Below are 57671 nucleotides of genomic sequence, written 5' to 3'. Positions count from 1 at the left end.
CAGTCATTAATCCTCGCTCACCTGCTCCAATAACCAGTCCTTAAAGGCCTGGATTTTCCCTAATTCGGCATGAGATTGCCGACACACTAAATAATAAGCCTTTTGCGTTACCACCCGCTCTTCAAACGGACAGATTAAGCGCCCCAAGGCTATCTCTGGACGCGCCAAAGCACTATCCACCAATGCAATACCTTGTCCCAGTGCTGCTGCCTGTAATATCAACATGGTATGACTGAATATCGGTCCCTGATTCACATTCACACCTAAGATATTGAAATGCCGAATCCACTGCTTCCAAAACTCTCTGGAGGTATCGTGCAAGAGTTGATGGTGTTTGAGATCGTCCAGTTTATCCAGGGGCTTGTCCCCCTGAAATAACAAAGGGGAACAAACCGGGGTCAGGTATTCCGCATACAGTTTATCTGCCTGTAAGCCACTCCAGCGTCCCTTACCATAATAAATTGCTAAATCCACATCATCGGTTAAAAAGCCATCGTCAGAATCAACGGCCTTGATACGAACATCAATGTCAGGGTTTTTAGAAGAGAAGTCGGAAAGCTTGGGCACCAGCCATTGCACCGCAAAGCTGGGAGGCAAAGCCACAGTAATGGAACCTTTGGCCCCCATAGCGTGTAATCGCTTTGTCGCTTCGTGCAAAGAGGCAAACACTTCCTTGATATCAAGGTAGTAGCTTTGCCCGATCTCCGTTAGCAATAACGTGCGGTTCTTACGGATAAAAAGCTTCATACCCAGAAATTCTTCCAGCGCTTTAATCTGATGACTCACCGCTGCCTGAGTTACAAACAGCTCCTCAGATGCCCTGGTAAAGCTCAAATGTCTGGCGGCAGCTTCAAATGCTTTTAAAGCGTTTAATGGTGGTAATCTTTCGTTCATAATCGGCCGGTTTCATTCATAAAAAATTCACAAATCAGATATTGCAAGCAAAATTTAGAGCGAAAGCCTCCAAAATCACCATTCGCATTAGTTTTTCTAATGCACTTGACATATTTTTTCTCGTTTTTAGTTAGTCAAAAAAACCACTATAGTACACACATCAGCTAAAAAGCTTTATTTTACAAGGCATTTGTAAAGTACAAGTAAACAAAACTGATAAACAAAGTGTCTTTTTTACATTATTTTAACTTTAGGTGAATTCAATGAAAAACTTTAAAAAATTAATTACAATCTGTCTATCTACTTTTATCTTTTCTGCAAATGTAATGGCTAACGACGTTACTATCGAAACTGCAGAAATTCAAACTGAGATCGCTGATAGCATCCAGTTAGCTGTTTCTGATATCAACGCGCCAACAGTTGCAAGCGTTGCTAAATTACAACTGGAAGAAATGACCTTCAAACAAAACGTAGAGCAATTTTTGGCTCTGGCCAGATACAACGAAGAAACGCAAAGCATTACTACTCAAATCGTCGCTGAATAAGCGCTAAGAGTTTACGAATATAAGGCTATTTGCCTAAAGCTTTCGTTTATTGGACACTCATTGCTCCTGCTACTCGCAGGAGCAACTGATTGCCTCAACCAATCACACTTCTCAATTAAGCCGTAATTAAAGGCTCAAACCCCTTCACTAACTCATCAAGCTGTTTCATCTGTAATAAATAAGGTTCAAGTTTTTCCAGCGGCAACGCACAAGGACCATCACACTTAGCATTTTCCGGATCCGGATGAGACTCGATAAACAAACCAGCAAGCCCTAAAGCCATGCCTGAGCGTGCCAATTGAGCTGCCTGAGCTCTACGACCATCAGCAGAGTCACTGCGCCCACCCGGACGCTGCAAAGCGTGAGTTGCATCAAATATTACTGGAGCCATGGCTTTCATGTCATCCATGCCTAACATGTCCACCACCAGGTTGTTGTAACCAAAGCAAGAGCCGCGTTCACACAGGATGATTTTATCATTCCCCGCTTCCTGGAATTTATTGATAATGTGTCGCATCTCATGTGGCGCTAAAAACTGCGGCTTTTTAACATTAATCACCGCATTGGTCTTTGCCATTGCTACCACTAAATCCGTCTGTCTGGCTAAAAAAGCCGGTAGCTGGATCACATCTGCTACATCGGCAACCGGTTGTGCCTGATGCGGCTCATGAACATCGGTAATAATGGGCACATCAAACTGCTTTTTAATCTCTTCAAAGATCTTTAAACCTTCTTCCATGCCTGGCCCGCGAAAAGAATGCACGGATGAGCGATTAGCCTTATCAAATGAGGCTTTGAAAACGTATGGGATATTGAGTTTAGTGGTTACTTCTTTATAGCGCTCTGCAATGGTGAGAGCCAAATCACGTGATTCAAGTACATTCATGCCACCAAACAAAACGAAGGGATGACTATTATTAACTTCGATACCTGAAACAGAAATCGTATGCAGATTGTTCATTTATTCTCCGGATAGGAAACTGAATAGTTCAGAGGCTAAAATACCTTATTTTAGCCTCACATTCAGCCGCTATCGCAGAGAGTTATTGAGTTAAGAGGATTTATTTAATGATGAGTGACTATTTTCTCACGCAGCTTCTGGATCTGACTCCGCAACAATTCAGTGGACGGATCTTTGGGACAGCGTTGCACAAAATACTCATAATCCGCAGCGGCCACTTTAGGGCAGTCCAGCTGATGCAATAAAAAACCCCGGTCGCGTATTTCAAACGGGTCATCCGGGCACAAGCTCAGCAACAAATCAATCGTAGATAAGGCATTGTGATATTTCTGCTCATTGATAAAGGAAGCCTTTAGGTTTTGCAATAAACGCATGATGGTTTCTTCACAGCCAGTAGGCTCTAATACTTCCAATGGCATTTCTTTTTCAGCCTGCTCACCGAGTACACTGAAATAATTCTTTTCCAACTGCTGCCAATTCAGGCATTCGCCGTTAAGCGGATCGATGAACAAAATTTTAGAGTCAGATACCTGAAATCTCACCAGAAAATGGCCCGGGAAATTAACCCCCTGCATTTTCAAACCCAGTGCATTCCCCAACTGGGAAAATACAATCGCCAGAGTAACGGGAATGCCGGTGCGATATTGTAAAACTTCATCCAACAAATTATAGCGAGCAGCGAAGTAGTTTTTACTGTCTCCACTAAAAGCAAGTTGCTGATAAAAGAAAGTTCTGAGGCGCTCAAAGGCAGCAAACTTGTCGTCTATCTCTCCCACAAATTTTGCGGCCTGATTGATAAGCTGCTCCATTTGAGAAATGGATTGCGCAATATCCAGATCATTCTTATAACAACGCGATATCAGCAGCGCAGATTTAAATAAATTATGCTGCTGTATCGCATGTTTCAGCTCTATCACGGTACTTGTCCTTTTATACATCACACTTATGGATGTTATCGGACTGGCAGGAAAATCCTTTATCAGAAAATGAAAGGTTGTTTGGTCACAGCGATTTTGCCAATCATTGCAAATACCGCTACAGCGCCGACAAAGGCGACGCTTTTAATCATCTTGTTTTTGCCGAGCTTAAGCGCAAATAAACCCAATATGATATATGCGATCAGGCCAATGACTTTTTCAGTCAACCAACCTTGATAAAGCGGGTATTGTGAAAGGATTACGCATAAGGTTATGGCACTGGCCAACAGTACGGTATCAACCACATGGGGTACTACCTTAACCCATTTTTTGGACATCATTCCGCTATTGGACATAACCCAAAAAAAGCGTAGAACTAACAGTAAGAAACTCACGGCAATCGCCGTCATATGGATGTGCTTAACCATCAAATACACAGAAAACTCCTATTTTTATTATTATTACGATTCTCGACTTCTGATATTACTACGACTGTTGAGACGATTCGGGTTTATCAGGATAGGCAAAAATGATTGCTTCAAACTTGTTTATATTATCTAACAAGGTATCAACCAGGCTAGGGTCAAAGTGCTTACCCCGCTCTTGCTGGAACTTTTCCACCACCTTTTCAACGGTCCAGGGTTCTTTGTAACAGCGAGTTCCTCGCAGTGCGTCATAAACATCAGCAATGGCAGCAATGCGCGAGAACAGATTGATCTCTTTGCCTTTGATACCTCTAGGGTAACCACTACCATCCCAACGCTCATGATGCTCTCTGGCCAATAAGGCAGCCGTTTTAATGATGGGTTTATCGCTGTCTCTGAGTAATTCATAGCCATCATTGGCGTGCTTCTTAACAAGCTCAATTTCTTCGATAGAAAGTGGCCCCGGCTTAGTTAATATTTCCACTGGTACACGGAATTTACCTACATCGTGTAAAGGTACAGCTAGTTTCAGAATACCTATTTCGTCTTCGGATAACCCATACTCTCTGGCCAATAACTCACATAATACGGTCATACGTTCAATGTGCCGTCCACCACTTAATTGGCACTCGATAGCTTGCCCCACTTTTTGCAAGATTTCTTTTTGGGTATCCTCGATGTCTTTGGTGAGTAGTACATTTTCGAAAGCCACCTGAACATGGCTGGCAAATATTTCGATCAGGTGTTTGTCGTTTGAATTGAGTTTACGGGGGATACCAGACAGATACAGCAATGAGCCGGGCTCTGAATTACTCTGACAATAGGCAACCACATAGTCATCAGCATAGACTACGTCTTTTTCCCGCAACGCCTTTTTACAGGCATTGAGTATTTCACCCTCGACCACCTCTTCCAGAGGACGTACGGCTTTTTCTACTTCGGCGTCACAATCCTTCATACCAGAAAACACCACAAAACCACTTAATTCGCTGCTGCTGCCCCCTTTGGTGGAAGCCAGGGCATTGGTGATATAAGCCGCATCGGTGGTACCGCCTAATAATGAACTCAGTTGCTGAATAATACCGTCAATAAAGTTCTCTAAAGAATGAATACTAAATAAATCAGCAGACGCAGAGATAATTTTTTCCAGGCCTTTACGACTTTCTTCGATGGAAATAATATCCCGATAAGAGCGCAAGGTGGCAATGATGACGGTGAACAACTTCTGCGCGGTAAGTTCGGTTTTAGACTTATAATCGTTGATATCGTAATTGACGATGACGTGCTTTTCCGGAGCCTGACCTGGTTGTCCGGTTCTGAGAATAATACGAGTAAAGTGATTATTGGCTTCGTTGCGAATAAACTCTGCCACTTTAAGACCCGCGTCGTCAGTTTCCATGACTACGTCCAGCAGAACCACAGCGATGTCATCGTGTTCCATAAACACTTTTTTGGCTTCTTCACCACTGTGAGCACTAATGAACTCCAGGTCTTTTTCTTGAAATACAAAATCGCTTAATGCCAGTTTAGTGACGGCATGAACTTCAGGTTCATCATCCACCACCAAAATCTTCCATGAGCCTCGCTCTTCAATCTCTTCTTCTTCAGAATCATCAGCGAAAAGAAAATCGTCAGACATCCAGTTTCCCTCAATAACGACAATAACTAAATTTACACCTTTTAAACTAGTCTTTTATACAGGGTTATGCAACTTGAATTGAGCGAATGTCACTCTGTCGTGACCGGCATAATCTTTACAGGTTTGAATTTGTTGGTATCCGGCCTCAGCGAATAATTGTCTGATTGCCTCGGCCTGCAAAAAGCCATGTTCAATCAACAACCAGCCATCGACGCTCAGATGTTGCCTTGCCTGAGGAATAATCTGTCGGATGTCATCCAGGCCATCAGAGCCTGACGTCAGGGCACTGACAGGTTCATAGCGCAAATCCCCCTGAGTTAAATATTCACTGTCTGATTCGACATAAGGCGGGTTTGTGACTATCACATCGAAAGATTCACCGGCCATTTCACAGAACCAGTGGCTCAATAAAAAGCGAGCATTTTCGATATGGTTTTTCTGTTGATTCTGGGCGGCCAGTTGCACCGCTTCAGGTATGCGGTCACACCCCACCACTTGCCAGGTTTTGCGTTCGCTGGCAATTGCCAATGCTATAGCCCCGGTGCCGGTGCCTAAATCCAGGCATCGACTCTCGGTAGGCATTGGCAAATCCAACACTAACTCTACCAGCAACTCTGTTTCCGGGCGCGGTATCAGGGTAGATTCATTGACGTCCAGCGATAAACTCCAAAAGCCCTGATGCCCGATAATGTAAGACACAGGACGCCCTTGAATTCGTTGCTGCAGATAATCCTGCCAAAGATAGGCTTGTTCAGAGGTTAATATATAATTTGCATCGACAATCAGCTTGGTGCGGTTGCACTGCAAGACTTCACAGAGCATAGTTTCTGCATCTGTTTTAGCACTGTCTGAGTGGACTTTAAGCGCCTGAATCCCTGCATCAAGCGCTTGTTGAATGGTGAGGTTCTCCACAAATTTGCGGCGTTATACGTCATCAGACAAGGATGCCAACAGGTCAGCCTGATGCTCCTGTTTGATGGGCTCCAATACCGCATCCAAATCACCTTCAATCACATCTTCCAGTTTATATAAAGTAAGATTGATACGGTGATCGGTTAAACGCCCTTGCGGAAAGTTATAGGTGCGAATTCGCTCTGAGCGGTCGCCACTTCCCACCAGGCTACGACGAGTGCTGGCTTCTTCCGCTGCGCGTTTTTCTTCTTCAATTTGATTCAGACGCGCCTGTAACACTGACATCGCCTTAGCACGGTTTTTATGCTGTGAACGCTCGTCCTGACACTCCACTACCAGGCCTGTAGGTATGTGGGTGATACGAATTGCAGAATCCGTCTTGTTTACGTGCTGCCCACCGGCGCCACTGGCACGGAAGGTATCCACCCGCAAATCAGCAGAATTAATTTCAATTGCTTCAGATTCAGGAATTTCTGGTAGCACCGCAACAGTACAGGCTGAAGTATGAATACGCCCCTGAGATTCGGTTTCTGGCACCCGTTGTACCCGGTGACCACCGGATTCAAACTTCATAGTACCGTATGCGCCATCACCTACCAGGTTAGCGATGATCTCCTTGTAGCCACCATGCTCACCTTCATTGGCGCTGATGGTTTCAATGCGCCATCCTTGTTTTTCTGCATAACGGCTGTACATACGGAATAAATCACCCGCAAAGATCGCGGCCTCATCACCGCCGGCACCGGCACGGATTTCCAAAAAGCAACTCATGTCGTCATTGGGATCTTTCGGTAGCAGCTGAATTTGTAGTTCTTGCTCTAACTGGGCAATGTTGTCTTTGGCCAGTTTGTATTCTTCCTGAGCCATTTCCTGCAATTCAGGATCGTTTTCCTGCAACATCTCTTGTGCTGTCGCTAAATCTTCTTCCGCCTGCTGCCAGGACTTAAAGCACTTAACCAGTTCTTCTAATTGCGAATACTCCTTTGACAGCGCCCGGAATTTATTCTGATCGGCGATAATTTCGGGTGCGCTCAGCATCACCTGAATTTCTTCAAAACGCTCTATCAGCGTTTCTAATTTAGTAACAACAGATGCTTTCATTTACAGTTAATTCTCTTCTACTTTATTCGGTTCAAGTTTATAAACTTCTGACAACTTATTTAACAGTGTCATATCTTGCTCTTCTGCGGCCTGCTTTATTGCTTGCGTAGGCGCATGGCTCAGGGCATTGGTTAGCTTATTAGCCAGCTCAGTAAGCACTGTGTCAGGTTCGGCCCCTTCACTTAACAGGTTCTTAGCCCGTTGTAGTAATTTTTGTTTCTCGTTTTCGTGTTTAAGACGCAATTGTCGAATTAAATCACTGTGCTGTTGACGATTTTGCCACGAAACCCATTTGTTTACCTCTTCAGCAATCATGCTTTTTGCTTCATCGGCGGCCTTTTGTCGAGAAGCTACATTTTGAGCAACAATAGTTTGCAAGTCGTCGACGGTATACAAATAAGCGCCATCTAATTCGTTACACTCTTCTTCAATATCACGGGGCACTGCCAGGTCAATCAGTAACATTGGCTTGTAACGCCGGTGCTTTAACGCCGATTCCACCATCCCCTTACCTACTAACGGCAATTGACTGGCGGTGGAGCTGATCACAATATCAGCCTCAGCCAAACGCGTATGTAATTGCGACAGGGTTATGGTAGAAGCACCAAACTGGCGGGCTAATTCTTCTCCGCGAGACAAGGTTCGATTCGCCACGACCATGTCTTTAACCCCCTGGTCGGCTAAATGTCTGGCCACTAGCTCAATAGTTTCTCCGGCACCAATTAACAACACCTTGCTTTTAGTAACATCGGTAAATATGTGTCTGGCTAATTGCACAGCGGCAAAAGCCACTGATACCGCATTTTCGCCGATCTCAGTTTCGGTACGCACCCGCTTAGCTGCGGCAAAGGCGGTTTGAAACAATCGCTCAAAGCCACTATTTACAGTGCCTACATGCCTGGCACTGGTATAGGCTTGTTTTAATTGCCCTAAAATTTGTGGCTCTCCCAGGATCAGGGAGTCTAAACCACTGGCTACCGCCATCAGATGCGCAACTGCCTCAGTACCTTTGTGGCAATAGGTCATTTCTCGTAATTCTTTGAGCGGCAACCGATGGAACTCAGCTAACCATGCGATCAAGGCATCCGAGGTTACATCATCTACATCTATATAGAGCTCAGTGCGATTGCAGGTAGAGAGGATCACGCTTTCGTTCACTTGCTGCCAGGCGTTTAATTCCGTCAAAGCCTCCAGCAACAATTCTGGTGAAAAGGCGACCTTCTCCCGAATTTCTACTGGAGCGGTATCATGGTTAACGCCAATAGTGAGTAGCGACATCGAATCCCGGTTGTTCTCTGGTATGTTAGTTTATGCCCAAGTCGCTTAGCCATTAGCAACTCAAAAGGCGCGACATTTTACGCAAATCCACCGATATTTAAAAGTACTCACAGCCCGACCTCAACACTTAATAGTTAATTAGCTTTATTAAAAATACTGATTAACAAAATTAAAGTGGTATCTGTTGTCCGATTTACGTTAACCTTTTGCATCTGATTTAAAACAACATCGACTCGTGTCTTTGATGTTGTAATACCCGAGAATAAGATTGCGCAAACTTCTGATATTTATATCAATATTGATACTTTCTGGCTGTGCCACAAAACCACAAATCAGTTATCAGGATGCCTCTGTAGCAGGTAAGTTTCCACTGCGCTGGACCATAGATGGCAGAATTGCTTTTAAATCCCCGGAAGAAAAGTTCAGTGCCTCAATGACCTGGCAACAAAATAATCAGGATTATTTGCTTAGATTGTCGAAATTGATAGGCGGTACTCTGTTAACTATGCAAAAAAGCGGGGAGCGAGTATTGCTGGAGGCGGATGACAACACTTTTACCGACACCAACGCGGAGAGACTAATCTACCAAAACACTGGATGGATTATCCCGGTTGAAGATTTAAAATATTGGGTTTCGGGTCGTCTCAACCCTGACGGTTCAGCCGTTAAAAGCCAGCAACGAGACGACAATGGCAGGTTGTGGTCTTTTACCAGCCCAAATGGCTGGCGCGTTAAATATCAAAACTACAAAGTATTCTCTGGCACTGCATTGCCGCACAACATATTACTCAGCAAAAACAAACTGCAATTAAAGATCCGTATTACTGATTGGAACTTTGAAGGTTAAGAACGAATTTATGGTGACTTCCAGACGTTGGCCCAGCCCGGCAAAACTAAACCTATTTTTACACATAACCGGACGTCGAGCAGACGGTTATCACGAATTACAATCATTGTTTCAGATGTTAGACGTCGGTGATGAGCTACATTTTAACATCACAGATAGTCCTGAGATTAAACTACTCAGTGACTTCCCCGGAGTGCCACAGGAGCAAAACCTGATCGTAAAAGCCGCCAAGCTACTGCAGACACATAGCAAAGTTTCACAGGGCTGCACAATAGAAGTCGACAAAATTCTACCAATGGGTGGTGGTATAGGAGGAGGTTCCTCCAATGCTGCGACGACATTAGTGGCCCTAAATCACTTGTGGCAATGCAGGCTTAACTCCCAGCAATTGCAGCAACTGGGGTTGGCGCTAGGCGCAGATGTGCCGGTTTTCGTGAACGGCAAAACCACGTTTGCCACCGGAGTTGGAGAGCAGTTTCAGGCAGCACCAGAAACGCAGCAAACCTTTCTGGTAGTAAACCCTAGTGTACATGTTTCTACTGGCGAAATTTTTACTGATCCGGAATTACCCAGAGATAGCGCGCTGATCGACATTAATAGCTACCGATTTGAAGACACCCGCAATGATTGCCAGGCGCTGGTTTGTAAAAAGCATCCAGTTATTGCAAAAACGTTACAGTGGTTGTTACAATACGCGCCGTCAAGAATGACGGGGACAGGAGCCAGCATTTTCGGTGTATTTACTCACCCTAAAGATGCCCAAAAGGCTCTGCATGATTTACCTGAATATTGCTCAGGTTTTGTCGCTCAAGGCTGTGTCGAATCGCCTTTACTTCAGCGGCTAAGTCAGGAACTTCCCGAATTTTAAAACCGAGTTGGCAGCAGGTTTTTACCATGATTATCTGGCGAAAATTCACGCTTACCCGACCATAACACAATTACATTAACGGAGTTGTTGCTTTCAGGGTCGGGACATTAGCTTTTACTATTTCTCCCCTATTTTAGATCAGCAAGCTCCACCTACTTTTCTGAGGAAAAACGTAGTGCCCGATATGAAGCTTTTTGCCGGTAACGCGACGCCTGACCTGGCTCAAAAAGTCGCTGACAGACTATATACTAAATTAGGTCACGCCAGCGTTGGCCGATTCAGCGATGGTGAAATCAGTGTCGAAATTCATGAGAACGTCAGGGGAGCGGATGTTTTCATCATTCAATCCACTTGCGCGCCTTGCAACGATAATCTGATGGAATTGATTGTTATGGTAGACGCGCTTCGCCGTGCTTCTTCTGGCAGAATCACCGCGGTAATTCCCTACTTCGGTTATGCCCGTCAAGACCGTCGTGTTCGCTCTGCTCGTGTGCCAATTACCGCAAAAGTAGTTGCTGACTTCCTTTCTAACGTCGGTGTCGATCGCGTACTAACCATTGATTTACACGCTGAGCAAATACAGGGCTTTTTCGACGTACCGGTAGACAATGCTTTTGGTACGCCAATCCTGTTAGAAGATATGCGCAAGCGCGACTTTAACAACCCGGTTGTAGTTTCTCCTGATATTGGCGGTGTAGTAAGAGCACGTGCTGTTGCCAAGCTAATGAATGATATCGACCTGGCTATTATCGATAAGCGTCGTCCGAAAGCCAACGTAGCCCAGGTAATGCACATTATCGGTGAAGTAGAAGGCCGTGATTGTATTATCGTAGATGACATGATTGATACCGGCGGCACTCTGGCAAAAGCTGCAGATGCATTAAAGGCCCATGGCGCAAATCGCGTATACGCTTATGCCACCCACGCTATTTTCTCCGGCAATGCCGCCAGCAACCTGGAAAACTCAGTGATTGACGAAATCGTTATCACTGACAGTATTCCGTTATCTCCGGCCATGCAAAAAGTCAGCAAAGTTAAACAACTTGGCTTGTCTAAAATGTTAGCCGAAGCCATTCGTCGTCTGAGCAACGAAGAATCTATCTCGGCAATGTTCGAGCATTAATAATATTGCTATACCCAAATCACCTCAAGATACTGTTTCAGAGCTAGCATCTTGAGGTGATTTGGGTACATGAGTGGTCTGCTACAGACCACTCTTCCCCGCCCCATACATTAATCTCCATAAATATCAAACTATTGATTGTGCTACCCCTTTGCTAATGTTAGAATTCGCCGCCCTTTTTTGAGGGTGAGCACGGCTGTAATTCCGCAGTAAGGTGCGTTCGACGAAAATTTTGGTCGCGAAGTTTTCGTAATTTTAAGATTTATTGGAGTAATTTATGCCAGAAGCAATTTTTAATCTGGATGCAGAAGTCAGAACTGACTTAGGGAAAGGTGCGAGCCGCCGCCTTCGTCACGCTGATAAAGTTCCTGCGATCCTGTACGGTGCCGACAAAGAGCCGGTTTCATTAACTTTAGCTCATAACAAAGTTTTCCAGGCGCAAGAGTTTGAAGCTTTTTATTCTCACGTTTTAACACTGAACATCGGTGGCGAGAAAGTTGAAGCTTTGGTTAAAGACATGCAACGTCACCCATACAAGCCTAAGATCATGCACTTAGACTTTTTACGTGTAGATGCATCTCACGCTTTAACTACAAACGTTCCTTTGCACTTCGTGAATGAAGAAGCTGCACCTGCGATCAAAACTGACGGCGGTCACGCTGAGCACCATATTGCTGACATCGAAATCAGCTGTTTGCCTGCTAACTTGCCAGAGTTCATCGAAGTTGATCTGATGGATGTTGCGTTAGGTCAAACTGTTCACCTTTCTGATCTTAAATTGCCAGAAGGTGTTACTTCAGTTGAGCTTGCTAAAGGTGAAGGCCATGATGTTGCAGTTGTAACTATCAAGGCTGCTAAAGGCGGTGCTGCTGAAGAAGCAGAAGAAGAGACTACAGAGGAATAATCTGCTTGTCAGATATTCGTCTTATCGTGGGCCTGGGAAATCCGGGCCCCGAATATCAAAACACACGCCATAATGCGGGCAGTTGGGTAGTAGAACAACTGGCTCGACAATCAAACATTCCCCTTAAAGCTGATAACAAATTTTTTGGTCTAACCGGTCGAGGCATTATAGCCGGTCAGGATGTTCGCTTGCTTATCCCCACCACTTATATGAATAAAAGCGGTCAATCCGTCGGTGCGGTAATGCAGTTCTACAAATTACAACCAGAAAATCTGTTAGTGGCTTTTGACGAGCTGGATCTCGAACCAGGTATCGTCAAATTCAAAGTCGGTGGTAGTTCCAGCCAAAACGGTATTCGCGATATTGTCAAAGCACTTGGCAATAATAAAGAATTCCTGCGCTTGCGCGTTGGGATCGGACACCCAGGCTCACGCGATCGTGTAACCGGTCACGTATTGGGCAAAGCTTCAGCGGAAGATCAAAATAAAATGGATGCAGCAATAGACGAAGCGTTGCGCTGTATCGATATACTGTTTAAACAAGATATTAAAGCCGCAATGAATCGCTTGCATTCATTTAAAGGCTAACTCTGCTTATAAAGGAAAAACAATGGGTTTTAAATGTGGCATCGTTGGCCTACCGAATGTAGGTAAATCAACTCTGTTTAATGCACTTACCAAAGCGGGTATCGAAGCGGCGAACTTTCCGTTTTGTACAATCGAACCAAACACCGGTGTTGTACCTGTACCGGATCTGCGTTTGGACAAACTGGCAGAAATCGTCAAACCGCAAAAAGTGATCGCCACTACCATGGAATTCGTGGATATTGCCGGATTGGTTGCCGGAGCGTCTAAAGGTGAAGGTCTGGGCAACAAATTCCTGGCCAACATCCGTGAAACCGATGCCATTGGTCACGTTGTACGTTGCTTTGAAAACGACAACATAGTTCACGTATCCGGTAAAGTCAGCCCTCAAGATGATATCGAAGTTATCAATACCGAGCTGGCTCTGGCAGATTTGGAAACCACCGAAAAAGCCATAATTCGCGTCGGTAAGCGTGCCAAAGGCGGTGACAAAGATGCCAAATTCGAAATGACTGTACTGGAAAAGGTAAAGCCTCATCTGGATGAAGGTAAAGCACTGCGTTCACTTTCTCTGAGTAAAGAAGAAGCCGCTGCGATCAGCTACATGAATTACCTTACGCTTAAGCCAACCATGTACATTGCCAATGTCAATGAAGACGGTTTTGAAAATAATCCGTATCTGGACAAAGTACGCGAAATTGCAGAACAAGAAAACGCGGTAGTGGTTCCTGTTTGTGCTGCTATCGAATCTGAAATCGCTGAACTGGACGATGAAGAAAAAACTGAATTCATGGAAGAAATGGGATTGGAAGAACCAGGCCTTAACCGCGTAATTCGTGGTGGATATAGCCTGTTAACCCTGCAAACCTATTTCACCGCCGGTGTAAAAGAAGTGCGTGCCTGGACTTACCCTGAAGGTGCAACTGCACCACAGGCAGCCGGAAAAATTCACACGGATTTTGAAAAAGGTTTTATCCGTGCTGAAGTTATTGGCTACGACGATTACGTTGCCTGCAATGGTGAGTCTGGCGCGAAAGAAGCCGGAAAATGGCGTCTTGAAGGTAAGGACTACCTGGTTAAAGACGGTGACGTGATCCACTTTAGATTTAATGTTTAATCTTAAAAGTTTATATAGAAAGGCGGTTTAACACCGCCTTTTTTGATCTCGTTAACTTCCCCTCAATTGTTCGATACTTCATCACCTAAACCTGTTTTTACAAAAAATAGGTTCGAATAGGCCCATTCAGACGACGACACTCCTTGTTTAAGGCAAATTTCATATCGAATTTTGTTAAGTGAACAAAGGATAGCTATGAAAATATTTGACTGGGATGGTAACCGCAAACACCTTTTGCCTTTACTTTGGACTTTCCTGACGGTGAACTACATCTTTTGCGATGTGTTTACTTTACATCTGGCTAAATATTTAGCAGCATTTTTATCCGGTGACGCGGGTGGAATGCAAATTACCGAGGAATTTTTACTGGTTTTTGCTTTCATCATGCAAATTCCGATGATCATGATCCCGCTGTCCCGGCTTCTCAGCTACAAACTAAACAAATATGCCAACATCATAGCTGGAATAATAACCACCGGGGTACAAACCTACACCGTCTTCATGGGAGGCACGCTGCACTACATGTTTTTTAGTTTTTTTGAGATTAGCACGGGGTTAATCATTATTTATTTGGCGATTTCATGGAAACAGAGTGCAAATGAAGGAGAAACAACATAGCCGAGTAATATTATTGGATTAGTGAGTTTCGATAAGCTGACGGGCTATGTCCCGTCATATTTTTAAAGGCAGTGTTAAATGTGGATTTAGAGTTGAAACCGACATCAAAGGCGATAGTAGTGATTAACTTGTCGCTTTGCTCTAATTCCCGCTTTGCTTCTTCCACGCGATAACTGTTAACGAACTGAAAAAAACGCGTGTTCAGATGTTGCGATAAGGTCTCTGAAATATGGTTTTCCGTCTCTGCTATTGCCTGAGATAACTTATTAAGCGACAAGTCGTCTTGCAAAAACAATTTGTCTTCAATCATAGTCTGATGAAGTTTGGATGCAATTAATTGCATCTTCTCTCTGCTAATAATGGCTTCGCGAGGCTGACTGGTGCGTGGTGCGCCTTTTTCAGATTGCTCCAATACTTTCTGAGCCAAAGATTTCTGGATAAAAATCGCCAAGGCAATAACTTCAAGTGTTGGCAGCAGCTTGCCAGAACCAAACCACAACCAACCCATGGCTCCCGCCATAAACTCCACTGAGAACAATAGCCATACAGCTCCCCAAACCCACAAAATGGATCTAAACCAGGCAAGTGAATTGTGCTCAATTTCAGAAAAACGCTCCATAAGTTGTTGTACGTGAGCGCTATGCAATTTCAGCGATAATATTAGAAAAACAGCGGTAAACACGATAAATGTTACAGTGCTAAACAAGCAGGTAAACAATGCAATGCGCCACAATTCCGGATCGCGTGTGGCAGGACTCGCCAGTGCCAGCTTTTCTGCCGGGGTAATCAAAACCATAAAGGGCAACATCGCCACAACCACCAAAATCGGACCGGCAGCAGCTAACCACAAAATTTTTTTATCTACGGCTTTTTCAGCAGACATAGTGGCATGAGCATAAAGATACAAAGCTGGCCCTAACAGTATTCTGAAAGGCAATTGCAACCCTGCTAAACCGGGCGCATAAACGTAGGCACCGGAATAAATGAACAGTTCACCCAGCAAATGGACGAGCAATAACACAAACAGTCCCTGAAGATAAAAGTTTTGCTTTTGTGCTGGTCTTTTAAAAACCTGCAACAAGGCCATTAACACCATGCCCAGCATGCAGGAGTATAAAACTGTGGGAAACAGTTCAATCATTTCATGAAACTCAATGGTTTTTTATTGTTTCAGATACAAATTGATTAATATCATCTTAATTTTGAATTTATTTCTAATAAGGCTATACAAGTATCTTAAAATACAGCGGTCAGACAATGTAATACAATATCCAGACTAAAATGCGCAACTATGGCAGAAATAAGCCCATAACGCCAAAAGCACCAGCCATATAAAATAGAAACGCAGGTATTTCCTATAACGGTACCCCAAATAGCAAACGCATCGGTTACCCCATAAGACATCAGTTGGGGAAGATGGGCTGTCCCAAATAAAATACCCACCACTAATATTGTCCAAAATACTACGACATCAGTTAAAGGTTTTTTTAGGAGCAGGTTTTGTATGGCAAACAAGAGTAACGTCATTAATCCAAGCCTGAACCAAATTTCTTCCCCTACACTTGCCCCAAGAGACACGAGGAATCCACCGATAACTCCCCTAAAACCATATTCTGGCATCTCATCGGGCAAAGCGGAATCACTTCCCCAGCGAATTGCCAACAGGAATGCGCCCAAGGCAATTCCGTTTATAAACGCAAATTTCACCCCTCTCTGTAGCACGTTAGTTTCAGATGTTCTCTCGCTCACTAAGCCAAGGCCCAGCTTTTTGCCGCATGGGAGCCCTACAAGCAATGCTGGTAAAGTGCATAAAGACAAGAATAGAAGGCTGGGTACCATAGTAACAATGAAGTCTTCATCAGAAACCAGCTTTTCGTAAGCAATGTAACTGAACTGCGTTAACACAGTGACCAGAAACAAAAACATAAATTGAAATAGAAAATCACGGCGATTTTTATAAATGGATAACAAAACAGCTTCCATGACATTTATACTGGCTCTCAGCATAAAGAAATGACCACATAGCAACAAACAATAAGATGTTATTAAACGTAAATTTCGTAGACTGATAGACCACTCGAAAGCTAAGTGCCCTTTTCCACTATCAGATAAGTGTGTAATTCGGGATGCTGATCAAACTCCAGATGGCGAATGATACAACCGGCGTCCATAAACAGAGTTAAAAAACCATTTAAGCCCAAAGAGGAATAGTAGACTTCTGGCCCCATCGCTTTATTTTGATGGTCCCCTGCCTCTTCCGTACCACCAAAAGAAAAAATGAAAACGCCACCGGGGTTAAGTGCCGCAATAATCTTATTCAACACTGGTTTTTGCATATCCAATGGAATATGCCAGATACTGTCCCAGGCTGTGATGAAATCGTATTGCTGTGTTAAATTAAACTCACAGATATCTTGGTGATAAAAACACACATCCGGATTGCGCTGACGGGCCAGTTCAATCATCTTTGCCGAAACATCTAATCCCGTATATTGAAAGCCACGAGATACCAATAAATCAAGAAACCGCCCGGTACAGCCGCAACCAATATCCAACGCATTTCCCTCGGGTTGCGCAAAGCTCAGCGCTTTTTCATGTGCTGTAATACCATTTTGCCGATTAAAGGATTCTCGCTGCCAAAAATGGGTAATTTGGTCGTAGGCTTTGCCTGTTTCAATTGGCTTCATTGCAGTTTTCTTTTACTTTATCGTTCTAAATTCTGTGATACTCAAAAAACCAGGAAAAACAGTCCGGTCATCACGCTCAATCCCAGCAGCGCTGCTGTAACTTGCACTAAACCATCACGCTCTAATAATCCCAGCCCCATAATCACCAACACCAGTGCAGGCCCTAAATTGGTAAATGGTAAGGGCAATGTGATAATGGCCCCCAACAAGGTAATGATAAAGCCATTTATACGGTCAACAATAAAAGCTTCGGTGAATTGCCAGCGCGGTTTTAAAAAACGCTCTATCGCCCTGATTTTTGGCTCGAAAGTCAGTAAGGCTTTAGCCACACTGGTGCCACTAAGCGGACGGTCCAAAATAAATTTGGGTAACCAGGCTTTTGTGCGCCCAAAGCCCATCTGGATACCCTGGCACATGATCAGAATACCAGCAAAAAGGGATACAAACGGGAGCACATTAAAAATAGACAAGAAGATTAGTAGTAAACCGAAAGTCCGATCTCCCATGCGATCCGTCAACATTCGCAAGGTGATTTTTTCCTGACCGCAGCGCTCAATCAGAGAAACAAGGACATCAGAGGTGCGAGTTCGAGGCGTCTCAGGAATGGTAAACAGCGTTTTGTCAGTATTTTTATTTTGTGTCAAACTAATCTCAGCTGTATGGATGCTCAGCCTGCCAGTGTCGGGCAATTTGCTCCCGGGTACACAACCAAACGTGATCTTTTGCTTTTATATACTCTACAAATCGTTTTAAAGCAGCGAATCTGGCAGGTCTGCCAATGATGCGATTATGTAAGCCAATGGATAACATTTTAGGTTGCATCTGTCCTTCTTCGTAAAGAACATCAAAGGCGTCTTTCAGGTATTGATAGAACTGTTCCCCACTATTAAAACCCTGCGCGGTTGCAAAGCGCATATCGTTAGTATCCAGGGTATAAGGCACCATCAACAAGGGTTTGCCATTTTGAGTATCGTAATAAGGCAAATCGTCCGCATAGCTGTCTGCGCAATAGAGGATATCCTCTCGTTCGGCTATCAATTTAAGCGTGTTAGGACTGGTTCTGCCTGTGTACCAGCCAACCGGAGCTTTGCCGGTTAACTGCGTATGTAGTCTGATGGCATCAGCAATTTGCTGGCGTTCCTGAGCGATGTCCATATCTTGATAATGAATCCAGCGCAATCCGTGACTGGCAATTTCCCAGTCTGCCTGCAGCATAGCCTGTACCGCTTCCGGGTTGCGTTGCATCGCCATAGTGACACCAAACACCGTGATTGGGATTTGATGCTCCAGAAACAATCGGTGCAATCGCCAAAATCCAGCGCGACTGCCGTATTCGTAGATGGACTCCATGGACAGGTGGCGATCAGGAAAAGCCTGGGCGCCTATAATTTCTGAAAGAAATATTTCTGAGTGGCTATCTCCGTGTAAAACGCAGTTTTCGCCGCCTTCTTCATAATTAAGTACAAACTGCACCGCGATCTGCGCCCCACCCGGCCATTTGGCGTCTGGCGGGTTCGCGCCGTAGCCCTTTAAATCTCTGGGATAACCGTCCATAGCTTTTATTCCGGCACTTTCAGGCCACAGCTGCCCAAAATTGAGCGACACAGATAATCGCCAACATCCTGGAAGCCTTTTTTATTCAACATCTTGCCATCCTTTAAAATGCTAATTTGAGCAGAAAAATCAGCGTAATGCTGAGTGGTAGCCCAAATCTGGAACATCAACATCGCCGGATCCACATTGGCCATTTTACCGTCCTGAATCCATTGCTGAATAATAGTAATACGGGATTGAAACCAGCTAACCATGCCGGCCTTAATTTCATCAGACAGTTGCTCTGCCCCTTTGATCATTTCCATGGCAAAGATTTTAGAGGCTTCGGGATAAGTGCGGGATAATTCCAGTTTTTCGCGGATATAACGCGACAAGGCGACAGCCGGATCATCCTGCGCTGTTGCGTGGTCAAAACTGGAATTCCACAGGGACAAAATATCGCTCAACACGGCTTCATAGATGCCCTGTTTGGATTTGAAATAATAAAGTACGTTTGCTTTAGGTAATCCGGCTTTTTCAGCCACTTCTTGGACAGTAGCTCCCTGATAACCTTTAGTGGCAAACACAGTCACCGCAGCTTTGATGATTTTGCCGTAATTTGCTTGTCTGACACTGCCCTTTACGTTCTTTTTGACGCTTTTTTGCACTAGCACTGATTCTTTTCCTCTGCCGGTATTCCAATTTCTGATAGCGTTGGCTGCAAACAATATATATTAATCTTCGCAGAAAGCGCCATACTATAACAGGTACTACAGTTAATTTAGGCTATAACAATATGGCATTGTATGAACTGTTGTTGATTCAAACTGCCAAATTGTTCACTTGCAACCCTGTTGAAATACCAATATATTGACCAAACGGTCAAGTTTTACAATATATTTTAACCCGGAGGCACCTGATGATCAGCTTCTTGCTGAATAATGAACCCATCCATATTAGCAATATTGATAACAATTGCACTGTTTTGGAATGGCTCAGAGAAGATAAGAAACTGTGTGGCAGCAAAGAAGGCTGTGGTTCTGGTGATTGTGGTGCCTGCACGGTTGTATTAGCAGAGATCAATAATTCCGACGATGGTCTGAATTACAAAGCCATCAACAGTTGCATTACGTTTATGTCGGCGCTGGACGGCAAACAGCTTATTACCGTCGAACACCTGGAAGAGCAATCACAATTACACCCGGTACAACAGGCCATGGTGGATAAGCATGGCTCACAATGTGGTTTTTGTACTCCGGGATTCGTCATGTCTATGTTTGCCCTCTATAAAGACAGAAGCAATGACAGCAGCAATGATTTAAACAGGGATAACATTGAACACGCCCTGTCAGGCAATCTGTGTCGCTGTACCGGATACCGCCCTATCATCGATGCAACATTACAGGCTTGCGCGCAGCCTGCCCCCGATAAATTTTCCAAAACAGAGTCCGATGTTATGCAGTCTCTGAAGGCTTTGCCTGACAATAAGGGAGTCGACGGGCTGCATCTCCCTAAAAACCGCGCTGAACTGGCTGCGCTAATCAACAAATACCCTGATGCACGACTGGTGGCTGGCAGCACAGACCTGGCGCTGGAAGTAACGCAAATGTACAAAACCCTGCCGCAGTTGATCAGCACACGTTATGTCCCTGAACTTAATCACCTGACGATAGATAACAAGCATTTAGTTATTGGTGCCGCTGTCACCTACAGCCAGTTACAAGATACTTTGTTAAATGAGTATCCTGAACTCAGTGAACTACTCACCCGACTTGGTTCACTACCTATCCGTAACCAGGGAACACTGGGAGGCAATGTCGCCAATGCTTCGCCAATTGGTGATATGCCGCCGGTCTTATTGGCATTAGATGCCACCTTGACCATAGACGACGGCGAGCAAAGCAGAAGCTTGCCGGTGCAGGATTTCTTTTTAGATTACAAAAAAACGGCCCTTCGCTCCGGAGAGTGGCTGCGCGATATTCGTATTCCCGCAAAAGTGAATGCTAGTTTTTTAAGCGCTTACAAGATATCCAAACGTATCGAAGATGATATCTCAGCGGTATGTGCCGTCTTTAATCTGCAGCTGGAAAATGGCGTTGTCAGTAACCTGCGCACCGGATTTGGTGGCGTCGCGGCCATTCCTTCTCGTTGCACTGCACTGGAGACAGCCATCACCGGAGAAACCTGGAACAGAGAAACCATGCTAAAAGGCAAAGCCATATTAGCCAATGCTTTCAATCCAATTGATGATGTCAGAGCCACAGCTCAATATCGCAAGGATATGCTGGTTAATTTGTGGCAGCGCTTTTGGCTGGAGTCTCAGAACCACAACCACATGGAATTGAGGGTGTTACAACATGCGTAAATTAATAGACAACAACACGACACCCGGTTTCAGCATTAAATCAGTCGGCACCAGTAAAAAGCACGAAAGCGCTGAACGCCATGTTACCGGTAAAGCCAGATACATCGACGATATGCCAGAGCCCGCAGGCTTAATGCACGCCGCGGTGGCAATGAGCGAAACCGCCAAGGGCATCATTCGCACCAAAGATGTCAGTGCAATTAAAGCGTTTCCAGGCGTTGTGGACGTAATCACAGCAGAAGACGTACCCGGTCATCTGGACATAGCTCCTGTGTTCGAGGGCGACCCGATGCTGGCGAACCAAAAGATTTTATTTCATCGTCAGCCCTGGTGTGCACTATTAGCCACCTCCACCAATGTTGCCCGAAAAGCGGCTGGTTTAGGAAAGTTAGAAGTCGACGCCGAAAAACCGGATTTGGATATCCATCAGGCTCACCAGAAGCAAAACTTCGTCCGCCCTACGCACCAAATGAAACAAGGGGATTTTGAAAAAAGCAGTGCTTCGGCGGCGATTACCGTAAGTGGTGAAGTCAAAATTGGCGGTCAGGAACACATGTATCTGGAAGGACAGGTTGCGCTGGCCATTCCCGAGGAAGAAGACCGAATAAGCATTTACACTTCCTCACAACATCCCAGTGAAGTTCAAAAACTGGTTGCCGAAGTGCTAAATATCAAACTGCACAAGGTTACTGTTGATATGCGCCGCATGGGGGGGGGATTTGGCGGTAAAGAGACTCAGGCTGCGCAATGGGCCTGCATTGCAGCCTTGCTAGCCGTACGCAACTGCTGCCCGGTCAAATTGCGGGTTCCTCGCATGCAGGACATGATGCTGACCGGTAAACGCCATCCATTCCAAAACAGCTTTACTGTGGCCACCGATGAGCAAGGGGTAATTCAGGCCACTCAGGCAAATATCAATGGGCTTTGTGGACATTCAGCGGATTTGTCTGAAGCCATTGTCGACAGAGCCATGTTTCACTGTGACAACGCCTATTACCTCGGAGCAGCTGACATTGTGGGCTACCGCTGTCGCACCGATACCGTATCTCACACTGCGTTTCGCGGCTTTGGTGGGCCGCAAGGCATGGTATTAGCTGAAGCCATGATTGAGGCTATCGCCCGGAAAACCGGAGAAGATCCCCTTACTATACGACAGCGCAACTTGTATGGTGGTGCTGGGCGCGATACGACTCAATACGGCATGAAGATTGAGCATAACAACTTGCCGGATCTTATCCAGCGACTGACTGAATCATCAGAATACTGGCAACGCAGGGAAAGCATTCAGCAATTTAATCAGCAAAATACCGTTCTCAAGAAAGGTCTGTCGCTGACACCCGTCAAGTTCGGGATTTCCTTTACCGCAAAACACCTGAATCAGGCGGGTGCATTGGTACATATTTATACTGATGGCAGCGTTCAGGTAAATCACGGTGGCACCGAAATGGGCCAGGGCCTGCACACTAAAATCCAGCAAATTGCCGCCAATGAATTTGGTCTGGATATTGTGCATATCGAAGTTACCGCCACCCGCACGGACAAAGTACCGAATACCTCGCCTACTGCGGCTTCCAGCGGCACCGACATCAATGGCAAGGCCGTGCAAAATGCCTGTTTAACAATAAAGCAACGTCTGGCGGATTTCTGGGCCGAGCAAAATCAGGGAAACAGCGACGCGGTTACATTCAAAGACGGTGTGGTTAGCCTGGATAAGGCGCAAATTCCCTTTGCCGATCTGGTGCAACTGGCTTACATGAATCGGGTTTCTTTGTCCTCTACCGGTTTTTATAAAACCCCTAAAATTCACTATGACCGCACCACCGGAACCGGCCGTCCATTTTTCTATTTTGCCAATGGCGCTTCGGTTTCAGAGGTAACTCTGGATACCTTAACCGGTGAATATCGGGTTGACCGGGTTGATATTTTGCATGATGTCGGCACCAGCTTAAATCCGGCCATTGATATTGGTCAGATTGAAGGCGGGTTCATTCAGGGTATGGGCTGGCTAACCACAGAAGAATTGTTGTGGGACGACAAAGGCAGGTTGCTCAGCAATAATCCGGCAACCTATAAAATTCCGGCCATTGGGGATACGCCCAGGGAATTCAATGTAGAGTTATATCCTTACCCCAACGAAGAAGACAGTATCTATCACTCCAAGGCTGTGGGTGAACCTCCCCTCATGTTGGCCATGAGTGTCTGGTGTGCACTTAAAGATGCCATTTCCAGCCTGACTGATTACAAAGAAGATCCGAAGCTGGATCCGCCTGCCACGCCAGAAAAAGTGTTAAAGGCTATTCAGTCACTGCCTGCTGACAGCCTCACTGTTGAGGTGTTAAGCCGATGAAGATCAGCAACTGGATGCAGGCCATCAGCTATTGTCAGGAGAAACAGCACCCCTTTGTGTTGGCCACAGTCATAGAACACAAAGGCTCGGTACCACGAGACAGTGGCGCCAAGATGGTGATCACTCAGGACCAGACTTTTGACACTATCGGCGGTGGCAACCTGGAACACTTGGTTACGCGTAGTGCTCAGACTATGCTACTGGCAAATAATACGGCGATAAAAGTCGAAGAGTACCCTTTATCAGCTAAGCTGGCCCAGTGCTGTGGTGGTTTTGCCAAGGTATTGCTGGAAAGCCATCAGATTCAGACACAACAAATCGCTGTGTTTGGCGCAGGCCATGTCGCTAATGAATTGCTGCCTATCCTGCAGCGCTTGCCAGTAAGAATACATTGGATTGATGAACGTTCTGATTTATTCCCGGCAACAATGCAAGCCAACGTCAATATCATCGCCACTGATTGCCCTGTCAGCGAATTAAAGTTACTACCAGCAAATACGCTTGTTCTGATCATGACCCACAATCATCAGCTGGATTTCGATTTGGTTAAAACTGCACTCAAGCGAGATGATATTCAATATGTAGGCATGATAGGCTCACAAACCAAAGCCAAACGATTTCGCTATAAATTAAAACAGCGAGAGCTGAGCGATGTCCAAATAAACAAGCTGGTGAGCCCGGTGGGAGAACTCTCGGTACCGGGAAAAACCCCCATTGAAGTGGCCATTTCCATGGCGGCCCAAATCACCCAGTTGTTGCATCAATCGAAACAGCAAAGCACGACTACTGACGCAGAAGAACACATTCAGGAGGACACTCTCGCGTGACCTTACAACAACTCAATCAGCTCAATATTGACGATTGCATTAACTGGTTTGAACAAACCTGTGCGGCGCAAAACTGGTGTCAAAAAATGACACAAGCCCGTCCCTTTTTAGGTTTATCTGAATTACAAACCAAAGCGGAATTCTTTTGGCAACAATGTAGTCACCAGGACTACCTGCAAGCCTTTGAAGCCCACCCTATGATTGGCGATGTCAACAGCCTGCGAGAAAAATACGCCAGTACGAAAGGCATAGCCAGTAATGAACAATCCGGCGCCCAAAGTGCCAGTGAAGAAACCTTGCAGTCGCTACACCGGCTAAATCAGCAATATCTGGAAAAACATGGTTTTATCTTTATCGTGTTTGCGACGGGGAAAAGTGCCGGGGAAATGTTACAAATACTGGAAGAGCGGCTGCCCAATGATACCGAAACTGAAATTCAACTGGCGGCTGCCGAACAACTAAAAATTACCCTGCTTCGAATCAACAAACAATTGCAAATGGAAGGCTCAGTATGATCACGTTATCCAGCCATGTTTTAGATACCACCAAAGGGCGACCTGCAGCAGAAATGGCCTTAATTTTAACCTCGCCAGATGGGACACAGCATCAGGGGGTAACCGATAGCGATGGTCGCTGTAAAGAATGGGGCATAGCGCACTACGAGGCCGGGGTTTATTGTTTGCGCTTTATGTGTAAGGAATACCTGGACAGTTACGCCCCGGACAGCCTGTATCCTTTTGTCGATATCCATTTTGAAATGACAGAAAGTGGCGGCCATTACCACATTCCCCTGTTAATCTCGCCCTTCGGTTTTAGTAGTTACCGCGGCAGTTAAGTAAAAAATTCAGAGAATAAGTTAATTATGAGTATCAAGTTAATCACCGGTCATATTGTCCACTTCCCAAACAGCACAGAATCGCCGTATCAGGATGTAGTGGAAATCAAACAAGGTGCTTTAGCCATTGATGGTGAAAAAATCCTGGCAACGGATACGGCTGCGCAGTTAACACAACGCTATCCCGATGCGGAAGTAATAGATTACGGCAACAAACTGGTGCTACCCGGTTTTATCGATACCCACCTGCACTTTCCACAAACAGAAATGATTGCCAGTTTCGGGGAGCAGTTAATTGACTGGCTGAACAAATACACCTTTCCCACAGAGCGCCAATTTGAAGATCCAGCCTATAGCCGAAAGATTGCCGATTTTTTCCTGAACCAATTGTGGCGCAACGGCACCACCACGGCAGCCGTATGGGCAACTGTACATAAAAACTCAGCAGAACAATTATTTAGTGCGGCTTACGAACGCAATATGCAGATATTAACCGGCAAAGTATGCATGGACCGCCATTGCCCAGAATACTTGCAGGATACCCCTGAGTCAGCGCAACAGGACTCTGCAGATCTCATTGCCACCTGGCATAACAAAGGCCGTCTGAAATATGCCATTACTCCAAGATTCGCCCCCACCAGTACCGAAAAACAAATGGCCATGATGGGTGAGCTGATGTCCAGTTACAAAGACGTCTATTTGCAAACTCACCTGAGTGAAAATCAACAGGAAATTGCCTGGGTAAAAGAGCTGTATCCCAACAGTAAACACTATCTGGACGTGTATGACAGCTACCAAATGGTGACAGAGCGCTCTTTGTTCGGTCACTGCATACATTTGGAAGATGACGAATGGCGACTGATGTCAGAAAAAGGGGCGATTGTCTCCTTCTGCCCCACGTCAAACCTGTTTTTGGGTAGCGGATTATACAATCTCAATAAAGCCAAAGCGTTTAACGTTAAAACGACTCTGGCCACAGATGTAGGTGGTGGCGACAGTTTTAGTATGTTGCGCACATTGGGCGAAGCCTACAAGGTATTTCAACTACAAAACATCACCATGGATTCGTTGTCAGGCCTGTACATGATGACCAGGGGCGCAGCAGATGCCCTGAAGTTACCTGATATCGGGGATTTTAACGCCGGTACATTTGCTGATTTTACCGTGTTAGATCCGCATTTTAATGAGCTATCTTCTTTGCGTTTACAGGACTCTGACGATGCAGAAGATATTTTATTCGCGCTGAGTATGCTGGCCGACGAACGTGCCACCGTCGCTACCTGGATTGCAGGTAATCCTGTATGGCAGGCACAATAATAAAAACTAAAACGGAATAGCCTTTAGTGAAGGCAAACTACAAATAACAGGGATAGCTAAAAACAATAAGTTAAGGGGACTTTTATGTGGGCTGACTGGGTTGCGTTATTTATTCGCTGGTTTCATGTCATTGCAGGCATCGCCTGGATAGGCGCGTCCTTTTATTTTATCTGGTTGGATAACAATCTTCGTCAACCGCCACAATGGAAAAAAGACAAAGGCATTAAAGGTGATCTTTGGGCTGTGCATGGTGGTGGCTTTTACGAAGTCGCCAAATACGAATACGGCCCGGAGCAAATCCCCAAAACCCTGCATTGGTTTAAATGGGAAGCCTACGCCACCTGGTTGAGTGGCATGTTGCTGTTGATATGGATGTATTATCTGGGCGCCGAAGCTTACCTGATTGATCCGGGTGTTAAAGCCATGGAGGCCTCCACAGCCATCAGCCTGGGCCTGGGGTTTATCTTTGGCGGTTTGTTTATTTACGAAATTGCCTGTCGCAGCCCGCTGGCAAAATCGGCCGGTCTTTTTGCGGTATTTTTAGTATTGTTTTTAAGTTTATCGGCCTGGCTGGCTACTCAGTGGTTTAGCGGTCGCGGTGCCTACATTCACGTTGGCGCCCTGATAGGCACGATAATGGCCGGCAACGTGTTTTTTACCATCATTCCATCGCAGCGAAAACTGGTCCAGGCGGTAACAGATAAAGAGCCCATTGATCCGCAATGGGGTGCCGGTGCCAAGCTGCGCTCAGTACATAATAACTATCTCACACTGCCCATTATCTTTTTAATGATTTCAAACCACTACCCTATGACCTACCAGCACCCACAAAGTTGGTTAGTACTAGTGGCTATTGCTGCTGTATCAGCCTGGATTAGGCATTTTTTCAATCTGCGCCACATCGGTATAGTCCGGCCTTCAATTTTGATTACCGGCGCAATAGGTATGTTATTTATCGCCATTTGGGTATCAAAACCTCAAACCACACCGGTGCAAACTTCAGTGGACACAGCCCCCACAATTCCGGTAAATCAGGACATAATGGCCCTTATGCAAAAACACTGTAGCAACTGTCACAGCGAGACACCCAGCGATGATATCTTTGTGGTTGCGCCACTGGGATTAAAGCTGGACAACTGGTCACAGGTTATTCAATGGGCTCCACGAATCCACCACCGGGTATCTGTGACCAAAGACATGCCGTTATTGAACAAAACCGGTATGACCGACGACGAAAGACAGCAAATCAATGACTGGTACCATGAGACTATCAAGAAATAGCGCCAGCCCAAAAGTTGTAATTTTACGTAAATATTCTGTACATCACCTCACTGATCCTTACACTATTAGCCTGCGTAAATGCTAATTTTATAAGGATGAGTTAGGATGACATCGAAGCTGGTTTTCAGTGTGGTAATAGCTGCGGCTTTTTTCTTCAACCCAATAGTCAGCGCGCAATCCAGCAATGGCTCTGAACGGGTGGCGAACATCATTGCCCAGCCCCTGCAATTTCAACCTCTCAAATCAGCAATAGACACCATTGGTACGGCGGAGGCTCAACGCTCGGTCAGCATCTACCCTGCCGCATCCGACATTGTCACTGAGGTATTATTTCAGCCTGGTGACTTTGTACAGTCCGGTCAGGTATTAATAAAACTCGATGATCGACGGCAGATAATCGCAGTTGAGCGCGCCAAAATAGAACTCGCTGACAGAGAGCGTACACTTACCCGACTGAAAGAAAGCAAAACCAGGGGCGCTGCCACACAAAGCGATGTCGATGATGCCATCACAGAACGTGATTTGGCAAAAGTTCAGTTACAGTCAGCTGCAGCGGATCTTGAAGACAGGACGGTAAATGCACCATTTTCCGGCTACCTTGGTTTGACCGATGTGGAACCAGGTGATCGGATCAACACCAATACCTTAATCACCACCATCGATGACCGTTCCAACCTCTTTATCAATTTTTCTGCGCCCGAATCAGCACTGACAATTCTTAACAATGAGGCCATTGTGACGCTTTCGCCCTGGAATAATCGCGATAATGAAATAACGGCTGAGATAGCGCAAATTGATTCACGCATTAATATCCAGGACCGAACATTAAAAGTGCGAGCGATTCTTGAAAATCAACAAGACATTTATCGTCCAGGATTGAGTTTCAAAGTCACCTTGCAGCTTGATGGTGAACCCTATCCTGTAATTCCGGAAGCCGCGCTTTCCTGGGGAGCAACCGGTGCCTACGTATGGATTGTTCGGGAAGGAAAAGCAAACCGTGAGCGCGTGAATATTGTGCAACGCTTGCGTGGGACTATTTTGGTCGAAGGACAACTGCAACGTGGCGAATCCTTGGTTGTTGAGGGTATTCAGCAACTTCGAGAAGGTCAGGCGGTGCAGGCTTTCAGCAATACCAGCAAGAAACAACTAACCAGTGTGGAGCCCGGCTAATGTCTGAGCTACATACCAGTCACAAAGAAGATCTCCCGTCTTTATCAATTCGACGTCCGGTACTGATCATAGTACTGAACCTGTTGATCATTATTGCCGGCTTGTCGGCCATTCTGGGTCTGGAAGTGCGGGAATTACCCGATGTAGACCGCCCGGTAGTGTCAATTCGCGCCTCCTACCCCGGGGGTGCCCCCGAAACCGTGGACACCGAAGTTACCAGTCGCCTGGAAGGCGCTGCTGCCAGAGTCAGTGGTGTAAAAAGTATCAGAGCGCAGAGTGAAGAAGGCTTTGCCAGGGTTGTCATAGAATTCAGACCCGGCATCAATATAGAAGACGCCGCCAACGAAACGCGGGAGGCTATCAGTCAGGTGCAACGGCAACTGCCTGATGAAGTTGAGCGACTTGCCATCGTGAAAGCCGATAATGATGCCGGAGCCGTGGTAAGCCTGACGCTTTCCAGCGACAGTATTGAAATGGAATCACTAACAGAGATGGTGGAAACGGATATTGCACCGCTGTTTTTGTCTATACCAGGGGTGGCGGATATTCGCATCAATGGTGAACGGGAAAAGGTGCTAAGAGTCACCGTCGATCCTATTCGCCTGGCCAGTTTTGCCCTTTCCTTTTCCGACGTCGCCAGCGCCTTGCGTACAGCGCCATTTGACGTCCCGGCGGGTAGCCTGCGCTCTACAGATCAGCAGGTTATTGTGCGAGCTGATGCCACCTCTATAACTGCCAGTGAAGTAGAAAACATCCTGATATCAGGGAATACCCGAGTTGGGGACGTTGCCAATGTGTACTTCGGTCCTGCCGACGCTAACAGTTTTGTACGCCTCAATGGCAAACCTGTAATCGGGTTAGAAATATTGCGCCAGGCTGGCGCCAATACCATCGATATATCGGATCAAACTCAGGCGATGGTTGAAGAATTACGACACCGATTTCCGTCCTTAGAAATACACATCACCGATGATGACGCCCAGTTTATTCGCGGTTCCATTGAAGAGGTGTTAACCTCTCTTTCCTTCACAATTGCCTTAGTAGTTTTTACCCTCTGGCTTTTTTTGGGTTCTTTCAGAGCCACAATCATCCCTGCGCTTTCTATTCCGGTATCACTTATCGGGTCACTTGCGGTTATGTGGATGCTGGGCTTTTCCATCAACATACTTACCTTACTTGCCTTAGTGCTGGCAACGGGTCTGATTGTAGATGACGCCATTGTAGTATCGGAAAACATTCAACGCAGAAAATCACTGGGGTTGGCCAGCAAGGCAGCGGCAGTTATAGGTAGTCGGGAAGTGTTTTTCGCAGTGGTCGCCACCACCGCAGTGTTAGTGGCCGTATTTGTGCCTATCGCCTTCTTACCTTCCACAGCGGGGCGACTGTTCAGAGAATTCGGCGGTGTGTTGTCAGCTTCGGTGATTATTTCCTCGTTTGTTGCGCTAACGCTGGTGCCAGCCTTTAAGGCCAAAATACCCACAGGCAACAATAAGACCATGTTCTCCGGTTTTGGCAACGCCTGTTTAACAGGCTATAAAACCGCGTTGGGCTGGTGCTTAACCCGCGGTTTTGTGGTGTTGTTACTGAGTGTTGTGGCAGCCGGGGGCGCTGTCGCCATCTATGACTCAGTGAAAAAAGAACTGCTTCCACCCGAAGACCGGGGCAATGTCCGTATTTTCGCACGGGGACCTGATGGAGTGGGTATCGCGTTTATGGATCGACAAGCTGAAAAGATGGAAGACACGTTGCTGCCATACATGCAAGATGGCAACATCGAAACCATTAAAACGGTGGTGGGTCAGTGGGACCCCAATATTGTCTACATTACGGTCAATCTCAAAGACTGGGAGCAGCGCAGTAAATCACAGCAAGATATCATCGCCGAAATAAGACCTGAATTGAACAAGATTCCGGGCGCACCGGGGCGAGCATTTGGTCCCAACTCTCTAAAACTTAGGGGACAGGGAGGCGGTTTAGAATTTGCGATCACCGGCAATGATTATGACGAAATATACGATGTCGCACAGGATTTCAGCAAAGCATTAGAAAACCGTTTTCCACAAATGGGGCGGGCCGAAATATCCTATCAACCTACTCAACCACAAATGCGGGTGCATATCGACCGTCGCAGAGCAGAAGAGTTGGGGGTTCCCTTTTCTGATATTACCAACACGCTCAGATCTGCCATTGGTGGCTACGATCTGGGGGACCTCAATGTCGGTGATCAGGCTATTCCGATTATGTTGCAGTCCACCTATAAGGACATTGCAGATCCAGCCGATTTAACAAACCTGTATGTGGGCTCGGGTAATGGCAGTTTGGTACCACTTTCCAGTATTGCCTACATTACTGAAGAAGGCGTTGCCGCAGAGTTAGAGCGTCATGCCCAGCGACGGGCCATTGAAGTAGATGTGGACTTGCCTGACAGTATTTCCATGGAAGAAGCCGTTACCGGCCTGCGAGAACTAGCACAAGATGTGTTACCGGATGGCTTTGGCCTGGTGTTTTTGGGCGAAGCACTGACCTTCAGAGAAACCGATCAACAGGTTAACATCACCTACCTGGTAGCCTTTATCATAGTACTTCTGGTTTTAGCCGCGCAGTTCGAAAGCTTTAACAGTGCGCTGGTTGTAATGATCACTGTGCCTTTCGGTATCGCAGCGGCTATTTACGCTGTATTTTTAACCGGCACTTCCATCAATGTCTATTCCCAAATTGGTCTGGTGATGCTGATTGGCCTGTTGGCAAAAAACTCCATCCTGCTAGTGGAATTCGCTGATCAACTCAGAGACCAGGGACATTCAGTAAAAGACGCGATTTTAAAAGCCGGTGAAGTGCGTCTGCGCCCAATTATGATGACATTAATGTCTACGATTCTGGGAGGTATTCCCTTAATCGTCTCCAGTGGTGCCGGTGCAGAGGCCCGAAACGCTATTGGCTGGGTGGTGTTTGGCGGATTGGGCTTAGCGGTGGTATTTACCCTGTTTCTCACGCCTGTTCTGTATTTTTGGCTTGCCCGATTCGTAAAACCCCGAAAAGACAATGCTAAACAACTGGAAACAGAGCTGCAATCCGCCGGAGAAAAACTGCAACAGCACAACTAATACGTTTTGACCTTCTTTGCATCAAAGACTTTGTAATGCTGATAACTAATTGACCTGTTTATCTTACTATGCCAGTCTGCGTGACCAAAAGAATAAGGAGATCATAATGTTGCGTTTGGCTGTCTGGCTATTAGTACTGATTTCAGTGCCCGCGTTGGCCTTGAGTAGCAAGGCTGTACTGGAAATTAAAGACGACAGGTTTGCTCAGGAACTCAGGTTTACTGTCTCTTTGCCCCGCTCTTATCAGCATGAGCCAGAAAAACATTATGTGTTAATGTTCGATTTTCACCCTGTGTCTCACACCTATCTTGCCGGATTACACGACTGGATGAGCCACAACGGTGAATGGCCCTGGCTGGAAACCATTATCGTATCTACAGAAATGGGCAATCCAGTAGGCAAGCTATTTGACAGCAGTGGCAAACAAACGCCATTGTTGGACTTTTTTGAAGAGCAACTCATTCCAGCCATCGACGAGCAATACCGTACTAATGGTTTCAGAATTATCAGTGGATTTCGCTACAATGGCTCGGTGGTATTGTCTTCCCTGCTCAATAAACCACAGCTATTTGATGCCCATATTGCCATCAGTCCCGAATTAAAAGACGACGTGGCAGGATTACTAACAGGCTTTAAAAACGAGTTTGCGCAATTGCCAGCTAAGCCCCGCTTTTTGTTTTTAGCGCACGCAGAATCCGTCAAGGAAGACCATCAATTGGATGAGTATCAGCAGTTAGCTCAAACTATTGTGCAAAAACAGCCTGCGCATTTAGATTATCACTATCGCACCTATCAACAACACTACCATATGTCTTTGCCGCCCCTGGCTACTATAGAAGCGATTGAACTGATGTTTGACGACATTCATCGCGGCCTTCCAGCGGATTCCCCTATATCGAATCAGGGAGTAAATGCCATCGTGCAACACTACCTGTGGCTCTCTAAGGAAAAATACGGGTTTCCGGTATCGGCGAAACGCTCTATCCGCAATTTGGCAGAGCATCAATTACCGCTAAACCCGGACCAAGCTATTGCCACCTATAAAAAACTTATCGAGTTAAACCCGGAAGATGCATACAGTTATCACTACCTGGCAGATGCCTATGCCCAAACTAATCAACCAGAAAAAGCCATTAAACTACAGAAGCAGGCAGTCGCTCTGGCAACCGGATTAGCAACCTGGCATCAAAAGCGTATGAAGCGATTTTTAACCCAATATGAGAGTGAAACTAACAAATGACTGCATTTAAAAAAGCGTTTGCAACTGGCTTATTGTTACTGGTGGCAATTGTGGCAGCTGCCACAGCGATAGCTCACATGTCCTGCATTTATTTTGGTCCCCAGTGCTTCGAGGCTCAGTACGCTCCGGTGGAAATTGTCGAATCAGCCCGACAAGGAACACTGCTGGCTCCGCTTGGCACCATTTTTGTCTCTGCACTATTATTAGCCGTTACGGCGTATGCACTGTCAGCCGCGGGGTTTATCCGCGTCCTTCCGCTGTTAAAGGCCGCGATAATAACGATTTCCTCGCTATGTGTTATCAGAGGCATCTTGCCAATACAGTTAAAAATACGCCATCCAGAACTGGTAGATCTGAGTAACTTACTGATTGGACTCACCTGGCTGCTTTGCGGTATTTTCTTATACCTTGGCTATCGGTTGATGAATCAACAAAATATAACATCATGAATAAGCTCTACATCTCGCTATTTTTTATTATTGCGGTTATTTATACGCTGACCAGCCCATTAGCGCCCTATCCTTTTAGCCCGCTGGTAAAGGTACTTCCTGTAGTTTTACTGGTATTGATAGCTTACCAACAACTACCGTCGGGTTATCGCAGATATCCATTGCTGGCGTTGTGTTTCAGTGGTTTAGGCGACGTCTTACTGGCATTGCAGTTTGAACAAAATTTTATGGCAGGCTTAAGCGCTTTTCTGATCGCTCATGTTTTTTACATCATCTGCTTTGCGCGATTTGTCAACGATGAGCAAATTTACAAAGCCAGGTTCAGACATCTGGCGGCGCTGGCTATGTTGATATATTCCTGGTTTGTGGCTCAGTGGGTAATGCCACAAGAAGTGGTTTTACGATATGCAGTGATTCTTTATGTTGGTGTAATCAGTTTTATGTGTATCACCGCTATTTTTTCGGCGCAAAAGTCTCAGCGACTGCACCTGTATGGCGCCTTGATTTTTGCGGCATCAGACACACTGATCGCATGGAATGCCTTTCGGCATCCCATCCCTTTCGCCACAGTCTGGATTATGGCCAGTTATTATCTGGCCCAGTATCTGATTTTACGCGGCATAATTGGCATTACGGCAAGCGTTCACCACGAGAAGTAACATACAGCTGATACCACTGTTCGCGGCTCAGTTGCACCTCTGTGGCCTGTGCACAGGCTTTAATACGCTCCGGATTAGTGGTGCCAATTATAGGCTGAATGTTCGCGGGATGACGCATCAGCCAGGCCAGTACGATAGCCTCTTTTGATACCTTAAACTCTTCCGCCATGATAGCCACAAGATTCGCTGTTGCGATCACATTTTCAGGTTGTCCGTCGAGATTTCGTCCGGAGAATAATCCTTGCGCCAGGCAACCCCAGGCCTGTATTTGCATATTGTTACCGCGGCAATATTCGATGATACCCGGTGAAAAGTGGTTTGTAGTGCCAGAAGCCATACCCGCCGTAACACTCTCGTTTAACCAGTCCAGATTGCGTAAACTCATTTCCATCTGATTGGCAATTAATGGTTGCGACAGTCCCGACTGTAAATAAGCAATTTGATGAGCATGCATATTGGAAACCCCAAAGTGCTTTACCTTGCCCTGCTGCTGCAACCGGGCAAATGTTTCTGCTACTTCGGCCAATTCCATTAACGGGTCAGGACGATGCAATAACAGGATATCCAACTGCTCTATATTCAAACGGGCCAAAATGCCGTCTACAGACTGAATAATCCAGGACTTTGAAAAGTCATAGCGTCCTGGTGCCAATTCATCATCAAACTTAATACCGCATTTGCTTTGGATCACCAGTTGCTCGCGCAGTTCAGGGCGCTGCTTTAATACCTCACCAAACACCGATTCAGCTTTACCCATGGTGTAGATGTCGGCGTGGTCGATAAAGTTAATCTTACCCTCAAGCGCTGCGTCCAGCGCCTGATGCATTTCTGATACATGCGCGGCTTGAAACGGATCATTGCTCCAATCACCGCCAAACCCCATACAGCCTAAACCAATGGAACTTACCGACGGAAAAGATTGTACTAACGGAATAGATTTCATACTTTTTTGCTCCTCGTTTATACCGGAAAACCCCAGAGTCCAATATTGTCAAAATGAACCCGTTTTGGTTGTTGTAACAAAAACAATACTGATGCAGCCAGGTCCTCGGGTTGTAACCAACCGGATTTTTGTTCTGCATTCGAGCTGGCTGCTGGCACCTGTACCAGTCCGGGGCACAAGCTGTGAACCTTTATACCAAACTCTCGTACCTCTTCCTGTAACGCCAGACCAAGTCCCAAAACACCAAACTTAGCTGCACAGTATGGTCCCGCTTCGGCATAACCGTTTTTAGCAGCCTGAGATGCAATGTTGATAATAAACCCGTCTTTCTGGTTTTGCATGGTAGGTAGTACAGCCTGACTCAGTAAAAAAGTGCCTTTAGTACAGGTATCCAGCACCAGGTCCCAATTTTCTTCAGGACAATCAATGATCTTATCTGTTACACCCAAACCAGAGTTATTTATCAATATATCTATCTTGCCAAAGCTCTGTAACGTTTCAGAAACGAGCCCCTGAATATCTGACTTAAGCCGTACATCTGCAGCGACAGCTAAACATTTAGCGTTGTACTGCCCATTAAATTTTTCGGCGGTTTCGGCTAATAGCGCCTGACGGCGGGAACTGATAACCACGTTTACGCCCTGCTTCAGCAGTGCTTCTGTGATGGCCAGGCCAATACCTGTGGCCCCGCCCGTGACTATTGCCACCTTATTTGCGAGAGTGCTCATAAAAACTCCTATGGAAAATACGAATGAAAAACTATGACCAGCTTACATTAAAAGCGTAGATGAATTGCCCGATATGGGACGGTGTCATTAGTAATGTATTTGAAACAATTGCCTTCACAACATTGAAATTCCCGTACAACTGGCGCATACCTGAAAATTTTGGAGTGAAGAAAGACAGGGGAATATAGAGCATGGTTACCACAAAATAACCTTGCCATAAAGATTGGCTAAAATAACGTTCGTCAAATGCCAGCCCAAATAACCCTATCAAGCCAAACAGCACAACGATCACATCCACTGTATCCTGGGCTTTGTAGCCTTTACTATTTTGTTGCCATGTGCCGTTGGACAGATCAAACAAGCGTCCAATTATTGAAATTACAACCAGCAGAGAGGTATACCAAAAAACGATTGTCCAACTCATTTTTGATTCTTCTTAAGCCATTCGTTTAACAGTTTTATTTGCCCACATTTATAAGCTGCGTAGGTGATCCTGAGTGAATTACTCAGTATCTCGCTATCTGTCCATCCGGTTTTCTCCCGCAGCTCGGCATAACAGTCAACGGCCTCAGGGTTAACATAGCCTCTTAGCATTTTTTTACCTTCGGCTTTTTGTTTTTCCCTGAAGCGCTTTTGTTTGTCGGCATTTTCTTTGAGGCGATTTTTAACGTTGCTCATTTCTATAAAAAGTCTTCCCTTTTATGCAACTATACCCTTTCCCGCGATGAATGAAAGTTTCACCTGAAAATTGCACAATTTATACTCTGTACAGAACCGCCAAGCATAAAAATAACCGGTAAAAAGACTAATCAGACTTGTTTAGCGAACAAGTGTTCGCTAAATTAGCCGCAAATTTTTTAAACAGTGAAGTGCATAAGATGTCAGAAAGAAAGAATCAGTTTGATAAAGAAGATCTACTTAGTTGTAGCCGTGGTGAACTATTTGGTCCAGGTAACAGCCAACTGCCTGCACCGAATATGTTAATGATGGATCGCATCGTCGAGATCAGTGAAGACGGCGGCGACAACGGCAAAGGATACATCCACGCTGAACTGGATATCACTCCGGATCTGTGGTTCTTTGATTGTCACTTCCCTGGCGATCCTGTTATGCCCGGCTGCCTGGGTCTGGACGCAATGTGGCAATTAGTTGGTTTCTTCCTGGGTTGGAGTGGCGGTCCGGGCAAAGGCCGTGCTCTGGGTGTAGGCGAAGTCAAGTTTACCGGTCAAATCCTGCCAACGGCCAAAAAAGTGACTTATAAAATCACCATGAAGCGCGTAATCAAGCGCAAATTATTCATGGGCATTGGCGACGGTGTGGTAGAGGTAGATGGTCGTCCGATTTACGAGGCGAAAGATCTCAAAGTTGGTCTGTTCCAGGACACCAGCAACTTTTAATTAAGGTCCAGATATACAAAAGCCCCTCTACCGGGGCTTTCGTTCTCTCTAAAATACGTTTACGAAGATTGTGGTTTTTATTTTACAAGACCTAAGCTTCGATCTTCCATGGCAGCTCTCCAACCACCAAGCCACTGAGACCGTGCCTCTACAGCCTGGAATGGACAGTTGTCTTTCGCCCTACCAGAAATACCAGCTTGATACCCCTTTGCGTGGGCCCGAGATAATTTATCGCGCTTTTGTCTTTTCATTTTCACCTCTTTATCAATTGCTGTTTGTAGGCTTTATGCCCACCCCTATGAAATAGAGGATCCTGACCTTCTGTTCAAGGTCTAATTTTTACTCTGACCACTTGACAACACATAAGTAAATGAAATCCATACAGCTTTTTCTTTACAACATTTTTTCATAAAAATTACATTTTTAATTACACGCAATTAACGACTAAATTTTATGAATAAAAACGCATAAAAAAACCGCTTAAAGCGGCTTTTTTGAAAAGTCAGATGTTCTGCAATTTTTATTTTTTGAAGCGTCGGAACATCATCAAAAATGGCAAAAGCAGCAAACCAAATCCCATGGAACCACCCTGCCTTTCCGGCGCAGCATCGTCGTCGTCGGAATCATCACAAGTGTCAATTTCACCGCCCGGAATTGGGTTTAACTGAACAGTGATTAAGGTATCCACCAGATCTTCAGAACCGTCATCATTCAACGCCAGATTGCCCTGTACGTCTGTGTCAGCGCGTCTCACACGGGCTAATGCGGCAATTTGTCCGCTGTCGTTGATGCTGTGAGCTTGTACTATGGTATAGGGGGTTTCACAGCCCAGCAGGTCGTTCAGATTTTGGAAGGTGCCATCGTTAACATCATATATGAAGCCTTCGCGACGACGGGTACTGCTCAGCGTCGTTTCAACTTCGCCCTCGCCTACAATCTGCCCATTGTTGTTGATACTTCTGGCAACACTGGATGAGCCTGGGAAAAAGTCATCCGGGAAGGTGATTTCATTAGAATCAACGTTATAGACAAAAAACTTGGAGCGTTCGATACCATTTATTTGTTTTACACCGTAACCCGTGACCAGGTTATTGTCGTTGATATCGGTCGCGATACTGCTTAAGTACTCGTTGCGATCCGTAAAGCTGGTGATTTCCTCGCCAGAAAAAACCGCCGCATAAAAGCTTGCAAATTCGTAGTTATCTTCATAAAAGTTTGATGCCCGACCCACAGCAATGCCGTTGTCATTAATAGCCATGGCTTCACTGGTAAATAAACGCTCATCGTCTTCTTCGCGTTCAAAGGGTATCTCATAGGTAACTTTATCCGTGACGTTACCATCTGTGTCTAAATGCCAAATAGCAGCTCGACGGTTGTGAGTGCTATATAAGGTTCCCTGTAGGCTCTGTAAGCAGGTTTCAATAGGCTGGTCACCGCGTTCTTCGTCATCTTCACAATCTGCAACCGCATCTACAATACTCTCTCCGGGATCGAAAATTTCCATGCCCGCCACCATCAAACTATTGTTGATATCGCGAGCTTCGGAATATCCGCCAGCCAATTCTGACTCAGAGGCCAAACCGACAGTAATACCATTGAGGTCTACAAACGCCTGGGTAACGTGATCACGGACCAAAAAGGTAAACTCATCACCGTTTTCATTGGTGTACTCAACCTTTTGTGGATGGCCTTGTGAATTGCCAACAATAACACCGCTATCATTAATACCTTTTACTCTGGTATCAACACTCTTGGTGTAACCGGAATAATCCACATCTTCAACATCCAATCCAGGGATATAAGAAACCGTGCCATTCTCTGACAAATAGCTCAACCAGGGTACCAGACGTTGCACTGTCAATACGCTCTGTCCGGCGCGAATAACACCCAGAATAGTTTGGTAATCTTCCAGGTTAAAATTGCCGTTGCGCGCAGCGTCAATGTCAGTCAGGTTGTCCTGTAGCGTTTCACTATCAAAATCAATCAACGACAAATCGATGGGAATATTGTATTCCGCTAATGGAAAATCTGGGCTATAAGAGACGGACATAACAATGTCTCCGGACTCATTCATATCCACCGGAAATGCGCTTTTGGAAACGGCTTGAGTGTCGATTTCAGTGATTTGGTATAAGGCACCGTGAGAGGCTTGAGAGAATACCGCCATAGAGACCAAAGCGATCTTGGCTAATTTAAAATATTTCATTAACTCGTTGATTCCTGTTTCATACTTTCAAGCTCATCCCAACGTGAATAAGCCTGTTCCAATTCTTGTTCTGTTTCGGCCAATAAGGTTAAGGTTGCAGAGACCTTATCCTGCTCCTGGCTGTAAAAATCAGGGGCACTGATTTGCTCCTGAATTTCCTGAGTTTTATTTTCCAGCTGCTCTACTTTTTCGGGTAAAGCGTCTAGTTCCAGTTGTAACTTATAACTTAACTTTTTAGCTTTACTGTTGCCAGAGACGACTTTTCGACTCTCCTGATTATCAGAAGTTTCATTCTTTACACTGCTTTTCTTATTTTTTTGTTGTTGTCCATACCAGCGGTGGATTTCCTGATAGCCACCGACAAATTGCTGGATAACACCGTTGCCTTCAAAGAAGCAGCTGGATGTGACTACATTATCCACAAATTCCCGGTCATGGCTAACCAGAATCAAAGTTCCCTGATAATTTGCCAGGGTTTCTTCCAGTAGTTCCAGCGTTTCAACATCCAGGTCGTTGGTGGGCTCATCCAGAATTAATAAATTGCCAGGGCGTGACAGAATTTTAGCCAACAATAAGCGATTTTTTTCACCGCCGGATAACGAAGATACTGGTGACTGAACCCGCTCTGGCGAGAACAGAAAGTCTTGCAGATAGCTAATGACATGGCGGCCTCGACCATTGATGTCTATCTCGCGTTTACCATCAGCTACCACATCAATAACAGCTTTATCAGGATCCAGTTGCTCGCGATGTTGGTCAAAATAGGCGATTTCCAAATTGGTGCCCTGCTTAACAGTGCCAGCATCTGGAGTGATTTGCCCCAGCAGCAGTTTAATCAAAGTACTTTTGCCGCAACCGTTCGGTCCAACAAGCGCCAGCTTATCACCACGCATAATCTGTAAATCCAGATTTTTAACCAGCGGCTGACCATCGATTGAATAACTGAGTCCTTTGGCTTCAAACACACGCTTTCCGGATTTCTGACCGTCACTGAGTTGTATCGTGGCATTGCCCTGAACTTTACGGCGCTGTGCATATTCGTCGCGCATCGCCTTTAGCGCCCTGACCCGCCCTTCGTTTCTGGTGCGGCGCGCCTTGATGCCCTGGCGAATCCAGGTTTCTTCCTGACTAAGCCTTTTGTCAAACAGGGCGTCCTGAGTGGCCTGCACTTCCAGGTCTTCAGCCTTTTTAATCAGGTATTTTGCGTAGTCTCCCGGATATTCGGTAAGTACACCGCGATCCAGGTCGACGATTTTGTTGGCCACCCGGCGAATAAACGCCCTGTCGTGACTAACAAACACCATGGCCCCCTGATAATCCATTAACTGGTTCTCCAGCCAATTGATCATTTCAATGTCCAGGTGGTTGGTAGGCTCGTCCAGCAATAGTATGTCTGGTTTGCTTACCAAAGCCTTGGCTAAAGCGGCTTTGCGTCGCCAGCCACCGGACAATGATTCAAGGGTTACATCAGCGTCAAGCTGCAACAGAGAAATCACCTGCTCGATGCGTTGCTCTAACTGCCAACCTTGACGGGCATCCAGTTGCTTTTGCAAAGTGTCCAGAGTCGCCAGATTTTGCTCTGAAGGGTCTTCAGCTACTTGAGAGACCACCTCGTGATACTGTTTGATCAGCTCACCAATTTCTTGCAAGCCTTCCGCGATGTAATCAAATACCGTGATGTCTGCCAGAGCCGGTGGATCCTGTGGTAAAACTGCAATAACGGTTTCACTGTTCACTATGCGCTGGCCATCATCTAAGACCTGCTGTCCGGCGATTAATTTAAGTAAGGTGGATTTACCTGTACCGTTGCGTCCCACCAGACACATTCTTTCGCCGGCATTCAATGTCAAGTTACCCTTTTCTACCAGAGGGTTATGGCCAAAGGCAATACAGGCATCTTTGAGTTGTAACAACATTAGTTTAAAAACTCCTTCAACTGACTTTCATCAAAGGGCCAGCCCAGCTCTTCGCCTGACTGCTCATTGCGCAGTACCGGAATTCGGGCACCGTATTGGTGATAATATTGACGCTCTGTTTTGACGTTGATTTCGGTCAGTTCACTGTTATCAGTAAACTCTGCACTCAACATTGTTTTAGCAAGCTCACACAGGTGACAATCTGTGCCGGAGAATAAAGTTAATTTAGGCATACAAAATCGGATTATTTACTCTGTAATAAAAAGCAGTGGTGGATTTTACTGTTGCGCTTAAAATCCTCGGGAATGGTGTCAGTTGTGATATTTTTAACCGACAAATTCAGTCTCTCAGAAACCTCAGCCGACAACTTAAAGTTGCGCAAATTATTGGAAAATACAATGACCCCGTTGTCAGCCAAAAGCTTGCTGGCGTCCTCTAACAATTCTACGTGATCACGCTGTACGTCCCAGGTGTTTTCCATACTTTTAGAATTGGAAAATGAAGGCGGATCGATAAATATCAAATCAAATTTTTGACGACACTGTTTTAGCCAAGTGGTTACATCAGCTTTAACAAAATCATAATCGCCACGCAATTTGTTCAAATCAAAGTTTTGTTTCGTCCAATCCAGATAAGTGTTGGACATATCAACGGTGGTAACAGATCTGGCACCACCAAGTGCGGCGTAAACCGAAACCGAGCCGGTATAAGAAAACAGATTTAATACCCGTTTTCCATTACTCATATCGCGGATCATGCTGCGGGTGTCTCTGTGATCCAGAAATAACCCCGTATCCAGGTAATCAAACAGATTAACCAGGAACTTAGCGCCATTTTCCTGCACTTCCATCATCTTGTTTTGGCGCGAAACCTTTTCGTATTGATTCTTACCCTTTTTAACTTCACGGACTTTTAAGGCGACGTTTTGAGGTTCAATGTCGAGCACTTTGGGCGCAGCCAGCAATACTTCCTGTAATCTGGCCCGGGTCTTCTGTTCCGGTATATTTTTCGGCGCGGCATACTCCTGGATCACCAGCGCATCCTTGTAGCGATCGATCGCCACATTATACTCCGGCAGATCTGCGTCATAAATGCGGTAACATTCGGTGTTTTGCTTTTTCAACCAGCGACGGGTTTTGTCCCAGTTTTTACGCAGGCGATTAGCAAAATCACCTTCCAGCTTCGCTTCGTGTTTTAACTCGGCCAGATTTCTGTCGGCCATGTGGAACAACACTAACTCACAATCAAGATTGGCATTTTTAAACTTGTAACTGCGGGAAGAGGCCAACTTAAGCTGTTTAAGCAGTTCGCGATTTGAGGTTAGCAAGGCTAAATGCCAATGAGCATAGTGCTCTTTTAACCAGCTACCCCATTGCTGGAAAATCGGCAATAAACGGTTAAAGTCACTTAAGCGCTCACCGTATGGCGGGTTGCTCACCAGATAACCCGGCTCTTCAGTTGCTGGCGCGTATTCTGTGGCATCTTTGTGAGTAAACTGAATCATATCAGCAACGCCAGCGGCTCTGGCATTCTGCTTCGCGATATTAATGAGTTTATGGCTTATTTCACCGGCAAAGATATTGCCTGTTTCTGGTTTCTGGCGTTTTATCGCAGAACCCACGATAACCTGCCACAATTTGTCATTATGACCAGACCAATGACTAAAGCCCCATTGTTTACGCTGTAGCCCCGGCGCTATCTTCGCTTTGTAAAGAGCAGCTTCAATCACCACAGTGCCTGAACCACACATAGGATCACACAGTGGCTTAGTCGTGTCTGCAGTCCAACCACTGCGCATTAACATCGCAAATGCCAAATTCTCACGAATAGGTGCAGGTCCGGTCTCCTGTCTGTAGTTGCGCTGATGTAAGCTCCCTCCAGACATATCCAAATAAATGGCGGCTTTATCACGGTGGATACGCCCCTGAATACGAATATCAGGATTGCTTTTATCCACATTTGGCCGGATGGAGTGATTCTCAGAAAACTTGTCTACCACAGCGTCTTTGATTTTCAGAGCGCCGAACTGCGTGTTGCGAATTTCTTTATTGGTTCCAAAGAAATCCACCGCAAACGTATTTTTCAGGTCAAATTGTGCAGGCCAGTTTATTTCACTTGCTAAACGATACAAATCATCGCCGGTTTCAATTCTTTCTGACGCCAATTCCAGTAATACCCGGTTAGCCAATCTTGACCACAGACAAATGGAATATATAGCTTCCAATTCAGCACTGGTTATCACCTGTCCGGGTTTTTGTTGGCATTCCAATTGTGGAACTAACTCTTTTATTTCTGCTGCCAGAAGCTCTTCTAACCCCAGGGCTGTTGTGATGAGGATTTTATACATATTCACCTGTTTCCGAGTTACCCAGACAATTTCCGGTAAAATCAAACAATCTGTCTACTCCCACTTTTATCAGTGAGAACTCTGCGAGTCGTTTGTGCTCATTTATCTGCAAAGGTTGCAATAACATCGCCAACACATATTGGCTTTGCTGGGTTAATAGTATGACATCAGCACCATGAAGCTGGCTCGATACTGAAGCGACAGATGGTATCTGGAATGCCAAAGCACAAGCATCTGGATTTACTTCGTAGAGCCAGTTTTTAGCTGCAATTTCTTTGTGAAACATACGCGCAGCCACGCCGTTTATGACTACCTGAAATGCCAGAGAAGGTATCTGGTACAATGGTGAAGTCTCTATGTATTCACCCAATTCATTGTAAATTTCGGTATCAGACACTGAAAACGACAAAGTTGTAAAATCCGGCGCGCGCATCTGCTTTGGCGTTAAGCCGGTAGCCAGTTTGTTTTGGCTATCGACTTGTAACGCCAGACAATTCATTTCACAGTCCAGATTCCATTGCCATTGTGGAGATGGTGGCAAGAAACTCAATTAGTCACCTGAATCCCAGACACGATATCTTCAATCAGTTGCGGTCCCTGGTAAATAAATGAAGAATAAACCTGTAATACATCTGCTCCGGCATCCAGTCTGTCTTGCGCGGCTTTGGCACTATCAATACCACCGACACCCATAATTGGAATTTCTCCCGCCAGAGCATTTGCCAGCATGCGCGTGACATCCAGACTCTTCTGGGTCAACGGGCCACCGCTTAAGCCTCCAGTCTCCTTTGCCCAGCGCAAACCTTCTACGCCTTCACGAGAGATTGTAGTATTGGTTGCGATAACACCTTCCACCTGCGATTTCTTCAGCGAGTCGGCTATCCCTTCGATCTCTTCCGGCGTCAGATCCGGGGCAATTTTTACTAATATCGGTACGTGTTTACCGTGCTTATCAGCCAACACCTGTTGCTCCTGCTTTATACCACTTAACAAAGCTTCCAGTGCTTCGCCGTACTGCAGGTTGCGCAACCCCGGCGTATTAGGAGATGAAATATTAATGGTGATATAGCTGGCATGCTCATATACCTTGCGCATACAAATCAGGTAGTCATCGAGCGCATTCTCTTCCGGTGTGACTTTGTTTTTACCAATATTGATACCCAGCACACCGCGATATTGCGATTGCTTAACCTGCTCAACCAGATAATCGACGCCTTTATTATTAAAACCCATGCGATTTACGATAGCCTGGGCATCTTTGAGCCTGAATAGCCGGGGTTTGTCATTGCCAGCTTGAGGTAATGGGGTCACTGTACCCACTTCGATAAAGCCAAAGCCCATTGCTGCAAAAGCATCAATACATTCACCGTTTTTGTCCAGACCTGCAGCCAGTCCTAACGGATTGGGCAGAGTCATGCCCAAAAATTGAGTGGGCTTTGTCGCAACATCTTGCTTAAAAAAGGCCTCTAAAGGGGTGTTTTGGGCACGCTTCAGAAAATTAAGTGTCAGATCATGGCTGACTTCGGCATCCAGACTAAACAGCAACTTTTGTGCTAACCAATACATTAAGTATCCCTTAATAAAAATAAAAAGCCCGGTGATTACCGGGCCTTCGTTCAAAATTTTAATTCTAGTGCAATCACTAATCGCAATTCAAACTCAACAATCCCAGCTCTCGTAAAGCGACAGAGAACTTAGCGAATTCATGAGTCGTGCTGGTTTTAAACTCGGCCATCATATGATACCAGCGTTCCAACAAGAATTGATGCTCTTTAATCCATTTATCTAAAATTTCTCTGGCATCGCTACTTTCAGGTGCATGTTTTAAAATGCCCACTGTCAGCAGTCGTTGCTGCCAATCCAGTTCTTCTCGATAGGAAGAACGCGCCAGCGCCTGCCAGTGATTAGAAACCGCCTGCTTGTTGATTTGATCCAGGAACCAGTGCAACTCTAGCTCGGAACCCAACATGTAGTACAGGCTGGCAATCAAAGAAGTGTCACGCTCTTGCTCTGCAACAATTTGCGCCAGATCCAGGCTGGAGAACAGATTACTCAAGCTGGCAACCCGGATAGCAATTTCTTCCGGTACACCAGCCTTGGCAAGGTTCTCAGCATTGTGTTGCAGCTGTTTGTATTCAGCCGGAACCAGATAGGCTTCCAAGTGCTCGCTGATATTCTCGAACGTACCCGCATAACTATCAATACATGCCTGCAATTCCTGGCCTTTTTTGCCATGACGCATGTACCAGCGGGAACCACGACGCAAAGTGCGACGAATGCTGTCAAACATTTGCAATTGAACTTCCGCAGACACCTGATTATCCAGATCCTCTACAGCGGACCAAAGAGACTCGATTTTAAACACGCCTTTGATCACTGCATAGGCATTAGCAATCTCGTGTACTGCTGCCCCTGTCTCTTCGCGCATCCGGAACAAGAAATTCAGTCCCATATCATTAACCATGTTATTGGCTAATTTCGTGGCAATAATTTCTGCGCGTAGTGGGTGCTCTTCCATTTTAGCGGCAAATTTGTGCTGCAGAACTTTCGGGAAGGCACTAACCAGCAATTTCGCATGATATGGATTATCGGTAATTTCTGGAATGTTGAGTTGCTCTTTGAGCACCATCTTTCCATAAGAAATCAAGACCGATAATTCGGGACGTGTGAATCCTTTGCCACGGGTCAGACGCTCTGATAAATCATCGTCTGAAGGAATAAATTCCAATTCGCGATTTAGCACGCCATCACGCTCCAGAGCATGTACAAAGCGCAACTGCTCTTTTAATGAACCAACACCAGATTGATGGGTAATGGACATGCTTAAGGTTTGACGATAGCAATCCTGAATAACCAAATCCGCAACATCATCAGTCATGTCATACAACAGTTGATTACGTTGTTTAACGGTCAGATCACCAGCATTTACCAAAGAGTTCAGCAGGATCTTAATGTTTACTTCATTGTCGGAACAATCTACACCACCAACGTTATCGATGAAGTCAGTATTGACTCGACCGCCAGCAGCCGCGTATTCGACACGCCCTAACTGGGTCAATCCAAGGTTACCACCTTCACCGACGATTTTTGCTTTAACCTGGCTACCATTGACGCGTACATCATCATTAGCTCTGTCACCACAATCGGCATGACTTTCTTTGGAACTCTTGACGTAGGTACCGATACCACCGTTCCAAATCAGATCAACAGGCATCTTAAGAGCTGCGTTAATCAGTTGGTTAGGTGTCATACTGGTGGCTTTGGTATCCAACCACTTTTGCATTTCAGGGGTTAACTGAATTGACTTCGCAGAGCGAGAGAAAACACCACCACCCTTAGAAATCAAAGATTTGTCGTAGTCTTCCCAGCCAAGCTTAGGATTATCGAATAAGCGCTTGCGCTCTACCCAGGTTTTGGCTGCGTCCGGGTCTGGATCAAAGAAAATGTGCAGGTGGTTGAAGGCACAAACCAGACGCGTGTGCCTGGACAACAACATACCGTTACCAAATACGTCCCCAGCCATATCACCAACTGCCAGACAGGTGAAATCAGTCGTCTGACAATCAATCCCCATTTCGCGGAAATGACGTTTAACCGATTCCCAGGCACCTCTGGCCGTAATACCCATGCCTTTGTGGTCGTAACCGACACTACCACCAGAAGCAAAAGCGTCGCCTAACCAGAAACCGTACTCTTCTGAAATACCATTGGCAATATCAGAGAAAGTGGCGGTACCTTTATCGGCGGCAACAACCAAATAGGGGTCATCTTCATCGTGTCGTACCACATTCTCTGGATGCACAATATTGCCATCAACAATATTGTCAGTAATGTCCAATAAACTGCGGATAAAAATCTTATAACAATCCTGACCAGCTTTAAAAATCGCATCGCGGCCTTCTGTTAAAGGTAGCTTTTTACAAACGAAGCCGCCTTTAGCACCGACCGGAACAATAACCGTATTCTTAACCTGTTGTGCCTTCACCAATCCCAACACTTCTGTGCGGAAATCTTCCTGACGGTCACTCCAGCGCAATCCACCACGAGCCACTTTACCACCGCGAAGGTGCACACCTTCCACTAATGGTGAGTAAACGAAAATTTCAAATTTAGGCAATGGCAAGGGCATATCTGGAATAAGTTCTGGCAAGAACTTGAAGGAAATATATGGCTTCTCGAATCCCTCTTTATCGGTTTGATAAAAGTTGGTTCTCAAGGTCGCCATGATCAAATCCAGGTAACGGCGAATGATACGATCGTCATCCAGGTTAGCCACCTGATCCAGTTTCACTTTTATTTCTTGCTGCAGAGCTTCCACTTTTTCAGCGTCTTGCTCTTTACTTGGATCAAAGCGCGTTTCGAACAGGTTAATGATTAAAATTGCAATATCTGGGTATCTGTCCAAAGTACGTGCGATGTAGCTATTGCTGAATGAGCTACCTGTTTGACGCATATACTTAGCATAAGCCCGCAAGATGGTAACTTTGCGGCCTGTCAGCCCCGCACCCAACACCAGACGGTTAAAAGCATCATCTTCCAGCTCATCATTCCAGACTTTGGAGAAAGCATCCTGGAACAATGATTGCGCTTTTACCATATCCATTTTGGCACTGGTGCTGTGTAACATGGAGAAGTCCATGATCCAGTTAACGTCACCGTCGGCACTTTTTACTTCGTAAGGTGTTTCATCAATAACCCGAAGACCAAAGTTTTCCAATACTGGCAAAACCGCAGAAAGGTGAATAGGCTCTTTTTTATGGAATAGTTTCAGACGAACCGCTTCGCTGTCTTTAGACTCTTCCTGAGGTTTGTAAAACAGCATATCAAGGCGGTGACTATCATCCAGCAATTCCAGCTTTTCGATATCAACAACCGTGGTACCTGGTAAGTTTTGCTCCATGTAGCTGCGTGAAAAGGCACTTTCATACTTTTGCTCTAACGCCTTACCTTTTGTCTGGCCGTAACTGGCTCTGATTGCGGAGCCTAATTTGTCATCCCAAGTTTTCGATAGTTCCACAATATTCTTCTCTATTTCTTTTACGTTAACTTCAACATTGTTGTTGTCGACACGCACAATGTAATGGGTTCTGGCGTAAACGGATTCAGAGAAATAAGTGGTGAATTCAACTTCTTTATCACTACCAAGAGATTTCTTTAATAACGCCTGGGTTTCTTTACGTAACTGTGTGTTATATCGCTCTCTGGGAACAAAAACCATGCAAGAGAAGAATCTGCCAAAAATATCTTTTCTGACAAAAATTCTGGAAATGCCGCGCTCTTGCATTTGAAAAATGCCCACGACAATTTTCAGCAACTCTTCATCAGTCGTCTGCAAGATTTCATCACGAGGATAGGTTTCCATGATGTTCAACAAGGCTTTGTATGCGTGAGTACCGCGTTCAAAACCTGAGGCATCACAAATGCGCTGAATCTTGTCTTTCAGTACCGGTAATTGCAAAGCACTGCTGTTATAGAAGGACGCTGAATACAAACCCAGAAAACGATCTTCAGCAATTACATTACCCTTTTCATCAAAGGATTTAATGCCAATGTAATCCATATAAGCAGGACGATGAACGCGAGCTCTGGAGTTTGTTTTAGTTAAAATTAGCGGGTTGTGACTCAAGGTTTCCTGACGGGCAGAAAGTGGTAACCTGGAAAGCACGCGCTCGCGATCACTGATGGAGTTTTTCATCAAACCCAAACTAGAGTCGTTATCAGCGGTCCAGCGATAATCACCTTTAATGGCTCTTGCGCCATAATGACGGTAACCCATCAGGGTAAAGTTGTGATCTTCTACCCAGGCCAAAAAGCGTTCAGCTTCTTGCTTTTGTTCTTTAGAGCAAGGGGCTGGGGCTTTTTTGAAATTGGCGATAATCGTTTTCAGACGCTCACGCATCGCTTGCCAATCATCAACAGCCAGGCACACTTCATCAACAACGGATTCAATTTCTTTGGCAAGCGCATCTAATTTGCGTCTGGTAGTTTGTCGGTCTACTTCAATCAGGAATACCGTTTCCTTGGTGGCACCTTTGCTGTTTGCCACATCACCAAACTGAACCAGGTTTGATTGTTCATCACGCACCAGGCTTAACGGGCTATGAATCAGTAAATGGGAAGTAATGCCCAGACGGTTTAGCGACATGCGCACAGAGTCTACCAGGAATGGCATGTCCTTTACGATGATCTCTACGATGGTGTAGGTGGACTGCCAGCCGTGTTTCGCAACATCCGGATTAAAAACGCGGATGAATGACTTGTCACTGTTATAGGTGGCAAACTCATTCCACAAACTGAGTACCGCACCATACAGATCACTATCACTACGACCATCCAGATCGGTGTTAGCTACGTTTTGATATAAATTTTTTGCGAACTGAAATACCAGCTCTTGTTTTTCTTTATCTACTTTATTTCTAATAAGTTGGTACACGTTGTCCAAAAGAACAGAATGTGCGCTTGTAGATACCGTCATTTCAATACCTTGTGCTGTTGGGCTTAATGTAGGGTAATTGCCAGTCTCTGATAAGCCTGGTTCAGAGACTAGATTTTGCAATATTTTCCATGAATATTACTGAATATTAAAGAGATTTTTACAACGCAAAAGAGCCTGAAAAATAAATATTCAGGCTTCTCAAATAAAAAATGACCTGAACGGCCATTTTTTATTAATTTTTTGCATTGCTATGCAATATATTATTTTTGCTTACGCCAGAACAGGGCTGCGATAGCTGGTAATACCAGTATGGCGCCCAGCATATTCACAACAAACATAAATGTTAGCAATATCCCCATGTCCATCTGGAACTTAAGTGAGGAAAATACCCAGGTGCTCACGCCTACAGCCAGTGTTATACCTGTGAATAGTACTGCACTTCCCCGCTCTTTAAGCGCCGCAAGATACGCATCCTGGCAGCTCATGCCATCTTTGAGTTTTTGGCTCATAGTGGACAGGATATAAATCCCATAATCCACACCGATACCAACTCCCAAAGCAATTACAGGTAAAGTGGAGACGGTTAAACCAATTTCAAGGTAAGTCATCAATGCCTGAGCTAAGACTGATACCACATACAAGGGTATTACCACAGATAAGGTAGCCCGCAGCGACCTGAAGCTCATCAGACACAGCACAATAACGGCACCGAATACATAAAGCATCATAGGATCCTGAGCGGCGGCTACTGCTTCATTAGTAGCCGCCATTACGCCCACAGGGCCAGATGCCAACATAAACTGCAGATTATCCTTTTGGTATTCCGTTCTGAACTCTTTAACCGCATCCACAACCCGGTTTATAGTCTCGGCTTTGTGATCTTCCATAAACAGAATAATGGGCATCACTGAACAGTTGCTGTTTAGCAAACCTGATGAGGTAGGTACCCTGCCGATAGCCTGAACCATAGTTTGTTCATTACGAGGTAGAACCTTCCACTTCGAATTACCTTCGTTGTAACCTGCATTCACTCGCTTAGCAACCGACGGCAAACTGATGGCAGACTGAACCCCATCAACATTAGTCATTTTCCACTGGAACTCATCGATCGCGCTCATCACCTCGTGAGAAGTACAGGCCTCTGGGTCGGTTTCCACCAGAACCGACATATAGTCCACGGTAATTTCAAACTTGTCGGTGATCAGGAAGGTGTCTTGATTGTAACGGGATGATTCATGCAAAGCCGGGGCACCTGCGTGTAAATCTCCGATTTTCATTTCCTTAGACTGAATCCAACCCAGCACAAACAGTACTGCTGTGGCGGCTAAAATATACTTGGCAACGCCCATCGACGAGCAACAGGAAATGCGTTCCCAAACAGCATCAATAGTGCTTTCAGTCTTGTTGACCACATCTTCAGCACATTTGTTTTTCAGTGTGAGGTAGGACATCAATACCGGTAATAAAATCAGGTTGGTGAGGATAATAACTGCAACCCCCATTGACGCAGTGATGGCCAACTCGCGAATAATACCGATATCAATAACCAGCAGCGTCATAAAGCCTACAGTATCGGAAATCAGTGCTACACCACCCGGAATCAATAATTTTCTGAAAGCGTTTTGTGAGGCCAGCTTAGCAGTGGAACCGTTTGCCACCTCTTTGCCCACGGCGTTAATCATTTGGACCCCGTGACTCACGCCGATGGCAAATACCAGAAACGGCACCAAAATCGACATGGGATCAAGACCAAAACCAATAACGGTCAGTAAGCCCAATTGCCATACCACCGCTATGACAGAACACAGCAATGGCAAAAAGGTCAGCATCAGTGATTTAGAGAAGAAATACACCATTACCGCGGTTATCGCGATAGCAATACTGAAAAACAAGACAACGTCTTTCGCACCACTCGCCACATCGCCAATCATCTTGGCAAAACCAATGATGTGAATACTTATCTTGTCTGATTCAAATTGACCACGTAATTCGTCTTCAAACTGCGCCGCTAACTTCAGAGTGTCCAGCTTTTCGCCCGTCTCAGGATCCAATTCCAGCAACTGGGCAGTTACCATGGCACATTGGAAGTCGGTGGAGACCTGGCGTCCAACAATACCGGCTTTGGTGATGTTTTCGGAAACCAGTTGCAAGCCTTCTGGGCTGGAAGGTGAAAAATCAGCAGGGATCACCGGTCCCCCGGCAAAGCCACCCTCAACAATTTCGGTAAACCGGGTTGAAGGTGAATAAAGTGAGGTTACCAGACTCCTGTCGACGCCGGGAATGAAGAACAACTGATCATGTACACTCTTCAATGTTGTAAAAAAGTTTTCATTAAAGATATCACCGTCTTTTTCACAAACAGCCACTAACACGTTATTTGCACCACCAAAATCTTTGCGGTGCTTCATGTAGTTAACCATGTATTCGTGATTTAACGGGATATTTTTAGTAAATGCAGCATCCATTTTCAGCTGCATAGCCTGGAAAAACAGATAACCTGTTGCAACAAAAAACAGCAGGATAACTGCAAGCCGATGCCTGAACAGAATTTTCTCAAGTAAATCGGTTAACGAATTCATATCTGTTTTATGTCCTTAATTCAGAGGAAGAGATTTAAAACCCACTGCCGAAACAGCAATCGCCTTTTGCTCAGCGGTAATTGCATCGATAACATTTTCGCCGTCTTTTTGTTTTTTAACTGTTATCGAGCCATCCTTATAATATCCAACGGTACCGTTGTTGCCCACTAAAATGGCACTGCCCCCATTGATCGCTATTACAGAATTAAAGGTAGCCGTGGTTTTAGTTTCAACGCGACGCCAGTTTTGCATGTCATCCTCTGAAACATAAAGACTGCCCCGTAGCCCAGCCGCCATAACTTTGCCGTTATCCAATTTCGCGACACCAAAAAAAGAACCGTAGTAATTGGTTTCAACGCGCTGCCAGCTTTCACCAAAATCTTCACTGAAAGCCACCAGTCCTGATTCACCTACGACTATCAAACGCTGACCATCAGCGGTGATACGATTCAGATGCGGTAAAATAGAAGCCATTTCCTGACGATAAAACTCTTCGTCTTCGACCTTTAGTTCTTCGACATAAGCCTGATCATCTGGATGCAGGAAGGTGGAATGATATTCGCGTTCCCAGCTCTGACCACCGTCCTGAGTTCTGAAAAACACGCCATAGGCACCAATCGCAATGCCTTGCTCGGTATTAAAGAAATAAACATCTAACAGGGGCCGTTCCAACTCGGGTAAAAATTGTTGGACTTGCCATGTTTCACCATTATCAGCTGAATGCATAATGACTGCATCATGACCAACCGCCCAAACTTTATCACCAATAGAAAACACCGCCGTTAAAGTGGACTTGGTGGGTACCTGCTTTTGCGTCCAGTTAACTCCGGCATCATCAGAAACCAGCACATGGCCTCGTTCACCAACAGCCAGTATGCGACTATCTGCTGATACGATATCCAATAACATTGATTTGTGTGCAAGAGGAGCGAGATAAGAGGATTCAGTTGCCGATAACGCGGAACAAAATAAAAGACAAGAAACTAGAATACTTTTTGCAGATTTCATAAATCCTTCAACATAGAAATAGGTGGCCCTTTTATGGGCCACCGAACAACATAGATTTTAACGACGCCCTTCTCTTCTTAGCGCCTGTGGCGTGAAGTCTTGATCCTGAAGTTCTACAGAGAAGTCATACATACTCTCTTCATTATCAAGCCCAACTGCCAGGTAACGACGTGAGTTGAGGTCATGGTTAACATCAAGCGTAGACCAATGTGTAGGAACTTCATAATAATTTACGCCATAGGCGATGTTTACACGATACAGTTCACCACGGTTGTCGTACATATCAGCAACCTGGATCTGCCAGCTATCCTCGTCAATGAAGAACACGCGTTTTTCGTAAATATGACGAACACCTTCTTTCAATGTGGCTTCAACCACCCAAACACGGTGTTTCTCAAAACGCGTCAGATCAGGGTTAATGTGACCTGGCTTTAAGATGTCGTCGTATTTTACCTGGTCGCTGTGTAACTTGTAGTTGTTATAAGCAACGTACAATTCTTGCTTGCCTTTTAGCTCCCAATTGTAGCGATCCGGCGCACCGTTAAACATGTCCAGGTCATCACTGGTTCTCAGACCATCAGCCGCTGTTCCCGGGGCATCGTAAGCAACATTTGGAGCAAGGCGTACGCGACGTTGTCCAGTGTTATATGTCCAGGCTTTGCGCGGCTCTTTTACCTGGTCCATGGTTTCATGAACAAGCAGAGCGGTACCCGCCAAACGCGCAGGAACAGTTACTTTCTGCTTAAACTTAAACAGTACGTTTTCTTCAAACAATGATTCAGGCGTCGCGTCTTGTTGCGAATACTTGATCATTAATACGTCGTCAAAACCAATTACTGTGAAGTCACCGCTGGCCGTTGGGGCAGCCTGGCCACCAAAGCGCTGAACGCCTTGTCCGCGATAGCGCAGTAAGTGATTCCAGATGGCTTCCAGGCCATTGGAAGGGATTGGGAATGGAATAGCACCAGAAGCGTTCTTGATACCATTACCACCTTGCACCAGTTCTGCATTAACGGCATTCACTTTTGCCTGATCATAAATCCATTGAGGATTTGATGCCGTACGTCTGGTTTGATAGACAGGCATACGGTAGGTATCAGGGTAAGTTTCGAACAACTTAATTTGACCTGGGGTCAAAAACGCTTTGTATTGCTCCAGATTTGCTGAAGTGATTTCAAACAAAGGCTTGTCATCAGTAAACGGATCAGGGTGGAAGTCACCGGGCTTATAACCCGCTGGAGGTGTTGTAATACCGCCATTCCATGCTGGAATACTGCCATCGGCATTACCGGCTTTTTCACCACCTAATGGAGTTAATTCAGTGCCTAACTTGGCGGCTTCTGCTTCAGAAACTTTGGCGTTTGCCACATTGACTGACAGCGCCAGGGTGATTGCAGATGCAATCAGGGCCAGTTTTTTCATTATATTCGCTCCTTAGATGGAATACTTAAAGTCAAAAGAGATAAAGTCACGATCTGACAGGTCATTTGCCTGACCACCACCCCAGAATGCATTGTAGGAGAAGGTGCCTGACATCTTGCTCAGATAATCAAAGGTAAAGCTGATGCTTCCTGACTTTCTGTCTTCGGTGAACAAAAACAAGGGGTTTGGCGTTGTACCATCCACGTCGTGGGCAAAGGTTGAACGCACTCGCAAGTTAACACCGCTATATACGTTGTTGAAGTCTGCCACTGCTAATAAGCGATAGCCCCATGCATTATCAGTTGCGAACTGCGCACCTGTTTCGGGACCATTTGACAGACCAACATGCAAACCTTCGCGAGTAGACACTGAACCATCTGGGTTAGTAATGGGTACCAGAGGTACTGAGCGGTGTGTGCCTGGTGCTTCCAGAGCCAGTACACTTGGATCTGGCATATCCTGGATTTCTACGTAACCCACTTCACCCAATACAATCAGGTTATCAATGAAACCAACCGGACCAAATAGGTGAGATGCCGTTAACTGTATCTGCAAGCTATCTAATTCAATCACACCATCAATAAAGTCACCCGGCTGCGGGGCTGAACCAGTGTATGAATCATATTGAGAAATTCCCGCCAGGTCCGGACGCAATCCCGCAGCTGCTAATTGCTCAGGAAAAGCTGCATACAACAAGGTTACATCATCAATTTGCATAGGCTCATCAGGACGGAATGAAACTTCACCCGCCAAAGAGGTTTCACCCACACTGGTGTTGAAACTCATACCATACAATTTGATGTCTTCCGGGAAGTAAGCTGCGGCTTTAGGGAAGATTTGTAAATCCGTGATATTTGAAGCTGTGATTTCATTGGCTGCCAGATATCCTAAATCCTGAGCAATTGCAGCACCCGTATAGTCAGCGCTAATACCGGACAACAGAGGACGGCTGCTGTGATAATTCAGGTGGTAAAAGCTAAACTCTGTATTGTTTAACGCTTCTGAGAAATAGGTGAATTTAACACCGTACTGGCCACTATCGCTGGCATCATTGTAGAAGTCATCGCCTTCGGCACGGATAGCCACTTTAGTAGCATGGGATAACAATGCTGAGCCCATCACTGAAGCATCTGCCCCACCACGCATCGCAGCACCAATTTGATTCAATGAATCAATCAAAAACACCTGGTCAATATCCGGGTTGCGAGAAAAACTCAACTGAATGTTGTTTAAGTGACCACCATCACCAGCAAAGTCATTGGTACCGAAATAAGTACCAGATACCGGTAAAATACTGCGTTCAAACTCGTACTGATAATAAGCGTCGACACTGAAGCTATCTGTCAGGCCCAATGAGGCAAATACAGTTCCAACTGGAACAAAGACTTCTTTTAGTTCCGCACCCGGAGCTCTGGCACGAGCAACATCCACCGGGTTGATGGTGTTGATACCGTGCTGAATAAAGGTACTTTCACCCCAGGAAATTACCTGATCGCCGATACGCAAGCTGAATGGCTTTTCGCCCAGGTAGGTATCCCAGTAGAAAAATGCATCTAATAAACGGACGTCGGTACAGGCGTTTTCTTTCGCTCTTGGGTCATCACAGATATCGCTGCGCCCATCATTGCCTGCTAACTGACTGGAAATGGGGTTTTGCCAAGGACGGTCACCATCCATTAATTCGAAGTCGTAGTAGTACATACCACGCAAAAAGACACCCCAGTCACCTTTATTGATGTCTAATTCGTGAACACCTTTAAATACGGTAGAAAAAGCTTCGCCGCTATCAAAGTTAAGGTTACCCAAGTCGCCGTTCGCTGAATAAGCGCCGACACCGTCATTGAGTCGCCAGATATCCTCACCGGTATAGACGATATTGGTGGTCATGTTATAACCGGTCCAATCCAGGTTTGGTTGACTACTATTGGAAATCTTTCCGAAGTCCCGGTCTTCAACCCGGTAACTGGTTCCCAGTGAAAAGGTTGAATCGAACGTAATATTGAAACCACCGACTTCCCAATTGGCACTGTGAGCTGGAACCGACATAACGGTGGCAGCAGCCAATCCAATGGCAAGAGGCGACTTTTTGAAGATACGAGGCCCTTTGATCATGATTTTTATTCTCCCCTGTCTCTGCAGGCT

52 protein-coding genes (1 of these 52 only partly in view) are annotated in these 57671 nt (G+C 45.5%); 21 read left to right on the top strand and 31 right to left on the bottom strand.

Going from position 1 to position 57671, the window contains the following annotated elements; translation table 11 throughout:
* Positions 1-7, bottom strand: the 5' portion of a protein-coding gene (locus ACXAD8_RS02480; protein WP_475224477.1) for an alpha/beta family hydrolase. The gene continues 596 nt to the left of window position 1, outside the view; 7 of the gene's 603 nt are visible here — the first part of the coding sequence; its start codon is at positions 5-7; its stop codon lies beyond the left edge, outside the window.
* The gene (locus ACXAD8_RS02475; RefSeq protein WP_475224474.1) at positions 7-894 is read right to left on the bottom strand and encodes a transcriptional regulator GcvA; all 888 of its coding nucleotides are present in this window, start codon (positions 892-894) and stop codon (positions 7-9) included. The genes ACXAD8_RS02480 and ACXAD8_RS02475 overlap by 1 nt, the downstream gene beginning before the upstream one ends.
* A gap of 263 nt (positions 895-1157) precedes the next feature.
* Here ACXAD8_RS02475 and ACXAD8_RS02470 point away from each other — a divergent pair, with 263 nt between their 5' ends.
* The gene (locus tag ACXAD8_RS02470; protein WP_475224472.1) at positions 1158-1439 is read left to right on the top strand and encodes a hypothetical protein; all 282 of its coding nucleotides are present in this window, start codon (positions 1158-1160) and stop codon (positions 1437-1439) included.
* 115 nt (positions 1440-1554) lie between these two features.
* Here ACXAD8_RS02470 and kdsA read toward each other — a convergent pair whose 3' ends face one another.
* From kdsA to hemA, 7 genes are all read right to left on the bottom strand, one after another.
* Positions 1555-2400, bottom strand: a complete 846-nt coding sequence (gene kdsA / locus ACXAD8_RS02465; RefSeq protein ID WP_475224469.1) for a 3-deoxy-8-phosphooctulonate synthase — start codon at positions 2398-2400, stop codon at positions 1555-1557.
* Between the two features lie 104 nt (positions 2401-2504).
* Positions 2505-3317, bottom strand: a complete 813-nt coding sequence (locus ACXAD8_RS02460) for a SirB1 family protein (protein WP_475224466.1) — start codon at positions 3315-3317, stop codon at positions 2505-2507.
* Between the two features lie 62 nt (positions 3318-3379).
* Positions 3380-3745, bottom strand: a complete 366-nt coding sequence (locus ACXAD8_RS02455) for a SirB2 family protein (RefSeq protein ID WP_475232862.1) — start codon at positions 3743-3745, stop codon at positions 3380-3382.
* A 58-nt stretch (positions 3746-3803) separates the two neighbouring features.
* Positions 3804-5381, bottom strand: coding sequence for a DUF3369 domain-containing protein (locus ACXAD8_RS02450; protein WP_475224464.1), 1578 nt, complete (start codon positions 5379-5381; stop codon positions 3804-3806).
* A 54-nt stretch (positions 5382-5435) separates the two neighbouring features.
* The gene (prmC, locus tag ACXAD8_RS02445; RefSeq protein ID WP_475224461.1) at positions 5436-6293 is read right to left on the bottom strand and encodes a peptide chain release factor N(5)-glutamine methyltransferase; all 858 of its coding nucleotides are present in this window, start codon (positions 6291-6293) and stop codon (positions 5436-5438) included.
* A 12-nt stretch (positions 6294-6305) separates the two neighbouring features.
* A complete protein-coding gene (gene prfA, locus ACXAD8_RS02440; RefSeq protein ID WP_475224459.1) occupies positions 6306-7394 on the bottom strand; it encodes a peptide chain release factor 1 in 1089 nt (362 codons plus the stop codon).
* A gap of 6 nt (positions 7395-7400) precedes the next feature.
* Complete coding sequence (hemA, locus tag ACXAD8_RS02435) at positions 7401-8672, bottom strand: glutamyl-tRNA reductase (protein ID WP_475224456.1); 1272 nt, start codon at positions 8670-8672, stop codon at positions 7401-7403.
* A 268-nt stretch (positions 8673-8940) separates the two neighbouring features.
* Here hemA and lolB point away from each other — a divergent pair, with 268 nt between their 5' ends.
* The 7 genes from lolB to ACXAD8_RS02400 all read left to right on the top strand — a co-directional run bounded on the left by lolB (position 8941) and on the right by ACXAD8_RS02400 (position 14733).
* Positions 8941-9519, top strand: coding sequence for a lipoprotein insertase outer membrane protein LolB (lolB, locus tag ACXAD8_RS02430; protein ID WP_475224454.1), 579 nt, complete (start codon positions 8941-8943; stop codon positions 9517-9519).
* A 10-nt stretch (positions 9520-9529) separates the two neighbouring features.
* Entirely contained in the window at positions 9530-10387 is an 858-nt protein-coding gene (ispE, locus tag ACXAD8_RS02425) for a 4-(cytidine 5'-diphospho)-2-C-methyl-D-erythritol kinase (protein WP_475224452.1), read from the top strand.
* A gap of 175 nt (positions 10388-10562) precedes the next feature.
* Positions 10563-11510, top strand: coding sequence for a ribose-phosphate pyrophosphokinase (locus ACXAD8_RS02420; RefSeq protein WP_229527570.1), 948 nt, complete (start codon positions 10563-10565; stop codon positions 11508-11510).
* 277 nt (positions 11511-11787) lie between these two features.
* On the top strand, positions 11788-12414 hold the full coding sequence (locus tag ACXAD8_RS02415) for a 50S ribosomal protein L25/general stress protein Ctc (RefSeq protein WP_229527571.1): 627 nt from the start codon (positions 11788-11790) through the stop codon (positions 12412-12414).
* 5 nt (positions 12415-12419) lie between these two features.
* Positions 12420-13001: an aminoacyl-tRNA hydrolase gene (gene pth / locus ACXAD8_RS02410; RefSeq protein WP_475224449.1), complete on the top strand. Its 582-nt coding sequence runs from the start codon at positions 12420-12422 to the stop codon at positions 12999-13001.
* A gap of 22 nt (positions 13002-13023) precedes the next feature.
* On the top strand, positions 13024-14115 hold the full coding sequence (gene ychF, locus ACXAD8_RS02405) for a redox-regulated ATPase YchF (protein WP_475224447.1): 1092 nt from the start codon (positions 13024-13026) through the stop codon (positions 14113-14115).
* Positions 14116-14310: 195 nt separating this feature from the next.
* Positions 14311-14733 (top strand): DUF6326 family protein, encoded by a 423-nt coding sequence (locus tag ACXAD8_RS02400; RefSeq protein ID WP_475224445.1) that lies wholly within the window; start codon positions 14311-14313, stop codon positions 14731-14733.
* Positions 14734-14743: 10 nt separating this feature from the next.
* Here ACXAD8_RS02400 and ACXAD8_RS02395 read toward each other — a convergent pair whose 3' ends face one another.
* The 6 genes from ACXAD8_RS02395 to ACXAD8_RS02370 form a co-directional block, all read right to left on the bottom strand.
* A complete protein-coding gene (locus ACXAD8_RS02395; protein WP_475224443.1) occupies positions 14744-15874 on the bottom strand; it encodes a helix-turn-helix transcriptional regulator in 1131 nt (376 codons plus the stop codon).
* 95 nt (positions 15875-15969) lie between these two features.
* The gene (locus ACXAD8_RS02390) at positions 15970-16716 is read right to left on the bottom strand and encodes a CPBP family intramembrane glutamic endopeptidase (RefSeq protein ID WP_475224441.1); all 747 of its coding nucleotides are present in this window, start codon (positions 16714-16716) and stop codon (positions 15970-15972) included.
* A 101-nt stretch (positions 16717-16817) separates the two neighbouring features.
* Complete coding sequence (locus tag ACXAD8_RS02385; RefSeq protein ID WP_475224439.1) at positions 16818-17420, bottom strand: class I SAM-dependent methyltransferase; 603 nt, start codon at positions 17418-17420, stop codon at positions 16818-16820.
* A gap of 41 nt (positions 17421-17461) precedes the next feature.
* Positions 17462-18064: an exopolysaccharide biosynthesis protein gene (locus ACXAD8_RS02380; protein ID WP_475224437.1), complete on the bottom strand. Its 603-nt coding sequence runs from the start codon at positions 18062-18064 to the stop codon at positions 17462-17464.
* A gap of 7 nt (positions 18065-18071) precedes the next feature.
* Positions 18072-18974 carry an allantoinase PuuE gene (puuE, locus tag ACXAD8_RS02375; RefSeq protein WP_475224436.1) on the bottom strand — a complete coding sequence of 301 codons (903 nt, stop codon included), beginning with the start codon at positions 18972-18974 and terminating at the stop codon, positions 18072-18074.
* Positions 18975-18979: 5 nt separating this feature from the next.
* On the bottom strand, positions 18980-19627 hold the full coding sequence (locus ACXAD8_RS02370; RefSeq protein ID WP_475224434.1) for a TetR family transcriptional regulator C-terminal domain-containing protein: 648 nt from the start codon (positions 19625-19627) through the stop codon (positions 18980-18982).
* Between the two features lie 245 nt (positions 19628-19872).
* On the opposite strand from ACXAD8_RS02370, the gene xdhA reads away from it, so the two are divergent.
* The 12 genes from xdhA (at position 19873) to ACXAD8_RS02310 (ending at position 34547) form a co-directional block, all read left to right on the top strand.
* The gene (gene xdhA, locus ACXAD8_RS02365; RefSeq protein WP_475224432.1) at positions 19873-21318 is read left to right on the top strand and encodes a xanthine dehydrogenase small subunit; all 1446 of its coding nucleotides are present in this window, start codon (positions 19873-19875) and stop codon (positions 21316-21318) included.
* Positions 21311-23665: a xanthine dehydrogenase molybdopterin binding subunit gene (xdhB, locus tag ACXAD8_RS02360; RefSeq protein WP_475224431.1), complete on the top strand. Its 2355-nt coding sequence runs from the start codon at positions 21311-21313 to the stop codon at positions 23663-23665. The genes xdhA and xdhB overlap by 8 nt, the downstream gene beginning before the upstream one ends.
* Positions 23662-24492, top strand: a complete 831-nt coding sequence (gene xdhC / locus ACXAD8_RS02355) for a xanthine dehydrogenase accessory protein XdhC (protein WP_475224430.1) — start codon at positions 23662-23664, stop codon at positions 24490-24492. Before xdhB ends, xdhC begins: the two co-directional genes overlap by 4 nt.
* Positions 24489-25007 carry a 2-oxo-4-hydroxy-4-carboxy-5-ureidoimidazoline decarboxylase gene (gene uraD / locus ACXAD8_RS02350; protein WP_475224428.1) on the top strand — a complete coding sequence of 173 codons (519 nt, stop codon included), beginning with the start codon at positions 24489-24491 and terminating at the stop codon, positions 25005-25007. The genes xdhC and uraD overlap by 4 nt, the downstream gene beginning before the upstream one ends.
* Positions 25004-25327, top strand: a complete 324-nt coding sequence (gene uraH / locus ACXAD8_RS02345; RefSeq protein WP_475224427.1) for a hydroxyisourate hydrolase — start codon at positions 25004-25006, stop codon at positions 25325-25327. Before uraD ends, uraH begins: the two co-directional genes overlap by 4 nt.
* 27 nt (positions 25328-25354) lie before the next feature.
* On the top strand, positions 25355-26644 hold the full coding sequence (gene guaD / locus ACXAD8_RS02340) for a guanine deaminase (RefSeq protein WP_475224425.1): 1290 nt from the start codon (positions 25355-25357) through the stop codon (positions 26642-26644).
* Between the two features lie 84 nt (positions 26645-26728).
* Positions 26729-27925, top strand: a complete 1197-nt coding sequence (locus tag ACXAD8_RS02335; protein ID WP_475224423.1) for a urate hydroxylase PuuD — start codon at positions 26729-26731, stop codon at positions 27923-27925.
* A 105-nt stretch (positions 27926-28030) separates the two neighbouring features.
* A complete protein-coding gene (locus tag ACXAD8_RS02330) occupies positions 28031-29095 on the top strand; it encodes an efflux RND transporter periplasmic adaptor subunit (RefSeq protein ID WP_475224421.1) in 1065 nt (354 codons plus the stop codon).
* A complete protein-coding gene (locus ACXAD8_RS02325; RefSeq protein ID WP_475224420.1) occupies positions 29095-32199 on the top strand; it encodes an efflux RND transporter permease subunit in 3105 nt (1034 codons plus the stop codon). Before ACXAD8_RS02330 ends, ACXAD8_RS02325 begins: the two co-directional genes overlap by 1 nt.
* Positions 32200-32305: 106 nt before the next feature.
* Entirely contained in the window at positions 32306-33439 is a 1134-nt protein-coding gene (locus ACXAD8_RS02320) for a tetratricopeptide repeat protein (RefSeq protein WP_475224419.1), read from the top strand.
* On the top strand, positions 33436-33888 hold the full coding sequence (locus tag ACXAD8_RS02315) for a hypothetical protein (protein WP_475224418.1): 453 nt from the start codon (positions 33436-33438) through the stop codon (positions 33886-33888). The genes ACXAD8_RS02320 and ACXAD8_RS02315 overlap by 4 nt, the downstream gene beginning before the upstream one ends.
* Positions 33885-34547: a lysoplasmalogenase gene (locus ACXAD8_RS02310; RefSeq protein ID WP_475224416.1), complete on the top strand. Its 663-nt coding sequence runs from the start codon at positions 33885-33887 to the stop codon at positions 34545-34547. The genes ACXAD8_RS02315 and ACXAD8_RS02310 overlap by 4 nt, the downstream gene beginning before the upstream one ends.
* On the opposite strand, the gene ACXAD8_RS02305 is transcribed toward ACXAD8_RS02310, so the two are convergent.
* Genes ACXAD8_RS02305 through ACXAD8_RS02290 form a run of 4 tightly spaced genes read right to left on the bottom strand, consistent with a single transcriptional unit; the run spans position 34519 to position 36896 of the window.
* A complete protein-coding gene (locus tag ACXAD8_RS02305; RefSeq protein WP_475224415.1) occupies positions 34519-35490 on the bottom strand; it encodes an aldo/keto reductase in 972 nt (323 codons plus the stop codon). The two genes, ACXAD8_RS02310 and ACXAD8_RS02305, sit on opposite strands and share 29 nt — an antisense overlap.
* 17 nt (positions 35491-35507) lie before the next feature.
* Positions 35508-36218, bottom strand: coding sequence for an SDR family oxidoreductase (locus ACXAD8_RS02300; protein WP_475224414.1), 711 nt, complete (start codon positions 36216-36218; stop codon positions 35508-35510).
* A 31-nt stretch (positions 36219-36249) separates the two neighbouring features.
* Positions 36250-36642, bottom strand: coding sequence for a hypothetical protein (locus ACXAD8_RS02295; protein WP_475224412.1), 393 nt, complete (start codon positions 36640-36642; stop codon positions 36250-36252).
* The gene (locus tag ACXAD8_RS02290; protein WP_475224410.1) at positions 36639-36896 is read right to left on the bottom strand and encodes a hypothetical protein; all 258 of its coding nucleotides are present in this window, start codon (positions 36894-36896) and stop codon (positions 36639-36641) included. The genes ACXAD8_RS02295 and ACXAD8_RS02290 overlap by 4 nt, the downstream gene beginning before the upstream one ends.
* Before the next feature lie 200 nt (positions 36897-37096).
* Between ACXAD8_RS02290 and fabA the strand changes: the two genes are divergently transcribed.
* The gene (fabA, locus tag ACXAD8_RS02285; protein ID WP_229527594.1) at positions 37097-37615 is read left to right on the top strand and encodes a bifunctional 3-hydroxydecanoyl-ACP dehydratase/trans-2-decenoyl-ACP isomerase; all 519 of its coding nucleotides are present in this window, start codon (positions 37097-37099) and stop codon (positions 37613-37615) included.
* Between the two features lie 77 nt (positions 37616-37692).
* On the opposite strand, the gene rmf is transcribed toward fabA, so the two are convergent.
* From rmf to ACXAD8_RS02225, 12 genes are all read right to left on the bottom strand, one after another.
* The gene (gene rmf, locus ACXAD8_RS02280; RefSeq protein ID WP_229527595.1) at positions 37693-37866 is read right to left on the bottom strand and encodes a ribosome modulation factor; all 174 of its coding nucleotides are present in this window, start codon (positions 37864-37866) and stop codon (positions 37693-37695) included.
* A 269-nt stretch (positions 37867-38135) separates the two neighbouring features.
* Positions 38136-39821 (bottom strand): DUF3466 family protein, encoded by a 1686-nt coding sequence (locus ACXAD8_RS02275; RefSeq protein ID WP_475224408.1) that lies wholly within the window; start codon positions 39819-39821, stop codon positions 38136-38138.
* The gene (gene uup, locus ACXAD8_RS02270; RefSeq protein ID WP_475224407.1) at positions 39821-41737 is read right to left on the bottom strand and encodes an ATP-binding cassette ATPase Uup; all 1917 of its coding nucleotides are present in this window, start codon (positions 41735-41737) and stop codon (positions 39821-39823) included. Before uup ends, ACXAD8_RS02275 begins: the two co-directional genes overlap by 1 nt.
* Positions 41737-41970: a glutaredoxin family protein gene (locus tag ACXAD8_RS02265; RefSeq protein ID WP_475224406.1), complete on the bottom strand. Its 234-nt coding sequence runs from the start codon at positions 41968-41970 to the stop codon at positions 41737-41739. The genes uup and ACXAD8_RS02265 overlap by 1 nt, the downstream gene beginning before the upstream one ends.
* An 11-nt stretch (positions 41971-41981) precedes the next feature.
* The gene (gene rlmKL / locus ACXAD8_RS02260) at positions 41982-44084 is read right to left on the bottom strand and encodes a bifunctional 23S rRNA (guanine(2069)-N(7))-methyltransferase RlmK/23S rRNA (guanine(2445)-N(2))-methyltransferase RlmL (protein ID WP_475224405.1); all 2103 of its coding nucleotides are present in this window, start codon (positions 44082-44084) and stop codon (positions 41982-41984) included.
* Positions 44077-44634, bottom strand: a complete 558-nt coding sequence (locus ACXAD8_RS02255; protein WP_475224403.1) for a cell division protein ZapC domain-containing protein — start codon at positions 44632-44634, stop codon at positions 44077-44079. Before ACXAD8_RS02255 ends, rlmKL begins: the two co-directional genes overlap by 8 nt.
* Positions 44631-45650, bottom strand: coding sequence for a quinone-dependent dihydroorotate dehydrogenase (gene pyrD / locus ACXAD8_RS02250; protein ID WP_475224402.1), 1020 nt, complete (start codon positions 45648-45650; stop codon positions 44631-44633). Before pyrD ends, ACXAD8_RS02255 begins: the two co-directional genes overlap by 4 nt.
* Positions 45651-45726: 76 nt before the next feature.
* Complete coding sequence (locus tag ACXAD8_RS02245; protein ID WP_475224401.1) at positions 45727-50559, bottom strand: NAD-glutamate dehydrogenase; 4833 nt, start codon at positions 50557-50559, stop codon at positions 45727-45729.
* Positions 50560-50780: 221 nt separating this feature from the next.
* Positions 50781-53099 (bottom strand): efflux RND transporter permease subunit, encoded by a 2319-nt coding sequence (locus tag ACXAD8_RS02240; protein WP_475224399.1) that lies wholly within the window; start codon positions 53097-53099, stop codon positions 50781-50783.
* Between the two features lie 15 nt (positions 53100-53114).
* Positions 53115-54008 carry a WD40/YVTN/BNR-like repeat-containing protein gene (locus ACXAD8_RS02235; RefSeq protein WP_475232860.1) on the bottom strand — a complete coding sequence of 298 codons (894 nt, stop codon included), beginning with the start codon at positions 54006-54008 and terminating at the stop codon, positions 53115-53117.
* Positions 54009-54164: 156 nt separating this feature from the next.
* Positions 54165-55532: a DUF1329 domain-containing protein gene (locus ACXAD8_RS02230; RefSeq protein ID WP_475232858.1), complete on the bottom strand. Its 1368-nt coding sequence runs from the start codon at positions 55530-55532 to the stop codon at positions 54165-54167.
* A gap of 9 nt (positions 55533-55541) precedes the next feature.
* Positions 55542-57641, bottom strand: coding sequence for a DUF1302 domain-containing protein (locus tag ACXAD8_RS02225; RefSeq protein ID WP_475224398.1), 2100 nt, complete (start codon positions 57639-57641; stop codon positions 55542-55544).
* Positions 57642-57671 lie beyond the last annotated feature (30 nt).

The sequence above is a fragment of the Planctobacterium sp. AWH2_060 genome (genome assembly GCF_056158425.1).
The sequence above is the reverse complement of the archived record's forward strand: the minus strand, read 5'-3'. Positions and strand labels throughout refer to the sequence as shown.

Coding starts and splice junctions, on each gene's coding strand:
- ACXAD8_RS02240 (WP_475224399.1), bottom strand. CDS start 53,099: ATGAATTCGTTAACCGATTTACTTGAGAAAATTCTGTTCAGGCATCGG.
- ACXAD8_RS02390 (WP_475224441.1), bottom strand. CDS start 16,716: ATGGAAGCTGTTTTGTTATCCATTTATAAAAATCGCCGTGATTTTCTA.
- ACXAD8_RS02290 (WP_475224410.1), bottom strand. CDS start 36,896: ATGAGCAACGTTAAAAATCGCCTCAAAGAAAATGCCGACAAACAAAAG.
- xdhB (WP_475224431.1), top strand. CDS start 21,311: ATGCGTAAATTAATAGACAACAACACGACACCCGGTTTCAGCATTAAA.
- xdhA (WP_475224432.1), top strand. CDS start 19,873: ATGATCAGCTTCTTGCTGAATAATGAACCCATCCATATTAGCAATATT.
- kdsA (WP_475224469.1), bottom strand. CDS start 2,400: ATGAACAATCTGCATACGATTTCTGTTTCAGGTATCGAAGTTAATAAT.
- ispE (WP_475224452.1), top strand. CDS start 9,530: ATGGTGACTTCCAGACGTTGGCCCAGCCCGGCAAAACTAAACCTATTT.
- prfA (WP_475224459.1), bottom strand. CDS start 7,394: ATGAAAGCATCTGTTGTTACTAAATTAGAAACGCTGATAGAGCGTTTT.
- ACXAD8_RS02235 (WP_475232860.1), bottom strand. CDS start 54,008: ATGTTATTGGATATCGTATCAGCAGATAGTCGCATACTGGCTGTTGGT.
- puuE (WP_475224436.1), bottom strand. CDS start 18,974: ATGGACGGTTATCCCAGAGATTTAAAGGGCTACGGCGCGAACCCGCCA.
- ACXAD8_RS02295 (WP_475224412.1), bottom strand. CDS start 36,642: ATGAGTTGGACAATCGTTTTTTGGTATACCTCTCTGCTGGTTGTAATT.
- ACXAD8_RS02415 (WP_229527571.1), top strand. CDS start 11,788: ATGCCAGAAGCAATTTTTAATCTGGATGCAGAAGTCAGAACTGACTTA.
- ychF (WP_475224447.1), top strand. CDS start 13,024: ATGGGTTTTAAATGTGGCATCGTTGGCCTACCGAATGTAGGTAAATCA.
- uraH (WP_475224427.1), top strand. CDS start 25,004: ATGATCACGTTATCCAGCCATGTTTTAGATACCACCAAAGGGCGACCT.
- ACXAD8_RS02400 (WP_475224445.1), top strand. CDS start 14,311: ATGAAAATATTTGACTGGGATGGTAACCGCAAACACCTTTTGCCTTTA.
- fabA (WP_229527594.1), top strand. CDS start 37,097: ATGTCAGAAAGAAAGAATCAGTTTGATAAAGAAGATCTACTTAGTTGT.
- ACXAD8_RS02475 (WP_475224474.1), bottom strand. CDS start 894: ATGAACGAAAGATTACCACCATTAAACGCTTTAAAAGCATTTGAAGCT.
- ACXAD8_RS02385 (WP_475224439.1), bottom strand. CDS start 17,420: ATGAAGCCAATTGAAACAGGCAAAGCCTACGACCAAATTACCCATTTT.
- rlmKL (WP_475224405.1), bottom strand. CDS start 44,084: ATGTATAAAATCCTCATCACAACAGCCCTGGGGTTAGAAGAGCTTCTG.
- uup (WP_475224407.1), bottom strand. CDS start 41,737: ATGTTGTTACAACTCAAAGATGCCTGTATTGCCTTTGGCCATAACCCT.
- pyrD (WP_475224402.1), bottom strand. CDS start 45,650: ATGTATTGGTTAGCACAAAAGTTGCTGTTTAGTCTGGATGCCGAAGTC.
- ACXAD8_RS02335 (WP_475224423.1), top strand. CDS start 26,729: ATGTGGGCTGACTGGGTTGCGTTATTTATTCGCTGGTTTCATGTCATT.
- ACXAD8_RS02265 (WP_475224406.1), bottom strand. CDS start 41,970: ATGCCTAAATTAACTTTATTCTCCGGCACAGATTGTCACCTGTGTGAG.
- ACXAD8_RS02315 (WP_475224418.1), top strand. CDS start 33,436: ATGACTGCATTTAAAAAAGCGTTTGCAACTGGCTTATTGTTACTGGTG.
- ACXAD8_RS02310 (WP_475224416.1), top strand. CDS start 33,885: ATGAATAAGCTCTACATCTCGCTATTTTTTATTATTGCGGTTATTTAT.
- ACXAD8_RS02450 (WP_475224464.1), bottom strand. CDS start 5,381: ATGTCTGACGATTTTCTTTTCGCTGATGATTCTGAAGAAGAAGAGATT.
- xdhC (WP_475224430.1), top strand. CDS start 23,662: ATGAAGATCAGCAACTGGATGCAGGCCATCAGCTATTGTCAGGAGAAA.
- ACXAD8_RS02275 (WP_475224408.1), bottom strand. CDS start 39,821: ATGAAATATTTTAAATTAGCCAAGATCGCTTTGGTCTCTATGGCGGTA.
- hemA (WP_475224456.1), bottom strand. CDS start 8,672: ATGTCGCTACTCACTATTGGCGTTAACCATGATACCGCTCCAGTAGAA.
- ACXAD8_RS02330 (WP_475224421.1), top strand. CDS start 28,031: ATGACATCGAAGCTGGTTTTCAGTGTGGTAATAGCTGCGGCTTTTTTC.
- ACXAD8_RS02325 (WP_475224420.1), top strand. CDS start 29,095: ATGTCTGAGCTACATACCAGTCACAAAGAAGATCTCCCGTCTTTATCA.
- ACXAD8_RS02305 (WP_475224415.1), bottom strand. CDS start 35,490: ATGAAATCTATTCCGTTAGTACAATCTTTTCCGTCGGTAAGTTCCATT.
- ACXAD8_RS02395 (WP_475224443.1), bottom strand. CDS start 15,874: ATGATTGAACTGTTTCCCACAGTTTTATACTCCTGCATGCTGGGCATG.
- rmf (WP_229527595.1), bottom strand. CDS start 37,866: ATGAAAAGACAAAAGCGCGATAAATTATCTCGGGCCCACGCAAAGGGG.
- ACXAD8_RS02455 (WP_475232862.1), bottom strand. CDS start 3,745: ATGGTTAAGCACATCCATATGACGGCGATTGCCGTGAGTTTCTTACTG.
- guaD (WP_475224425.1), top strand. CDS start 25,355: ATGAGTATCAAGTTAATCACCGGTCATATTGTCCACTTCCCAAACAGC.
- ACXAD8_RS02320 (WP_475224419.1), top strand. CDS start 32,306: ATGTTGCGTTTGGCTGTCTGGCTATTAGTACTGATTTCAGTGCCCGCG.
- ACXAD8_RS02245 (WP_475224401.1), bottom strand. CDS start 50,559: ATGACGGTATCTACAAGCGCACATTCTGTTCTTTTGGACAACGTGTAC.
- ACXAD8_RS02300 (WP_475224414.1), bottom strand. CDS start 36,218: ATGAGCACTCTCGCAAATAAGGTGGCAATAGTCACGGGCGGGGCCACA.
- ACXAD8_RS02470 (WP_475224472.1), top strand. CDS start 1,158: ATGAAAAACTTTAAAAAATTAATTACAATCTGTCTATCTACTTTTATC.
- ACXAD8_RS02225 (WP_475224398.1), bottom strand. CDS start 57,641: ATGATCAAAGGGCCTCGTATCTTCAAAAAGTCGCCTCTTGCCATTGGA.